The 54426-nt window shown below is 57.1% G+C and carries 62 protein-coding genes (2 of these 62 running past the window's edge); 39 read left to right on the top strand and 23 right to left on the bottom strand.

All coding sequences use genetic code 11. The features are described from left to right. Together ACWPM9_RS20125 and ACWPM9_RS20120 are read right to left on the bottom strand one after the other, a co-directional pair. Window positions 1–697, bottom strand: the 5' portion of a protein-coding gene (locus ACWPM9_RS20125; RefSeq protein ID WP_484756299.1) for a microcin C ABC transporter permease YejB. The gene continues 398 nt to the left of window position 1, outside the view; only the first 697 of its 1095 coding nucleotides appear in the window; it begins with the start codon at window positions 695–697; its stop codon lies off the left edge, out of view. A gap of 159 nt (window positions 698–856) precedes the next feature. Further along, window positions 857–2701 carry an extracellular solute-binding protein gene (locus tag ACWPM9_RS20120; RefSeq protein WP_484756298.1) on the bottom strand — a complete coding sequence of 615 codons (1845 nt, stop codon included), beginning with the start codon at window positions 2699–2701 and terminating at the stop codon, window positions 857–859. 178 nt (window positions 2702–2879) lie between these two features. On the opposite strand from ACWPM9_RS20120, the gene mepA reads away from it, so the two are divergent. The 6 genes from mepA (at window position 2880) to ACWPM9_RS20090 (ending at window position 8842) form a co-directional block, all read left to right on the top strand. After that, window positions 2880–3923, top strand: a complete 1044-nt coding sequence (mepA, locus tag ACWPM9_RS20115) for a penicillin-insensitive murein endopeptidase (protein ID WP_484756297.1) — start codon at window positions 2880–2882, stop codon at window positions 3921–3923. Window positions 3924–3999: 76 nt separating this feature from the next. Further along, window positions 4000–4386, top strand: coding sequence for a methylglyoxal synthase (locus tag ACWPM9_RS20110; RefSeq protein WP_428186387.1), 387 nt, complete (start codon window positions 4000–4002; stop codon window positions 4384–4386). Window positions 4387–4422: 36 nt separating this feature from the next. Next, window positions 4423–5448 (top strand): glucokinase, encoded by a 1026-nt coding sequence (locus ACWPM9_RS20105; RefSeq protein ID WP_484756296.1) that lies wholly within the window; start codon window positions 4423–4425, stop codon window positions 5446–5448. A 124-nt stretch (window positions 5449–5572) separates the two neighbouring features. Continuing rightward, window positions 5573–7369 (top strand): ABC transporter ATP-binding protein, encoded by a 1797-nt coding sequence (locus ACWPM9_RS20100; RefSeq protein WP_428186385.1) that lies wholly within the window; start codon window positions 5573–5575, stop codon window positions 7367–7369. Then, window positions 7366–8181 (top strand): 4-hydroxy-tetrahydrodipicolinate reductase, encoded by an 816-nt coding sequence (gene dapB / locus ACWPM9_RS20095; RefSeq protein ID WP_484756295.1) that lies wholly within the window; start codon window positions 7366–7368, stop codon window positions 8179–8181. The genes ACWPM9_RS20100 and dapB overlap by 4 nt, the downstream gene beginning before the upstream one ends. Window positions 8182–8206: 25 nt before the next feature. Then, window positions 8207–8842, top strand: a complete 636-nt coding sequence (locus tag ACWPM9_RS20090) for a 2,3-bisphosphoglycerate-dependent phosphoglycerate mutase (RefSeq protein ID WP_428186383.1) — start codon at window positions 8207–8209, stop codon at window positions 8840–8842. Window positions 8843–8854: 12 nt separating this feature from the next. Here the strand turns inward: ACWPM9_RS20090 and phnF are convergent, their stop codons facing one another. After that, window positions 8855–9595, bottom strand: coding sequence for a phosphonate metabolism transcriptional regulator PhnF (phnF, locus tag ACWPM9_RS20085; RefSeq protein ID WP_484756294.1), 741 nt, complete (start codon window positions 9593–9595; stop codon window positions 8855–8857). Window positions 9596–9680: 85 nt separating this feature from the next. Between phnF and phnG the strand changes: the two genes are divergently transcribed. The 15 genes from phnG to phnN all read left to right on the top strand — a co-directional run bounded on the left by phnG (window position 9681) and on the right by phnN (window position 22494). After that, a complete protein-coding gene (phnG, locus tag ACWPM9_RS20080) occupies window positions 9681–10154 on the top strand; it encodes a phosphonate C-P lyase system protein PhnG (RefSeq protein ID WP_484756293.1) in 474 nt (157 codons plus the stop codon). Then, a complete protein-coding gene (gene phnH / locus ACWPM9_RS20075; RefSeq protein WP_484756292.1) occupies window positions 10154–10762 on the top strand; it encodes a phosphonate C-P lyase system protein PhnH in 609 nt (202 codons plus the stop codon). Before phnG ends, phnH begins: the two co-directional genes overlap by 1 nt. Window positions 10763–10765: 3 nt before the next feature. Next, window positions 10766–11878 (top strand): carbon-phosphorus lyase complex subunit, encoded by a 1113-nt coding sequence (locus ACWPM9_RS20070; RefSeq protein ID WP_484756291.1) that lies wholly within the window; start codon window positions 10766–10768, stop codon window positions 11876–11878. After that, the gene (fosX, locus tag ACWPM9_RS20065) at window positions 11875–12288 is read left to right on the top strand and encodes a FosX/FosE/FosI family fosfomycin resistance hydrolase (protein WP_484756290.1); all 414 of its coding nucleotides are present in this window, start codon (window positions 11875–11877) and stop codon (window positions 12286–12288) included. The genes ACWPM9_RS20070 and fosX overlap by 4 nt, the downstream gene beginning before the upstream one ends. Window positions 12289–12430: 142 nt before the next feature. Then, complete coding sequence (locus ACWPM9_RS20060; protein WP_428186377.1) at window positions 12431–13345, top strand: alpha-D-ribose 1-methylphosphonate 5-phosphate C-P-lyase PhnJ; 915 nt, start codon at window positions 12431–12433, stop codon at window positions 13343–13345. Continuing rightward, window positions 13342–14118, top strand: coding sequence for a phosphonate C-P lyase system protein PhnK (phnK, locus tag ACWPM9_RS20055; protein WP_484756289.1), 777 nt, complete (start codon window positions 13342–13344; stop codon window positions 14116–14118). The genes ACWPM9_RS20060 and phnK overlap by 4 nt, the downstream gene beginning before the upstream one ends. A 16-nt stretch (window positions 14119–14134) precedes the next feature. Further along, the gene (phnL, locus tag ACWPM9_RS20050) at window positions 14135–14842 is read left to right on the top strand and encodes a phosphonate C-P lyase system protein PhnL (RefSeq protein ID WP_484756288.1); all 708 of its coding nucleotides are present in this window, start codon (window positions 14135–14137) and stop codon (window positions 14840–14842) included. Continuing rightward, window positions 14839–15453, top strand: coding sequence for a DapH/DapD/GlmU-related protein (locus ACWPM9_RS20045; protein WP_484756287.1), 615 nt, complete (start codon window positions 14839–14841; stop codon window positions 15451–15453). Before phnL ends, ACWPM9_RS20045 begins: the two co-directional genes overlap by 4 nt. A gap of 120 nt (window positions 15454–15573) precedes the next feature. After that, window positions 15574–16431 (top strand): phosphonate ABC transporter ATP-binding protein, encoded by an 858-nt coding sequence (gene phnC / locus ACWPM9_RS20040; RefSeq protein WP_484756286.1) that lies wholly within the window; start codon window positions 15574–15576, stop codon window positions 16429–16431. An 82-nt stretch (window positions 16432–16513) separates the two neighbouring features. Continuing rightward, window positions 16514–17419 carry a phosphonate ABC transporter substrate-binding protein gene (gene phnD / locus ACWPM9_RS20035; RefSeq protein WP_484756285.1) on the top strand — a complete coding sequence of 302 codons (906 nt, stop codon included), beginning with the start codon at window positions 16514–16516 and terminating at the stop codon, window positions 17417–17419. A gap of 100 nt (window positions 17420–17519) precedes the next feature. Then, complete coding sequence (phnE, locus tag ACWPM9_RS20030) at window positions 17520–18482, top strand: phosphonate ABC transporter, permease protein PhnE (protein WP_484756284.1); 963 nt, start codon at window positions 17520–17522, stop codon at window positions 18480–18482. A gap of 9 nt (window positions 18483–18491) precedes the next feature. Further along, complete coding sequence (gene phnE / locus ACWPM9_RS20025) at window positions 18492–19991, top strand: phosphonate ABC transporter, permease protein PhnE (RefSeq protein WP_484756283.1); 1500 nt, start codon at window positions 18492–18494, stop codon at window positions 19989–19991. Between the two features lie 66 nt (window positions 19992–20057). Then, the gene (locus ACWPM9_RS20020; protein WP_484756282.1) at window positions 20058–20747 is read left to right on the top strand and encodes a DUF1045 domain-containing protein; all 690 of its coding nucleotides are present in this window, start codon (window positions 20058–20060) and stop codon (window positions 20745–20747) included. Window positions 20748–20767: 20 nt separating this feature from the next. After that, on the top strand, window positions 20768–21907 hold the full coding sequence (locus ACWPM9_RS20015) for an alpha-D-ribose 1-methylphosphonate 5-triphosphate diphosphatase (protein ID WP_484756281.1): 1140 nt from the start codon (window positions 20768–20770) through the stop codon (window positions 21905–21907). Further along, complete coding sequence (gene phnN, locus ACWPM9_RS20010; protein WP_484756280.1) at window positions 21907–22494, top strand: phosphonate metabolism protein/1,5-bisphosphokinase (PRPP-forming) PhnN; 588 nt, start codon at window positions 21907–21909, stop codon at window positions 22492–22494. Before ACWPM9_RS20015 ends, phnN begins: the two co-directional genes overlap by 1 nt. A gap of 4 nt (window positions 22495–22498) precedes the next feature. Here phnN and ACWPM9_RS20005 read toward each other — a convergent pair whose 3' ends face one another. Genes ACWPM9_RS20005 through pcaD form a run of 5 tightly spaced genes read right to left on the bottom strand, consistent with a single transcriptional unit; the run spans window position 22499 to window position 26182 of the window. Next, a complete protein-coding gene (locus ACWPM9_RS20005; protein WP_484756279.1) occupies window positions 22499–23554 on the bottom strand; it encodes a 3-carboxy-cis,cis-muconate cycloisomerase in 1056 nt (351 codons plus the stop codon). A 59-nt stretch (window positions 23555–23613) separates the two neighbouring features. Next, window positions 23614–24231 (bottom strand): protocatechuate 3,4-dioxygenase subunit alpha, encoded by a 618-nt coding sequence (gene pcaG / locus ACWPM9_RS20000; RefSeq protein WP_484756278.1) that lies wholly within the window; start codon window positions 24229–24231, stop codon window positions 23614–23616. Between the two features lies 1 nt (window position 24232). Beyond that, a complete protein-coding gene (gene pcaH, locus ACWPM9_RS19995) occupies window positions 24233–24973 on the bottom strand; it encodes a protocatechuate 3,4-dioxygenase subunit beta (protein WP_428186364.1) in 741 nt (246 codons plus the stop codon). Continuing rightward, window positions 24970–25383, bottom strand: a complete 414-nt coding sequence (gene pcaC / locus ACWPM9_RS19990) for a 4-carboxymuconolactone decarboxylase (RefSeq protein WP_484756277.1) — start codon at window positions 25381–25383, stop codon at window positions 24970–24972. Before pcaC ends, pcaH begins: the two co-directional genes overlap by 4 nt. A 10-nt stretch (window positions 25384–25393) precedes the next feature. Continuing rightward, on the bottom strand, window positions 25394–26182 hold the full coding sequence (gene pcaD, locus ACWPM9_RS19985; RefSeq protein WP_484756276.1) for a 3-oxoadipate enol-lactonase: 789 nt from the start codon (window positions 26180–26182) through the stop codon (window positions 25394–25396). A 93-nt stretch (window positions 26183–26275) separates the two neighbouring features. Between pcaD and pcaQ the strand changes: the two genes are divergently transcribed. The 5 genes from pcaQ (at window position 26276) to ACWPM9_RS19960 (ending at window position 28903) form a co-directional block, all read left to right on the top strand. Next, complete coding sequence (pcaQ, locus tag ACWPM9_RS19980) at window positions 26276–27193, top strand: pca operon transcription factor PcaQ (RefSeq protein ID WP_428186361.1); 918 nt, start codon at window positions 26276–26278, stop codon at window positions 27191–27193. An 80-nt stretch (window positions 27194–27273) separates the two neighbouring features. Then, window positions 27274–27543 (top strand): hypothetical protein, encoded by a 270-nt coding sequence (locus ACWPM9_RS19975; protein ID WP_484756275.1) that lies wholly within the window; start codon window positions 27274–27276, stop codon window positions 27541–27543. Window positions 27544–27680: 137 nt separating this feature from the next. Beyond that, the gene (locus ACWPM9_RS19970; RefSeq protein WP_428186359.1) at window positions 27681–27890 is read left to right on the top strand and encodes a hypothetical protein; all 210 of its coding nucleotides are present in this window, start codon (window positions 27681–27683) and stop codon (window positions 27888–27890) included. Between the two features lie 142 nt (window positions 27891–28032). Next, window positions 28033–28524 carry an acyl-CoA thioesterase gene (locus ACWPM9_RS19965; protein ID WP_428186358.1) on the top strand — a complete coding sequence of 164 codons (492 nt, stop codon included), beginning with the start codon at window positions 28033–28035 and terminating at the stop codon, window positions 28522–28524. An 85-nt stretch (window positions 28525–28609) separates the two neighbouring features. Continuing rightward, a complete protein-coding gene (locus ACWPM9_RS19960) occupies window positions 28610–28903 on the top strand; it encodes a hypothetical protein (protein ID WP_484756274.1) in 294 nt (97 codons plus the stop codon). Window positions 28904–29012: 109 nt separating this feature from the next. On the opposite strand, the gene ACWPM9_RS19955 is transcribed toward ACWPM9_RS19960, so the two are convergent. The 3 genes from ACWPM9_RS19955 to ACWPM9_RS19945 form a co-directional block, all read right to left on the bottom strand. Then, window positions 29013–29378 carry a YegP family protein gene (locus tag ACWPM9_RS19955; RefSeq protein WP_484756273.1) on the bottom strand — a complete coding sequence of 122 codons (366 nt, stop codon included), beginning with the start codon at window positions 29376–29378 and terminating at the stop codon, window positions 29013–29015. 244 nt (window positions 29379–29622) lie between these two features. Beyond that, window positions 29623–31449 carry a translation elongation factor 4 gene (gene lepA / locus ACWPM9_RS19950; protein WP_484756272.1) on the bottom strand — a complete coding sequence of 609 codons (1827 nt, stop codon included), beginning with the start codon at window positions 31447–31449 and terminating at the stop codon, window positions 29623–29625. A gap of 206 nt (window positions 31450–31655) precedes the next feature. After that, on the bottom strand, window positions 31656–32249 hold the full coding sequence (locus tag ACWPM9_RS19945; protein ID WP_484756271.1) for a GNAT family N-acetyltransferase: 594 nt from the start codon (window positions 32247–32249) through the stop codon (window positions 31656–31658). 81 nt (window positions 32250–32330) lie between these two features. Here ACWPM9_RS19945 and ACWPM9_RS19940 point away from each other — a divergent pair, with 81 nt between their 5' ends. Then, window positions 32331–32732 carry a ketosteroid isomerase-related protein gene (locus ACWPM9_RS19940; RefSeq protein ID WP_428186353.1) on the top strand — a complete coding sequence of 134 codons (402 nt, stop codon included), beginning with the start codon at window positions 32331–32333 and terminating at the stop codon, window positions 32730–32732. Between the two features lie 41 nt (window positions 32733–32773). Beyond that, the gene (locus ACWPM9_RS19935; protein ID WP_428186352.1) at window positions 32774–33295 is read left to right on the top strand and encodes a GNAT family N-acetyltransferase; all 522 of its coding nucleotides are present in this window, start codon (window positions 32774–32776) and stop codon (window positions 33293–33295) included. A gap of 25 nt (window positions 33296–33320) precedes the next feature. Here ACWPM9_RS19935 and ACWPM9_RS19930 read toward each other — a convergent pair whose 3' ends face one another. Together ACWPM9_RS19930 and ACWPM9_RS19925 are read right to left on the bottom strand one after the other, a co-directional pair. After that, window positions 33321–34520, bottom strand: coding sequence for an MFS transporter (locus ACWPM9_RS19930; RefSeq protein WP_484757694.1), 1200 nt, complete (start codon window positions 34518–34520; stop codon window positions 33321–33323). Window positions 34521–34556: 36 nt separating this feature from the next. Continuing rightward, window positions 34557–35177: a TetR/AcrR family transcriptional regulator gene (locus tag ACWPM9_RS19925; protein WP_484756270.1), complete on the bottom strand. Its 621-nt coding sequence runs from the start codon at window positions 35175–35177 to the stop codon at window positions 34557–34559. Between the two features lie 184 nt (window positions 35178–35361). Between ACWPM9_RS19925 and ACWPM9_RS19920 the strand changes: the two genes are divergently transcribed. Next, on the top strand, window positions 35362–36387 hold the full coding sequence (locus ACWPM9_RS19920; RefSeq protein WP_484756269.1) for a histone deacetylase family protein: 1026 nt from the start codon (window positions 35362–35364) through the stop codon (window positions 36385–36387). Window positions 36388–36479: 92 nt separating this feature from the next. On the opposite strand, the gene ACWPM9_RS19915 is transcribed toward ACWPM9_RS19920, so the two are convergent. Then, window positions 36480–37586: a TRAP transporter substrate-binding protein gene (locus ACWPM9_RS19915; RefSeq protein ID WP_428186349.1), complete on the bottom strand. Its 1107-nt coding sequence runs from the start codon at window positions 37584–37586 to the stop codon at window positions 36480–36482. A gap of 300 nt (window positions 37587–37886) precedes the next feature. Here ACWPM9_RS19915 and mbfA point away from each other — a divergent pair, with 300 nt between their 5' ends. Further along, entirely contained in the window at window positions 37887–38870 is a 984-nt protein-coding gene (gene mbfA, locus ACWPM9_RS19910) for an iron exporter MbfA (RefSeq protein WP_428186348.1), read from the top strand. A 73-nt stretch (window positions 38871–38943) separates the two neighbouring features. Here the strand turns inward: mbfA and ACWPM9_RS19905 are convergent, their stop codons facing one another. Together ACWPM9_RS19905 and ACWPM9_RS19900 are read right to left on the bottom strand one after the other, a co-directional pair. Continuing rightward, complete coding sequence (locus ACWPM9_RS19905; RefSeq protein WP_484756268.1) at window positions 38944–39558, bottom strand: transglutaminase-like cysteine peptidase; 615 nt, start codon at window positions 39556–39558, stop codon at window positions 38944–38946. Between the two features lie 110 nt (window positions 39559–39668). Then, window positions 39669–40475 carry an alpha/beta hydrolase gene (locus ACWPM9_RS19900; RefSeq protein ID WP_484756267.1) on the bottom strand — a complete coding sequence of 269 codons (807 nt, stop codon included), beginning with the start codon at window positions 40473–40475 and terminating at the stop codon, window positions 39669–39671. 181 nt (window positions 40476–40656) lie between these two features. Here ACWPM9_RS19900 and infC point away from each other — a divergent pair, with 181 nt between their 5' ends. Beyond that, entirely contained in the window at window positions 40657–41193 is a 537-nt protein-coding gene (gene infC, locus ACWPM9_RS19895) for a translation initiation factor IF-3 (protein ID WP_428186512.1), read from the top strand. Here infC and ACWPM9_RS19890 read toward each other — a convergent pair. After that, complete coding sequence (locus ACWPM9_RS19890; protein WP_484756266.1) at window positions 41163–41381, bottom strand: hypothetical protein; 219 nt, start codon at window positions 41379–41381, stop codon at window positions 41163–41165. The two genes, infC and ACWPM9_RS19890, sit on opposite strands and share 31 nt — an antisense overlap. A gap of 280 nt (window positions 41382–41661) precedes the next feature. Here ACWPM9_RS19890 and rpmI point away from each other — a divergent pair, with 280 nt between their 5' ends. The 6 genes from rpmI to ACWPM9_RS19860 all read left to right on the top strand — a co-directional run bounded on the left by rpmI (window position 41662) and on the right by ACWPM9_RS19860 (window position 48015). Continuing rightward, window positions 41662–41865: a 50S ribosomal protein L35 gene (gene rpmI / locus ACWPM9_RS19885; protein WP_029620731.1), complete on the top strand. Its 204-nt coding sequence runs from the start codon at window positions 41662–41664 to the stop codon at window positions 41863–41865. A gap of 39 nt (window positions 41866–41904) precedes the next feature. Continuing rightward, window positions 41905–42309, top strand: a complete 405-nt coding sequence (gene rplT / locus ACWPM9_RS19880) for a 50S ribosomal protein L20 (protein ID WP_428186345.1) — start codon at window positions 41905–41907, stop codon at window positions 42307–42309. Between the two features lie 217 nt (window positions 42310–42526). Continuing rightward, window positions 42527–43612: a phenylalanine--tRNA ligase subunit alpha gene (gene pheS / locus ACWPM9_RS19875; protein ID WP_484756265.1), complete on the top strand. Its 1086-nt coding sequence runs from the start codon at window positions 42527–42529 to the stop codon at window positions 43610–43612. Window positions 43613–43644: 32 nt separating this feature from the next. Further along, the gene (locus ACWPM9_RS19870; protein WP_428186343.1) at window positions 43645–43968 is read left to right on the top strand and encodes a DUF2442 domain-containing protein; all 324 of its coding nucleotides are present in this window, start codon (window positions 43645–43647) and stop codon (window positions 43966–43968) included. Continuing rightward, on the top strand, window positions 43947–46385 hold the full coding sequence (pheT, locus tag ACWPM9_RS19865; RefSeq protein WP_484757693.1) for a phenylalanine--tRNA ligase subunit beta: 2439 nt from the start codon (window positions 43947–43949) through the stop codon (window positions 46383–46385). The genes ACWPM9_RS19870 and pheT overlap by 22 nt, the downstream gene beginning before the upstream one ends. A gap of 181 nt (window positions 46386–46566) precedes the next feature. Continuing rightward, window positions 46567–48015 carry a sensor domain-containing diguanylate cyclase gene (locus ACWPM9_RS19860; protein ID WP_484756264.1) on the top strand — a complete coding sequence of 483 codons (1449 nt, stop codon included), beginning with the start codon at window positions 46567–46569 and terminating at the stop codon, window positions 48013–48015. A 55-nt stretch (window positions 48016–48070) separates the two neighbouring features. On the opposite strand, the gene ACWPM9_RS19855 is transcribed toward ACWPM9_RS19860, so the two are convergent. Continuing rightward, window positions 48071–49069: an aldo/keto reductase gene (locus tag ACWPM9_RS19855; RefSeq protein ID WP_484756263.1), complete on the bottom strand. Its 999-nt coding sequence runs from the start codon at window positions 49067–49069 to the stop codon at window positions 48071–48073. Between the two features lie 118 nt (window positions 49070–49187). Between ACWPM9_RS19855 and ACWPM9_RS19850 the strand changes: the two genes are divergently transcribed. Then, entirely contained in the window at window positions 49188–50078 is an 891-nt protein-coding gene (locus tag ACWPM9_RS19850) for a LysR family transcriptional regulator (RefSeq protein WP_484756262.1), read from the top strand. A 7-nt stretch (window positions 50079–50085) separates the two neighbouring features. Here the strand turns inward: ACWPM9_RS19850 and ACWPM9_RS19845 are convergent, their stop codons facing one another. The 4 genes from ACWPM9_RS19845 to ACWPM9_RS19830 form a co-directional block, all read right to left on the bottom strand. Beyond that, a complete protein-coding gene (locus ACWPM9_RS19845; RefSeq protein WP_484756261.1) occupies window positions 50086–50535 on the bottom strand; it encodes a GNAT family N-acetyltransferase in 450 nt (149 codons plus the stop codon). Between the two features lie 3 nt (window positions 50536–50538). After that, window positions 50539–51489 (bottom strand): aldo/keto reductase, encoded by a 951-nt coding sequence (locus tag ACWPM9_RS19840; RefSeq protein WP_484756260.1) that lies wholly within the window; start codon window positions 51487–51489, stop codon window positions 50539–50541. Window positions 51490–51608: 119 nt separating this feature from the next. After that, on the bottom strand, window positions 51609–52598 hold the full coding sequence (locus tag ACWPM9_RS19835; protein WP_484756259.1) for a GlxA family transcriptional regulator: 990 nt from the start codon (window positions 52596–52598) through the stop codon (window positions 51609–51611). Further along, window positions 52595–53158 (bottom strand): isochorismatase family protein, encoded by a 564-nt coding sequence (locus tag ACWPM9_RS19830; RefSeq protein ID WP_484756258.1) that lies wholly within the window; start codon window positions 53156–53158, stop codon window positions 52595–52597. Before ACWPM9_RS19830 ends, ACWPM9_RS19835 begins: the two co-directional genes overlap by 4 nt. A gap of 205 nt (window positions 53159–53363) precedes the next feature. Here ACWPM9_RS19830 and ACWPM9_RS19825 point away from each other — a divergent pair, with 205 nt between their 5' ends. Further along, window positions 53364–54350 carry a Gfo/Idh/MocA family protein gene (locus ACWPM9_RS19825; protein ID WP_484756257.1) on the top strand — a complete coding sequence of 329 codons (987 nt, stop codon included), beginning with the start codon at window positions 53364–53366 and terminating at the stop codon, window positions 54348–54350. 3 nt (window positions 54351–54353) lie between these two features. On the opposite strand, the gene ACWPM9_RS19820 is transcribed toward ACWPM9_RS19825, so the two are convergent. Continuing rightward, on the bottom strand, window positions 54354–54426 hold the 3' end of the coding sequence (locus tag ACWPM9_RS19820; protein ID WP_484756256.1) for a GtrA family protein. Its footprint extends 302 nt past the window's final position; only the last 73 of its 375 coding nucleotides appear in the window; its start codon lies off the right edge, out of view; the stop codon is at window positions 54354–54356.

The raw sequence follows: 54426 nt of genomic DNA, 5'->3' as shown, positions 1-54426 counted from the left end.
ACGCGATCAGGGGCAGGGTCAGGTGCCAGAAGTAGTCGATGATCTTTTCCCACCACGACAGACTGGCAAAATTGTCCGAGGTCAGGCCGCGCAATGGAAACCAGTCGAAAAATGAGCCGCCAGCAAACAGCACGATCAGCAGGATGCCGAACAGGAAGCTCGGCACCGCGTAGCCGATAACGATGATCGCAGACGTCCACACATCGAAGGTCGATCCGTCCTGCATCGCCTTCTTGATGCCAAGCGGAACCGAGATTGCGTAGGAAATGATCATAATCCAGATCCCGAGCGAAATCGAAACTGGCATCTTGTCCAAAATGAGATCGATGACCGAAGTATTGCGGAAGAAGCTCTCGCCGAAATCGAAGCGGATGTAATTGCCCATCATCTCCAGAAAACGCGTCAGTGGCGGCTTGTCGAACCCGAATTGTTTTTCGAGCTTTGCGATCAAATCGGGATCAAGACCCTGAGCGCCCCGATATCTGGAGTTCAGATCTTCCGCGCCCATCTGGCTGCCCAAAGCATCACCACCGCCAGACAGCCTCTGGTCGGCGCTGTCGCCCTGACCGGTGAGCTGCGCGATGACCTGTTCCACAGGGCCGCCGGGTGCAAACTGGATGACCAGAAAGGAAATGCCCATAATGCCGACCATTGTCGGGATCATCAAAAGCAAACGCCGAAGAATATAGGCGCCCATTAGACGAGGCTCCCCGAGACGTTGCCATCAAGCCCAAGGCTGGTGCGCCGAAAAGCGCTCAATCCGCATTCTCCAGTCATATGATGCCCGCCTCATTCAGGCAGGTCTGATTCGTGTCGCACATTGGTATCTGCTTGAGCTTGTGACGCAAGCCCCCGCCTATTGAGCGTCCGGTTTGACCCACCAGATATCCGGAAACCCAGTCGCATACGTTGGCAGTTCTGCTGGGTGAGCAAGCTTGCTCCAGTAGGCAATCTTGGCCTCACCGGAGTAAAACAGGGGGATCACATAATGATGCGCAAGCAGTACCCGGTCGAGCGCCCTCACGGCTGCGACTTGTTCATCTCTGTTGGGCGCAAATGTGATCATCTTGATCAGCTTGTCGACGGCTGGATCTGAAATCCCGGCATAATTGCGCGAGCCGTGCCGATCCACCGATTCCGATCCCCAGTAATTGCTTTGCTCATTCCCCGGATTCATGGTCTGGCCCCAGACCACCCAGATCATGTCGTAGTCGAAATCGCGGATTCGATTGATATATTGCGATGAGTCGACTGTCCTGACGCGCGCGTCGATGCCGATTTTTCTGAGGCTGTTTGTATAGGGCAAAACCGAACGTTCAAGCGAAGGACTGCTGAGCAGGATCTCGAAACTCATCGGCTTGCCGGTCTTGGTATTGACCATCTGGGTGCCCTTGAGTTCCCAGCCGGCCTCCTTGAAAAGCGCAATCGCCTTCCGAAAATTGTCCCGCACCTTTTGCGGGTCACCGGCGACGGGGTTCTTGTAAGGTGTCGTGAAAACCTCCGGCGGAACCTCATCCTTGAGGTTTTCCAGGATCTCCAGTTCGCGGCCTTCCGGCAGCCCCGACGAGGCAAGCTCGGTGCCCCAGAAGAAACTGTCGACGCGCTTCAAACCGTTATAGGCAAGGTTCTTGTTCAGGTCCTCGAAATCGAATGCATAGTTCAGTGCGTCCCTGACGCGCGCATCCTTGAAGAGATCGCGCCGCATATTCGGCACCATGGCCTGCATGATGCCGGTCGCGCGGAAGGGATTGGGAAGCGCCTCGCGGATGACACGCCCATCCTTCACGGCATCGAATTCGTAGCGGGTTGCCCAACGGCTTGAGCTGTTTTCCTGATAATAGTCGATATTGCCGGCGCGAAACGCTTCGAACTCCACTTCAGGATCTGAAAAATAGGTGTAGGTGATCGCGCCGATATTGTTATGGCCTACATTGACCGCGAGGTCCTTGCCCCAATAGTCGTCACGCTGTTCATATCGCAGGATAGATCCCGGTTTGACTGAGGCGAGCTTGTAAGGGCCGGACCCCATCAGCGGTTCCAGTGTGGTGCGGGAGATGTCCCGTTGTTTGCCATCGGCATCTTTGGCTTCCCACCAGTGCTTGGGAACAATCGGAAAGTCTCCGACGATCAATGGCAGTTCCCGATTGTTCTTCTCGTCGAAGGTGAATTTCACCTCATTCGCACCGCTCTTCTCGGCTGATACGACATGGCGATAATAGTCGGAAAACAGTGCGCTATGTTCTTTCGCGTTATTGAAGCTGAAGACAATATCATCCGGCGTTACCGGCTCACCATCAGCCCATTTCGCTTGCTCGCGCAGCTTGAATGTCACGGACGACACGTCCGCTGGGAAGGAAAAGGACTCGGCAAGCAGGCCGTATGAGACGTTAATCTCATCTTGGGAGGGCACCAGAAGTGTCTCGAACACATTTGATGTCCCGGTTCCGGGCGTACCCCGGTCGATCAGCGGATTGAGGTTGTCGAAAGTGCCTTCCTCTGAAAGCCTGAGTTCGCCGCCCTTCGGCGCCGTTGGATTTACATAGTCGAAATGTGCAAAACCATCAGGATATTTGGGTGCCGCAAGGAGTCCGTAGGAATGGCGAAATGGAGCGTCTGGTTCCTGAGCCGAAACGATGCCTGGCGCAGCACCCAGCGCCATAAGTGGCAAAACCAGAAGCAGTCCCATTCGAGACAGAGCCATATTCAAATCCCTGTGTGTTGTTTTTATTCGTGACACAAGGATAGGCAAAACTTTGACAAAATACAGCCACGCATCGCCTGTATCCGCCTTATCAATTCACGATCCGGTCATTTCGCGGTAATTTGCGTGCAAATCGGTGGGCAAAGACCGAAAGTCCGCAATCAGGAGCATTTCAGGTATGGCAGCGAAGATATCCCGGACTTGGGCAGGCGCATTGGCCGCTATTGTCGCCATGATTGCGATGAACCCTCCGGCTTTCGCGGACGGCAAGCCCGCCAAAGCATTGTTCGGCGCCGAAAAACTGCCAACGCAAGCCTCGCCCTCATCCTTTGGATTCTATTCCAAGGGCTGTGTTGCCGGAGCCGTGGCTATTCCGACCGACGGTCCGACCTGGCAAGCGATGCGGCTGTCGCGCAACCGTCGCTGGGGCCACCCCGAACTGATCGCATTGCTGGAGAGGCTGTCGCAGGATGGCGCCAAATATGACGGATGGCCGGGGCTGTTGCTGGGCGATATTTCGCAACCACGCGGCGGACCCATGGTATCGGGACACGCCTCCCATCAAGTGGGACTCGACGCCGATATCTGGCTGACACCGATGCCGCCACGAACCTTGACTGCGAATGAGCGTGAGACGATTTCGGCAACCTCGATGTTGAAGAAAAATGCGCGACTGACCGTCGATGATCGAATCTGGACGCCGGCCCATGCCCGCATTATCATGCGGGCTGCAAGCTATCCTCAGGTCGAGCGCATTTTCGTCAATCCGTCGATCAAGAAGAAGCTTTGCCAGACATGGACGGGCGACCGCAGCAATCTCGGCAAGGTGCGCCCCTATTACGGCCACGATTACCATTTCCATGTGCGGATCAAATGTCCCGAAGGATCTCCCGGTTGCAAGCCCCAGGCGGCAGTCCCGGCAGGCGATGGTTGCGGTAAGCCGCTTGCCTGGTGGTATAGCGATGAGCCCTGGGCTCCAGCGAAAAAAGATCCAAACGCAAAGCCAGCTCCCAAGCCAAAGCCGATGCAGGTTTCCGATTTGCCAAAGGCCTGCTCGGTCGTGCTTGAGGGTAAGGCAGCCTCCAGCGAGGCTGCCGCAACGTTCGGGGGCGGATCGGGTATGGTTTCCTACTCGGCTTCATCGTCTCCCGCAGATGCACAATACGACGTGACGTTGCCCGCCGTGGTCCCGCTGCCGCTGCCGCGCCCGATGCAGCAATGACGACGCGCCACCGCTTTTCAATCAGGTCTGATCTGATATAGAAGGCACTCAAATCGATTTAAAAGGTATGGGGCCAATGTCATCATCCGCTGCCGAGAAACGCTGTGTCGCGCTGATCGCGCATGATCAGAAAAAGGATGATCTCGCCGATTTTGCGCGCCGTCATGAAGCCAGATTTGCCGGTTGGCGCATCGTTGCGACAGGCACGACAGGTGGTCGCATCAAGGATGCCTGCCCCTCCCTCGATGTGACCCGCATGAAAAGCGGCCCTTTGGGTGGCGACCAGCAGATCGGGGCGTTGATCGCCAACGGCGAAATCGAGTTGTTGATCTTCTTTGTCGATCCGCTGACCCCGATGCCGCATGACGTCGATGTGAAAGCCTTGATGCGCCTGGCGACGGTCTACGACATCCCCATGGCGCTCAATCGTGCCTCCGCAGAATTGATGATGAACGTCGTTTGATCCCAGAAACCGAAATCACCGCCAAGAGTACCGGCCATGCCCATGCAACATGATAACGAACAGCCGACGTTTCCGATCCTGATTGGCGACATCGGTGGAACGAATGCCAGGTTCTCGATCCTGATCGATGCCTATGCCGAGCCGACGCAATTTCCAAATGTGCGCACGGCCGATTTCGCCACGATCGATGAAGCGATTCAGGTGGGTGTGCTGGACAAGACCTCCTTGCAACCCCGCTCGGCCATTCTGGCGGTTGCGGGCCCCATTCGGGGCGATGAGATTCCGCTCACAAATTGCGACTGGATCGTTCGCCCGAAGCAGATGATTTCCGGTCTTGGCTTCGAAAATGTGCTGGTCGTCAACGATTTCGAAGCGCAGGCTCTGGCAATTGCCACGATGCCTGATGAATACCGCGAGCCAATTGGCGAAAACGTCACCGGCAAGCAAGCCTCTCGTGTCGTTCTGGGGCCAGGTACGGGACTTGGAGTCGCCGGTCTTGTTTATGCACAACACCGCTGGTTTCCCGTTCCGGGCGAGGGCGGGCATGTGGATGTGGGGCCGCGAAGCAGACGGGATTTCCAGATCTTTCCCTATCTGATTGCCATCGAGGGTCGCATTGCGGCCGAGCAGTTGTTGTGTGGCCGAGGCCTCGTCAACATTTATCAGGCGGTCTGCAAGGCCAATGGTGAGGAGCCGACATGGACCGATCCAGCGGACGTCACCGGCCATGGTCTGGCAGGAACGGATCGCAACGCGGAAGAGACCCTGTCACTTTTTGTCACCTATCTTGGCCGCCTTGCCGGAGACATGGCGCTGGTCTTCATGGCCCGAGGCGGCGTTTATCTTTCGGGCGGTATTTCACAGAAGATCATACCGGCTTTGAAGAAACCGGAATTTCGAGCCGCTTTTGAAGACAAAGCCCCCCATTCCGCCATGATGCGCACGATTCCGACTTTCGTGGTCACGCATCCGCTGGCCGCATTGTCCGGCTTGGCGGCCTATGCCCGAACGCCATCCGACTTCGGTTTGGCTGTAGACGGGCGTCGATGGACCCGTGCGTGAATATCAGCCTCTGCTGTTTTCTATGGTCAAAGCCCATGTGACGGTTTATAGAGCCGCGTGTTTTGCCCTGGCAGACCGGTCGTGAAATATTGTGAAGGAACAGCTCTTGAAACCCGATAGAAAAATGGGAAAGTCGTTGGACTCCCAGGGTATCAGCGTCGTTCTGAAGCGCGTCATTGCAGAAAATGGCCGCGATCACTGGAAGTCCTATGCGGTGGCGATTGTCTGCCTTGCCACAGTGGCCGGCACAACGGCATTTACCGCATGGATCATGGAAAGCGTGGTCAACGAGGCATTCGCCAACCAACGTGCAGACATTGTCTGGATGATTTGTGCGGGCATCCTCGGGGCATTTATCCTGCGCGGCTTTGCCAGCTACGGCCAGGCCGTAACCTTGGCCAAGATCGGCAACAATATCGTCGCCCGTTATCAGCGTCGGCTCTTCAACCATTTGATGACCTTGTCTGTCGGCTATTTCAGCGAGGCGCGCTCCTCGCATCTTGCGGCGCAGATCAGTCAGAATATCTCCGGCATTCGTGACGTGCTAAATCTGACAGTGACGTCGATGGCGCGCGATTTGCTGACGCTCGTCGCACTTGTTGGCGTCATGGTGGCCAAGGATCCTGTGCTGAGCGTAATCGTCTTCGTGGTTGCGCCGCCGATGCTTCTCGCCCTGCGCTATATCTCCAGGCGCCTTCGTCAGGCCACCCGCGACTCCGTGATGTATAACAGCCGTGTACTTGGCGCGATGCAGGAAACGGTGCAGGGAATAGCCATCGTCAAAGCCTTCACGATGGAAAAGGAGCTGACCCGTAACGTGGATGGGATCATCTCCACGGCCGAACGCCAGTCCAACCGGATCACGCGCCTGTCCGAACGTACCTCGCCGATCACCGAAACATTTGCCGGGTTTGCGATCTCCAGCGTGCTTGCCTACGCAGCCTTCCGCTCGATCTATGGCGGCGTCATGCCGGGAGCGTTCTTTTCCTTTATCGCGGCGTTGCTTATGGCCTATGAGCCAGCAAAGCGTCTGGCAAAGCTGCAGATCTCGATGGAACGTGCGGTCGTGAATGCCCGGATGATCTATGAAATCCTCGACATGGAGCCCCATCAGCGTGACAAGGACGGTGCGGCAGATCTCGTGGTCGACCAGGCGCGCATCGAATTCAAGGGCGTCAGGTTCGCCTATTCCAGCGGCGATGATGTCCTGAAGGGCGTCGACTTTGTCGCTGAGGGTGGCAAGACCACGGCATTGGTTGGGCCATCCGGGGCCGGCAAGTCGACGATCATCACATTGATCCCGCGCTTTTACGATCCGAAGGGTGGCGAGATCCTGATCGATGGTCAGAACATTGCTGATGTCACCAAGTCGTCTTTGCGTCAGCATCTGGCCTACGTCTCCCAGCAGCCTTACTTGTTTGAAGGCACCATTCGCGACAACATCCGCTACGGCCGCCAGGAGGCAACCGACGCTGAGATCGAAGCGGCGGCCAAGCAAGCCTATGCCCATGATTTCATCCTGGCGCAGCCGCAAGGTTACGATACGCCCGTTGGCGAAAATGGCGTGACGTTATCCGGTGGCCAGCGTCAGCGATTGTCCATCGCGCGTGCACTGGTGCGTAATGCTCCGATCCTGCTTCTGGATGAGGCAACCTCTGCACTCGATACAGAATCAGAAGCCGCGGTGCAGAAAGCACTGGACGAGGCCATGGCCGGCAGAACGGTCGTCGTCATCGCCCACCGTCTTTCGACAGTGGTCAAGGCGGATAAGATCGTCGTCATGGAAAACGGCCTGGTGGTGGAGCAGGGTGCCCATGGCGAACTTGCGCAGCGCGAGGGCGGGCTCTACGCTCGACTGAACAATATGCAGGACACGGCAGTCGGCAATAAATTACTATTGGGAGAAGAGGCCAGTTCATGAGTGAAGCGATGAAGCTCGTCGTGGTCGGTGCATCGGGTCGCATGGGTCAGGCGCTGATCCGGATCATTCATGAGACGGATGGCGCGGTCGTTCACGCCGCCATCGAACGTCCCGGTGCAAGCTGCCTCGGCCAGGATGCTGGCGAACTCGCCGGCCTCGGTCCCATTGGCGTGAAAATTACGGATGATCCATTGTCCGCCTTCGTCGCTGCTGATGGCGTGGTCGATTTCACCGTGCCGGCTGCGAGCACGGAGTTTGCCGCCCTTGCCGCCCAGGCCCGCATTGTCCATGTGATCGGCACCACCGGCTGTCATCCTGACGATGATGCCAAGTTTTCGGCCGCTTCGCGCCATGCCCGCATCGTCAAATCCGGCAATATGAGCCTCGGCGTCAATCTACTCTCGGTCCTCGTCAAGCAGGCTGCCAAAGCCCTTGATGCCGCCGGCTGGGACATTGAGGTCGTCGAGATGCACCACAAGCACAAGGTCGATGCACCGTCCGGTACCGCGCTTCTGCTCGGTCAGGCCGCAGCCGAAGGTCGTGCGATCGATCTGTCGGACAATTCGGTCCGCGTTCGCGACGGCCATACCGGCCCGCGCGAAGAAGGATCGATCGGTTTTGCCACCCTGCGCGGCGGCTCCGTCGTCGGTGATCATTCCGTCATTCTGGCCGGCGAAGGAGAAATGGTGACCTTGTCCCATTCCGCCGGCGATCGGACGATCTTTGCCCGCGGTGCCGTGAAGGCGGCTTTGTGGGCGCGCGATAAAAAGCCCGGACTTTATTCCATGCTCGACGTGCTCGGGCTTTCCTAACTCATCCCTGCGGAGGATTATTGATATGAGCGGTACCCTCGTTCTCGTTCGACACGGCCAAAGCGAATGGAATCTCAAGAACCTCTTTACCGGTTGGCGTGATCCGGGCCTCACCGAGCTCGGAGTTCAGGAAGCCAATGCCGGCGGCAAGGCACTTGCAGATTACGGCATCAAGTTTGACGTGGCCTATACGTCTGTACTTTCGCGTGCGCAGAGAACTTGCCAAATCATCCTCGACAATGTCGGTCAGCCTGATCTGGAAACCATCCGCGATGAAGCACTGAACGAGCGCGATTACGGCGATCTGTCCGGTCTCAACAAGGATGATGCCCGCGAAAAATGGGGTGAGGAGCAGGTTCACATCTGGCGCCGGTCCTATGACGTCCCCCCACCCGGTGGCGAAAGCCTGCGTGACACCGGTGCACGTGTCTGGCCCTATTTCATGACCGACATTCTTCCGCGCGTCCTGCGTGGCGAAAAGCTGCTTGTGGCAGCCCATGGGAATTCCCTGCGGGCATTGGTGATGGTGCTGGACCGCATGACCAAGGAAGAGATCCTCAAGCTCAATCTCGCGACCGGCGTGCCCATGGTTTACAAGCTGAACGCTGATTCGACGGTCGCTTCCAAGGAAGTGCTGGGCGACATGTCAGCCGCACACTGAAGTTTTTTGCGATCACCCGCTGCTGACGGTCAATTGCACGCGATCGGCAGGAAAGCGGGTGATCGAATACTGGACTGGTCGGCCTTCGAGGTCGGCATTGCTCGCCTTTGTCACCAATGCGATCGCGCCCGGTGACAGTTTCAACAGGCTGGCGTCCCCGGCATCCGCATGGGTTGCCGAAATTTCCGTATTTTGCCGCACATAGTCCATCAGGCCGCAAATCGCGAAGGCTTCGGTGATCGACCCTGTCTTGCCATAGGCTTCATCGATACCGGCGAAGCGAGGCAGCGGAAACCAGCTTGTCGATACGGATACAGGTCGGCGATCGGCTTTCCTGACCGTCTCAATCCGTAGAACATCGGTCTTGACATTGATTTGTAGTGCTGTCGCGATCTCTGCACGCGCAGGCTCGACACCGGATGCCAGCAGCAGTCCCTCAAGATCGCTGGCCTGAGCGCCAATTCCAGCCGTAAAGCGCGTTCGCCGCGAGATCGGAAAGCTGATGCGCTGACGATCTTCAATCAGCGTTCCACGACCTTGAACGGCGCGGACAATTCCCTCCTGCCCCAGTGCAGCAAGGGCGCTTCTAATGGTGTGCCGATTGACGCCGAAGGTGTCTGCCAGAACCGTTTCGGGCGGCACCATGCCCGTTGTGTCATAGTCGCCTTCTACAATGGATGTGCGGATACGGTCGGCGATCTGTCGCCAAAGGGCCACGCCGCTTTGCCGCTGCACGCGATTTGCATCCGTCATGTCACACTCTTGTCATTCTGAAAAAGTACATCAATAGTATGTTGTACGGTTGTCTATATTAATAGACATTTAGAGGCAAGTGAAAATGAACTCAGCAGTCAAGAGTGACGGCGTTGAAGCGGAACGGGCGCACAAGCGAGCCTGTGATCTTCTCGCCAACGCCACCATGAGTGAACTTCAGCAGGCATGGGCTGCCCATGAGCCCAAGCCCGATGTCACGCCGCTGCGTGGCCCCGAGACCGGTCTGGTCATGGTTCGCGGTCGGATTGGCGGCGGAGGCGATCCCTTCAATCTGGGAGAGATTACCGTCAGTCGTGCGTCGGTGCGGCTGGACTGTGGTTCGGTTGGTCATGGGCAAACGCTTGGGACCAGTCGTGAAAAATCCCGACTGGCCGCCATCTTCGATGCTCTCTGGCAAAGGCCGGACCTGCAAGAAGAGATAGAGCGCAAATTGCTGCTCCCTGTCGCCGAGAGACTGGCCGCGGAAGATCGGAAAAAAGCGGACGAGACAGCGGCAACGCGCGTCGATTTCTTCACCATGGTTCGCGGAGAAGACTGATGGATTTGAAGGCAGATGCCCTGACCGGGGGCTTTTCCGAGCCGGTCTTCCATGCCCAGAGCGTCTTCCGAATGTTGATGGACTGCATGGCTCGCCCTGGCAAGATAGAGACCATCACTCCTGAGATCGCGCCGCCTATGCCGCTGGGCGCGGCGGCTGGTGCTGTGGCTCTGTCACTTTGCGATCACGACACGCCTGTCTGGCTCACATCGGGTTTGTCAAAATCGACCGCAGGGGAATGGATCCGCTTTCACACCGGCGCAGCGCTCACACGTGAAAAATCTGAGGCGCGCTTTGCCTTCATGGAAGCCGGCGCCGCACTCACACCATTTGGTCTTTTTGCAGCAGGCAGTCAGGAATATCCGGATCGCTCCACCACGCTGGTTATCGAGGTGGCCAAGCTCGACGGAGGTCAAAGCCTAATTCTGACCGGTCCGGGTATCAAAGAAACGACCGTGATTGCACCGCGCGGTCTTCCGGACATGTTCCTGCGCCAATGGGGCGAAAACCGCACGCTCTTTCCGCGCGGCATCGATGTTGTGCTGACGTCCGGGCGCAGTTTCCTTTGCTTGCCCCGGACCTGCAAGATGACCGTCAGGGAGAATTGAAGGATGTATGTAGCTGTAAAAGGCGGCGAGGCGGCAATCGAAAATGCCCATCGTCTTCTGGCCGACCGCCGTCGTGGAGACCGCTCGCTCCCGGCCCTCACCATTGATCAGGTCATTGAACAACTGGGTCTGGCCGTGGACCGCGTGATGGCCGAAGCCTCGCTTCACGATCGCCGTCTGGCAGCCCTTGCCGTCCGTCAGGCGAGGGGGGACATGATCGAGGCAATCTTCCTGTTGCGGGCCTACCGCACCACACTGCCGCGTTTCGGTTATTCCAGACCCATCGACACCGGTACGATGTTTGTGGAGCGCCGTGTTTCGGCAACCTACAAGGACCTGCCGGGCGGCCAGCTTCTGGGCCCGACATTCGACTATACCCACCGGCTTCTCGATCCCGCACTTCTGGAAGACGAAGAGGTGCCAGCCGGCGCAATGCGGCCGACAGACGCGGAACCCGTCATGCGGGTTTCCGAGATCCTCGCGCAGGAAGGCTTGATCGAGGCGGATGGAACGATGCCGGAAGAGCATGTGCCGGGTGATATCACCCGCGAACCGCTGGAATTCCCCATGGCGCGGGACATCAGGCTCCAGGCACTCGCGCGCGGCGATGAAGGCTTTCTGCTGTCGCTCGCCTATTCCACCCAGCGGGGTTACGGCCGCTCACACCCCTTCGTGGGTGAAGTTCGCATAGGAGAGGTTGAGGTGGAACTGGACGTTGCAGAGCTCGGCTTTTCCGTGTCGCTTGGTCGTATCCGTGTCACCGAATGCCAGATGGTCAATCAGTTCAAGGGGTCCTCCAAGGCACCGCCTCAGTTTACCCGCGGATATGGTCTGGTCTTTGGCCAGAGCGAGCGCAAGGCCATGGCCATGTCGCTGGTCGATCGCGCCTTGAGAGCAGGGGAGTTTGGCGAAGATATCGTGGCGCCCGCGCAGGACGAGGAATTCGTGATTTCCCACTCCGACAATGTGCAGGCCACAGGCTTCGTCGAGCATCTGAAACTGCCACATTACGTGGATTTCCAGGCTGAACTCGATCTCGTGCGCCGCATGCGCCGCGAACACGATGCGCGCCAAAGACCGGCGGATGACGGGGAACGGGCAGAGGCCGCGGAATGATCGAGGGTCTGTCGCATATTACCCTGATCGTTCGGGATCTCGACAGCATGGGCCAGATCCCGGAACAGGTTCTGGGCGCAAAGGAAGTCTACCGCAGCGGGGAGAAGCAGTTCTCGCTCTCACCGGAGCGTTTCTATCTGGTGGGAGAAATCTGGGTCGCCGTGATGGTCGGCGAGGTTTTGGCGGAGCGCACGTATAATCACATAGCGTCCAAGGTGCCGGATGATGCGCTTGACGGCTATTTGGCCCGCATCGAAGCGCTTGGCCTGGACGTCAAGCCATCGCGTTCACGCGTAGAGGGTGAAGGCCGGTCGATTTATTTCTACGACCACGACAATCACCTGTTCGAACTCCATAGCGGCACGCTCGATGAGCGGCTGGCGCGCTATGCGCGGGAGGTCGCAGCGTGACGGGATTTGTATTTTTACTTCCGGCTGAAGGCATACCAGCCGGCGCTTCCGATCGTGCTGACAATCATGACACCCATGACGAGGGTAAGAATGGTTGCGATATGCATGGCGTAAATCTCCTTTTGCATTGGGATAACGTGCAATGAGCCAAGAAGTTTCCGCCCCCGACCATGCCCATGACGGGCTTGCCGAATATAATTTCGCCTATCTGGACGAACAGACCAAACGAATGATCCGTCGCGCGATCCTCAAAGCGATCGCCATTCCCGGATATCAGGTCCCTTTTGCCAGCCGCGAAATGCCCATGCCATACGGCTGGGGAACTGGCGGTGTCCAGGTAACCGCGTCCATTCTCGGGCCGGATGATCGCCTGAAAGTCATCGATCAGGGCGCCGACGATACCACCAATGCAGTCTCGATCCGTGCGTTCTTTCAGAAGGTTGCCAATGTCGCGGTCACCACCCGCACACGGGAGGCAACGATCATCCAGACGCGTCACCGCATTCCCGAAGAACGGTTAAGCGAAGGCCAGGTGCTGGTCTATCAGGTTCCAATACCCGAGCCACTGCGCTTTCTGGAGCCGCGCGAGACGGAGACACGCAAGATGCACGCGCTTGAGGAATATGGCCTGATGCATGTGAAACTCTATGAGGACATCGCCCGTAACGGTCATATCGCCACGACCTATGCCTATCCGGTCAAGGTCAACGAGCGATATGTCATGGACCCGTCGCCCACACCGAAATTTGATAATCCTAAAATGCACCAGTCCGAGGCACTTCAGCTGTTTGGTGCTGGCCGTGAAAAGCGTATTTATGCGGTGCCGCCCTACACCGAAGTCGTTAGCCTCGACTTTGAGGATCACCCGTTCACGATCCAGAAATTCGATAAACCCTGCGCGCTTTGCGCCGCGGAAAATGTCTATCTCGATGAGGTCATTCTCGACGATAAGGGCGCGCGAATGTTTGTCTGCTCCGACACTGATTACTGCGAGGAACGCCAAGCAGAGGGACATGTCGGCCACATGCTGGCACCGAGCAAGGAGGCTGCGCAATGAGCGATTTGCCGCTTCTCAAGGTGCGCAATGTTTCCAAGTTCTACGGAAGCCGCATCGGCTGCAACAATGTGTCATTCGATCTCTGGCCGGGAGAAGTTCTGGCCGTGGTCGGTGAGTCGGGTTCGGGTAAGACGACGCTGCTGAACAGTCTTTCGACCCGTCTGATGCCGACGACCGGCTCCATCGAATATCATATGCGCGATGGCTCCTACCGTGAACTCTACCACATGAGCGAGGCCGAGCGCCGCTCCCTCATGCGCACCGATTGGGGCTTCGTGCACCAGAATCCGGCGGACGGACTGCGCATGACGGTATCGGCCGGCGCCAATGTCGGCGAAAGGCTGATGGCGGTTGGTCAGCGCCATTACGGCAATATTCGCGAGACGGCCAGCGAGTGGCTCGAGCGTGTCGAGATCAATACCGACCGCATCGACGACCAGCCTCGTTCCTTTTCGGGTGGCATGCGTCAGCGCCTGCAGATCGCCCGCAATCTGGTAACCGGACCGCGGCTGGTCTTCATGGATGAACCGACGGGTGGTCTCGACGTCTCTGTTCAGGCGCGTCTGCTCGATCTGGTTCGCAACCTGGTCAACGATCTCGGTCTGTCCGCCATTGTCGTCACCCACGATCTCGCTGTCGCCAGGCTTCTGTCGCATCGCATGATGGTGATGAAGGACGGCAACGTGATCGAGGAAGGCCTGACCGATCGTGTTCTGGACGACCCTCGCGCGCCTTACACCCAACTGCTCGTCTCCTCCATTTTACAAGTCTGAGAACAGGAAAACTGCCATGGCTACGCCTCTCGTCGTATCGGAAGTGTGCAAAAGCTTCACCATGCATCTGCGCGACGGCATCCGTCTGCCGGTCGTCTCGAATGTGTCTTTCTCTGTTGCTGCTGGCGAATGTGTCGTTCTGGGTGGCCCATCCGGTATCGGCAAGAGCTCGATCCTGAAAATGTTGTTCGGCAATTATGCTGTAGACGGCGGCCAGATCCTCGTCTCGCGCGATGACAGCATCATCGATATAGCCACTGCCGATCCGCGCACGATTCTGGAAGTGCGTCGCCAGTCGATGGGCTATGTCAGTCAGTTCCTGCGCACGGTCCCGCGTGTTTCTGCCGTCGATATCGTCGCCGAACCGCTTTTCGCCCGCTCTGTTCCAATGGACGAAGCGCGTGCGCGTGCCTGCGACCTGCTGTCGGTCCTCAACTTGCCGCAAGCACTGTGGCAACTTCCGCCAGCGACATTCTCCGGTGGCGAGCAGCAGCGCGTCAATATCGCCCGTGGCTTCATCACCGATCACAAGATCCTCCTGCTTGACGAACCAACGGCGTCACTCGACGCGCAAAACCGAGCTGTTGTCGTCGATATGATTCGTCGCAAGAAGCGGGAGGGCGTGGCCATGCTCGGCATCTTCCATGATGAAGAAGTGCGCGAAGCCGTTGCCGATCGCATTATCGACGTCTCCGCTTTCTCGCCGCGAAAGGCCGCCGCATGAGCCGCAAACTTGGGGTCGAGCCGCTCATCCATCCGACCGCTTCCGTCAACAATTCCAAACTTGGCCGTTATACGGAAGTCGCGGATCGTTGCCGGATCGATGAAGTGGTCATCGGGGACTATTCCTATGTCATGCAGGACGGCGGCATCTGGTGCGCCGAGATTGGCAAATTTGCCAATATCGCGGCATCCGTGCGCATTAACGCCACCAATCACCCGACATGGCGTGCCACACTTCATCACTTCACTTATCGCGCCGCCGACTATTTCGAGGGCGCCGATATGGACACGGATTTCTTTGGCTGGCGTCGCGAAAACAGGGTGGCGATCGGTCACGACGTTTGGATCGGCCATGGTGCGACTATTCTCCCTGGCGTCACGGTTGGCAATGGTGCCGTCATCGGGGCAGGTGCTGTCGTCTCCAAGGACGTCGCGCCATACACTATCGTGGGCGGTGTGCCAGCCAAACTCATTCGCGAGCGCTTTTCCCGCAAATTGGGTCAAGCGATGAACGCGCTTTCCTGGTGGGACTGGGAGCATGACCAGTTGCATGCGGCCCTGGACGATTTTCGTCATCTCTCCGCTGAAGAATTCGTCGCCAAATATTCCTGAAGATCGTTTAACCTCAATTGCTTAGCCGTTGTCATGGAACTGTCATCCCTCTGACATTCACGCTTCATCAATCATCGTTAAAGCCTTGGGTGACTTGTGGACGTCATCGAAAGAGCGATTATGCGATTTAAGCTTGATAATCTTACCCGGCAGTTCGGACGCAATACGGCAGTGGAATCCGTTTGTGTGGACATTCCGTCGGGCCAGATGGTCGGGGTTATCGGGCGTTCCGGTGCGGGCAAATCGACGCTTTTGCGGATGATCAATCGATTGATCGATCCAAGCTCAGGTTCGATATATTTCGGTGATACCGAGGTTTCGTCCCTGCGTGGTGCGGCCTTGCGCGACTGGCAGCGCGATTGCGCGATGATCTTCCAGCAGTTCAATCTGGTGCCGCGCCTCGATGTGTTGACCAATGTCCTGCTGGGCCGCCTCAATCATCGCCCGACTGCGCTCAGCATTCTCAACATGTTCAGCCGCGACGAGCGCCTGATGGCAATTGCTGCGCTCGAGCGACTTGGTATCGAGCAGACGGCTTTGCAACAGGCGGGCACACTTTCGGGCGGTCAGCAGCAGCGCGTGGCAATCGCTCGCGCCTTGATGCAGGCACCCAAGATGGTGCTCGCCGACGAGCCGATTGCCTCGCTGGATCCGCTCAATGCGAAGATCGTCATGGACGCACTGCGTGATATCAACCAGCGCGAAGGCATTACCGTCATTACCAACCTGCATACGCTCGATACCGCGCGCAACTACTGTGAGCGCATTATCGGCATGGCCCAGGGCCGCGTTGTCTTCGACGGTACGCCTGATGAGCTGACGATAGAGGCCGTGCGTGAGATCTATGGCTCTGACAGCACCGGTGCCGAAATCGACGAGCGCATGACTTCGACCAGTATCAATGCGCCAGCCGTGCAGATCCCTGCCGGCGATTCCCCATCAGTTGTGCGCAAGCCCCTCGTTGCCGCAGGGGTTTGACGCACGCGCAGATCGTACACCCGCGTCAAGGGTAGCCAAACACGCCAAAATCCGGCGCGACCGGAAAAACAGGAGAGAACCCATGTTGAAGAAGACCCTTCATGCCGCTGTCGCGCTTGTCGCGCTTGCCAGTGGTGCAGCCGCTGAAGACCTCAAGGAATTCCGTATCGGCATCCTTGGTGGCGAAAACGAAGCCGACCGCCTGCGCAACTTCCAGTGCATGGTCGACACACTTCCCGCCGTTCTCGGCGTTGAAAAAGTGTCGCTGTTCCCGGCCGCCGACTATGACGGCGTGATCCAGGGCCTTCTCGGCGGCACACTCGATTACGCCGAACTCGGCGCATCCGGTTACGCCAAGATCTATCTGGCCGATGCCAAGGCTGTTGAGCCTATCCTTACAACCGTCCAGACCGACGGCTCCATGGGCTATCACTCGGTCATGGTCGCTCGCAAGGATTCGGGCATCACCAAGCTGGAAGACATGAAGGGCAAGAAGCTCGGCTTCGCAGATCCCGACTCTACCTCGGGCTACCTCGTTCCGACCGTAACACTTCCGGAAGCCGTGGGCGCTCCTGTCAAGGAATTCTTCGGCGAAACCGGCTTTGGTGGCGGTCACGAGAACCTCGTTCTCGAAGTCCTCAAGGGAACATTTGACGCCGGCACAACCTGGGCCTCGGGTGTTGGCGATTTCAAGGACGGCTACACATCGGGTAACCTTCGCAAGATGGTCGACAAGGGGATCCTCAACATGGACGACCTCGTTCAGCTCTGGGAATCCCCATTGATCCCAAATGGCCCGATCGTCGTTCGCAGCACCATGAATGACGACATGAAGTCCAAGTTCAAGGCATTCATGGTGGATCTGCCGAAGTCTGACCCGGAATGCTTCGCAGCCATCCAGGGTGGCGACTATACCGGTTATGCCGAAGTCAACGTCGATTTCTACAAGCCGATCATCGACGCACGCAAGGCAACCATCGGCGGTTGATAGCCGGCTAATTCAAGGGAACGCCGAATGCGCTCGCGCATTCGGCGGCTCTATTTCTTTAGCCCTGCATTCATTCGCGGCTTAAAGCGGACCACCATAGATGAGCTCAACCACACTAAAGCCTGTTCTCAGTGAACGAGGTGCTGTCGTCGAACGCCACTGGCAAGAACTGGCCCGCGGCCGCCGGCTCTACACCGTGCTGTCTTTGCTGTTTCTGGCCTTTGCGCTGGGTGGCTCGCTTTGGTTTGCCAATGAGACGAATTCGGGCAAATTCCTCGACAGGCTTCCACATTTCTTTGATTTCATTGGCGATCTGTTGCCGCGTGATCCACTGGAAATCTGGCGGGCCTTGTTCGATCTTCCGTCGCCTTACTATGACGGCAGTCTGCAATATAATTATCCTGAGGGCCGGTACTACATCACCCAGAGTCTTTATATCCCTGAATATTTTTACAAGATGACCGAGACGCTGAATATCGCGCTCCTCTCGACCATCATTGGATCTATCTTCGGATTCCTGCTGTCATTCCTGGCCGCCAAGAACCTGACGCCAAATGCCTGGATTCGTGGTCCGGTGCGGCGGTTCATGGAAATCCTGCGCGCCTTTCCGGAAATCGTGCTGGCCGGCTTCTTTCTGGCCATCCTCTCTCTCGGACCCATCCCTGCCATCATCGCTGTCACGATCCACACCATTGGAGCGCTTGGAAAGCTGTTTTTCGAGGTCGTCGAGAACGCGGACATGAAGCCGGATGAGGGGTTGAAGGCTGTTGGTGCCACCTGGGTCGAACGGGTCTGGTTCGGAATGGTGCCGCAGGTCATGCCGAATTTTGTCAGCTATTTCCTGCTGCGGCTCGAGATCAACGTCCGCGCTTCGACGATCATTGGCGCCGTTGGCGGCGGCGGTATCGGCGAACAGCTTCGCCTGTCCATCAGTCGCGGCCACGAAGCAAAGACGCTCGCGATCGTATTGCTGCTGTTTGTCACCATCATTGCCGTGGACAACCTGTCCGCCATGCTCCGCCGAAAGCTTGTCGGCGAGCAGGCGTTCCAGGCCGTGGCCTAGGACGTCGCCATGAACACGCTCAGCGCCTCCGATATGGAAGCCATCGCCTCCCGTCACCCGCATCTGCTCACCACATCGTTGTGGCAACGGTTTCGCTTTGCCATCATTGGCGGCGCAACGGTGCTTTACATCATCTTCTGCTGGTGGTTCTTCTCCATCGGCGCTGTTCTCGGCTCTGCCAACTGGGGCATTGCCGGCACATACCTTGCCGATTGGATCTCCTATGAAGAGCGGCCTGACATCTCCATTCACAAGGATGGTACGATGCAGATCGAGTTCTCACGCTACGATCCAATTGGCCCCAATCCAAATCCCGACTGGATCACCGCCAGACGCGAAACCCTCACGCGCACTATCGAGATCCCGGCAAGTGCCGCTCCTCAGACCAAGTCGACGTCATCCTTCAGCTTCGTTGCTCCCAGCAATGCCGGCGATCAGTCCGCGGAAAGCACCAAGGCGAGTACCGAGACCCGCACGGAAGAAGTCGTAACCCACGCGGTCGTGGATATGAACGCGACCGACAGGATTGAACTTGCCCCGCCGACAATCACTGTGGCTCGGGGAGATGAGCGTCTCGAAGTCTCGATTGGCAGCGACGGCGTCACGGCATTATCGCCCTTGCCCGAATGGGCCACACAGCGCGCACCCGGCGCAAAAGTCATGCTGGCATTCGGCTTTTCGGGCTGGGCCGAGATCCGTGACGACGCTGTTCTGGTTCACAAACGCTATCTCGGTTGGGAAGGCTTCTTCTTCGACATCAGCTCGCCATTTTTTGGCAAATCCTTCGGCGAAGTCTTCACACTGATCAGGTCAGGCGAGCGGATCAATCCGAACCAGAGCAACCTCTCTCTGGCGGTAGACAATTTCCTCTACAATCCATCCTGGCAGCATCTCGATGTCTGGACCAAACTGCTCCAGACCATCGTCATGGCTTTTGTCGGCACACTCTTTGCCATGGTGGTTGCTTTCCCGCTCTCCTTCATTGCCGCGCGAAACATCACCCGCAGCAAGCCGGTCAACCAGTTGGTGAAGCGCTTCTTCGACTTCCAGCGGTCGGTTGACATGTTCATCTGGGCGCTGTTCTTCACCCGCGCCTTTGGTCCGGGACCTCTTGCCGGGATTTCTGCAATCTTCTTCACCGACACCGGCACGCTCGGAAAGCTCTATTCCGAAGCGCTGGAAAACATCGACGACAAGCAGCGCGAAGGTGTGAAGTCGGTCGGAGCCTCGCCCATCGTCGTTCAGCGGTTCGGTGTCCTGCCGCAGGTGCTCCCGGTCTTTGCATCGCAGGCGCTCTATTTCTGGGAATCCAACACCCGCTCGGCCACGATCATCGGTGCAGTCGGCGCTGGTGGTATCGGTCTCAAGCTCTGGGAAGCCATGCGCACCAATGCCGACTGGGAAAATGTTGCCTATATGGTGGTGTTGATCCTCATTGTCGTGTTTGTATTCGACGCGATTTCCAATGCGCTGCGGACCCGGCTGATGGGCAATCGCCGTCGATATTAAGAACCAGACCCTGGAGCTGCTGCTGTGATCGCCGCACAATGAAAATGACCCTCTCGGAGAATACATTTGAGATACGCTATCTATTTCACCCCGCCGGCTGAAGCGCCGTTAACCCGCGCCGCAAGCAACTGGCTGGGGCGCGACGCGTTTACCGACGCGACGATGGCGCAGACGGCCGTCGAGGGAATTTCTCCGCAAAGATTGTTGGAACTGACTGTAGATCCCCGTCGCTATGGATTTCACGCAACCTTGAAGGCGCCATTCGAACTCGCCAACGGCCAGACTGAAGCGGATCTGCTTGCTGCATTTTCTGCCTTTTGTGCCAAGCGGTCTGCTTTTGAGATACCGAACGCAGTGATTGGACAAATCGGAAAATTCTTCGCGCTTGTGCCCGAGGAAACCTATCAACCGTTACAGGATTTCGCCTCGGCTGTTGTGCAGGTTTTCGAGCCGTTCCGGGCACCGCTATCCCCGGAAGACATGGCACGGCGCAAGCCGGAGAAGTTGTCCCAAGCTGAGCGTAACAATCTTGAGCGTTGGGGCTATCCATATGTATTCGATGCGTTTCGCTTCCACATGACGCTGTCGGGCCAGGTGCCCGAGGCCGAGGCTCCGGCCATAGGGGCAGCTTTGGATCGCCACTTCGCGGGCCTTGTGCCAATGCCGCTTGCCGTCAATGGCCTCGGCCTTTTCCGCGAGGAAACCAGAGGCACTGCCTTTACCGTGCAAACCTGGCTGCCGCTTGCTGGCGCCTGACTGACTGAAAGACCCTGACCATGTCCGCCGAAATGCTGCTTACAAATGCCCGCATCGTCCTTGAGGATGATATCCTTCACGGGTCCGTTCTGATCCGAGATGGAAAGATCGCCGATATCTCCGATGGCCCGATGGCGAGCGGCGAAGATCTGAATGGCGACTATCTCATTCCGGGCCTGATCGAACTTCATACCGACCATCTGGAATCGCATTATTCTCCGCGCCCGGGCGTACGCTGGCACAAGACTTCGGCCATTCAGGCCCATGATGCCCAGATCGTCACCTCCGGTATTACCACCGTATTCGACTGCCTGCGTATGGGCTCTGACGAAGATGGCGGTTTCGAAAAGGGCGAGATGCGCGACATGGCCGATGCCATTCAGGCGGCCGAGCGAGACGATCGCTTGCGGGCCCAACATTTTATCCATCTTCGCTGCGAGGTCGCCTCCGACAACGTGCTGGATCATGTGGCGGATTTCGAAGCGGACCCTCATGTCCGGCTCGTGTCGCTGATGGATCACTCCCCAGGCCAACGCCAGTTCCAGACGATGGAGCAGTACACGCTGTACTACAAGACCAAGCGGGGCCTGACCGATGAGGCTTTCGCCCGTTTCGTTGAAAGCCGTCTTGCGCTGTCAGCACGCTATTCCACGGCCCACCGGGATAGTCTCGCCACCATGTGCGCGCAACGAGGTGTGACTGTCGCAAGTCATGACGACGCGACGCTTGCGCATGTGGAAGAAGCCAAGGGACATGGGGTGAAGCTCGCTGAATTTCCGACCAGCCTTGAGGCAGCCGAAGCCTCGCATAAGGCAGGCATGAGTGTGCTGATGGGTGCGCCCAATGTCGTTCGCGGCAAGTCCCATTCCGGTAATATTGCTGCCCGCGATCTGGCAAAACTCGGTGTCCTCGACGTTTTGTCGTCTGACTATGTGCCACTCAGCCTCATGCACGCGGCCTTCGTCCTTGCCGATGAAATCGACGGCATATCGCTGCCAAAAGCGCTTGCCATGGTAACAAGCACGCCGGCCAAGACAGTGGGCCTCAACGATCGTGGCCGCATCGCAAACGACCTTCGGGCGGACCTCGTGCGCGTGCGCCATGATGAGGGTGTGCCTGTTGTTCGCTCTGTGTGGCGCGAAGGCTGGCGGGTCGCCTGATGGACCGTCAAAGTGGGCATAAGACGCAACAGGCATTGGGCACACTGGTTGCAGTGGTCGGTCCGAGCGGGGCGGGTAAAGACACGCTGATGAACCTGTCAGCGCAGCATTTCGCCGACCGGCAGGACGTCCATTTCGTTCAGCGCGTCATCACTCGCCCTCATGATTCCGGCGGTGAAGATCACAGATGCGTCACCTGTGAAGAGTTTGACGAGATGCGGCAAGCCGGGGCCTTTGCCATCGACTGGAATGCCCATGGCCTCAGTTACGGCATTCCGGCATCTGTGCGCGAAAAGCTGGCACTGGGTCATCTCGTTGTCGCCAACGGTTCCAGATCCGTGCTGGACCGCTTTGCAGGGACCTTCTCGCCATTCGTCGCCGTTAACGTCGTTGCAAGCCCCGACATACTGGCAAGCAGGCTTGAGGCGCGTGGACGTGAAAGCCGGGAAGATATCCTGCGGCGTCTTGCGCGCGGTTCGCTGGAGATAACGGGTGCGTTTGATGTTGTCACAATAGACAATAGCGGTTCGCTTGATGACGCAGCCGCGTGCATGAACCAGACCTTGAGCCGCTTCCTCAACGACTAACAGGTCAAACGGGTTTTCCAATCCGCTCAACGTTCGAGAGCATGCCTTGCGCGTGAAGAAGTGCAGTGCCAGCCGCCTCAATCATTTGCGGCAGCACCATCCATTCCAGTGTCCAGGCAGCCCCCGAGCGCTCCTGCTCGTGTATGAGTGCCTGATGGACCGCAGACACTTGCACTGCATTGAAGCGCGCGAGCGCGACCAGCACCTCGGCACGAACAGGGTTCTGCTTGTGTGGCATGGCCGATGATCCACCGCCGCCGGAGATTGCGATCTCCTGTCTGTCGCTCTGTGCCATCAAGGCAACGTCCTGTCCCAACTTTCCAAGCGCGCCGGTCAATCGCGCAAGCCAGTTTGCCAGATCGGCAAAGCGACCCCGGTCAGCATGCGGAACGTAGTTTGGCACCGAGAGCCCGAGGATGATTGCAAGGCTCTGACGCACCTCCGCAATCTTGTCCCCGAATTTTTCCGACGTGCCGGCGGCCCCTGCCAGAGAGACTATAAGAGCTTCTCTCTGGATCGTATGGAGTTCGGCGGCAACACGAATGATCGATTTGCGCCAGACTCGAAGGCGGTCGCCAGCGGCAATCTCTATGGCTGCCTGCATTCGGGTTTGAGCCATGACCGGCTTATGCTCGAACCGACGCAGAAGGTCATCGAATGTCGCATCGAGTTCGAGCAGTCGTCCTTCGAACACGGTAAGAACGGCCTTCAGCTTAAGTGCCAGCGCCGTATCGATCACGTCTTGGCTGGTGGCTCCGAAATGAACGGACGATCCATGGGAACCGGCTGCCGCACGCAACTGCTTGACCAGTTCCGGCACCACGACCCCGTCCTTGAGGGTGGCTTCGCAGAGTTTGGCCACATCTGGCTGAAAGCTCTGGAGGCTGCTGTCAATTCCGGCCGCGGCCGCGGGCTCGATCAGTCCGTGCTCGGCCTCCGCCTTTGCCAACCCCCGTTCGAAGGCAATCATCGCATTGATGTCAGCTTCGGTTCCCATGAGGCTGACAACGTTGGCATCGCCGAGCAACTGGTCGAGATAGGCAAGCGACGAAAGCGCCATGAGCAATTCATCTCCATTGGCATTGAAGACAGCGCGTCGAAAAGCGCGCTGTCTTGATATCAGATATCGAAGAAGATCGTTTCTTTGTCACCCTGAAGATGAATGTCGAACGTGTAGGTGCTGCCGTCCTGACTGGCCATCAGTGTCGCCACTCGCACCTTGAGCTCGATACGGCTGAGCACAGGATCGACGGCATTCGCGTCTTGCTCGTCGGGGAAATACATCCGCGTCTGAAGTCCCAGATTGATACCGCGGGCCACCACCCAGAAGGTGATATGCGGCGCCATGAGACGGCCATCCTTGAACGGAACCGGGCCAGGTTTGATCGTCTTGAACACGAATTCCCCGGTTGCCATGTCGCCGGGGCAGCGCGCCCACCCGAGAAACTCCGGATCCGCCAAGCCACGAGTTTCCGAAGGGCTCTGGTAGAGGCCTTGGGCATCGGCCTGCCAGATTTCGATCAGGGCATCCCGAAGGGGTGTGCCAGACCCATCATAGACGAAGCCGCGTACGGTGATGCGCTCGCCCTTGGTCTTGTCATTGTAGAGCGGTCCGGATCCGAGATCGGTATCGAAGACGCCCTCAATTCCGGAAAAGTTGGGTGTGCAGCCAATATGCACATAGGGGCCGGCGGTCTGGGAGGCGGATTCCTTCAGATATCCAAGCGATTGAACCATCTCAATTACCCTCCTTCCGGTTTTCAAACAGTGTGGAGCGACGTCCGCGCAGAACGATATCGAATTTATAGGCACGCAGATCGTGTGGGATCGTGGATGCCATGTCGAGAGGTGCGATCAGCTGCTTGATTGCTTCCTCATCAGGGATCGTCTTAACGATAGGACACCGCCAGATCAGCGGATCACCTTCGAAATACATCTGCGTGATCAGGCGCTGGGCAAAGCCATGCCCGAAGACGGAGAAATGGATATGCGCCGGTCGCCAATCATTGACGCCATTTGGCCACGGATAGGGTCCGGGCATAATCGTCTTTAGCCAGTAAGAGCCGTCTTCATCCGTGATGGTGCGGCCGACGCCACCGAAATTGGGGTCTAGCGGCGCGAGATATGTCTCTTTCTTGTGGCGATAGCGTCCACCGGCATTGGCCTGCCAGAACTCCACAAGTGCGCCAGAAACGCCTCTGCCACGCTCGTCAAGCACGCGACCATGGACCATGATGCGCGGGCCGATCGGCATTTCGCCTGGCTTGGCATAGTTCATGATCAGATCGTTATCGAGCTCGTTGAGGATGTTGTGGCCGAAGACAGGGCCGGTGATTTCGCTCTTGGTGCCTTCGAGAGAAATAAGCGCCCGCTGCGGCGAGCGCAAAACAGTGGTCTTGTACCACGGCGTATAGGCCGGCGGATGCATCTCCAGGTCACGGGCAAAAAATGGCCCCGTTTCCGGTTTAGAGTTTCTCATGTCTCCTCCTCCAAGGTCTGTGCATCGTCCATCTGCTGCAAAGTCGCCTTCACGATCTTGATCGCATGATTGGCGGCAGGCACGCCGGCATAGATTGCCACATGCATCATCGCCTCCATCAGGTCCTCTTTCGTGGCACCTGTGTTGGCAGTTGCACGCACATGCATGGCCACTTCGTCGTGATGGCCTAGAGCCGCCAGAAGGGCGATGGTCACCATGGAACGTTCACGCTTGCTCCAGTGGGGACGAGACCAAACATGGCCCCAGGCGGCCTCTGTAATCAGATCCTGAAACGGTTCGTCGAAACCTGTTTTGGCCTTGGTCGCCTGATCGACATAACGGTCACCCAATACACTGCGACGTGTCGCCATGCCTTGCTGGAACCGTTCGGATTTCTGCTGTTTTGCCATCTACACCCTTTCAGGTCTTGCGAAGGAAAGCCTCTATGAGCTCACCGAGAATTTCCGGTTGTTCGACGCAGGGAATATGGCCGCAACCGGGGATCTCTTCGAATGTTGCACCTGGAATACGCTCTGCCATTGCGCGCACCAGTTCTGGCGGCGTCGAACCGTCCTGATCACCAGCAATGCATAGTGTCGGCACGGTGATTGCTGAGGAAATATCGGTGACATCGGCATCGCGGATCGATGCACAGGTCTGCACATATCCGTCGGCGGGCTGACGTTCCATCATCAATTTGTAGCCGGCGAGATCGTCGCCACGCTCCTGATGGAAGTCTGGCGTGAACCAGCGCTCCATGACGTTGTCAGAGATACTGGAGAGGCCAGATTTTTCAATGGCCTCGATGCGCGCATTCCACATCTCATCATTGCCGATCTTCGACGCGGTGTCGCACAGGATCATCTTGTCGAACAGTTCTGGCCGCTTGGCAAAGAGACCTTGAACAATCAAGCCGCCGACTGAAAGACCGCAGAAAATTGCCTTCCGGATACCGACATGATCGACAAGCGCGCCAAGGTCATCGACAAGATCGTCCATGGTGAATGGCCCGTCGCCCATGCCCGAAAGGCCATGTCCGCGCGAATCGTAGAGCAGTACGGAAACATCTTCGGGGAGTTCATCGAACAAGGGCAGCCAGATGCGGAAATCTGTGCCGAGCGAGTTGGAAAATACGATCAGCTTCTTGGCGCGTGCCTCGCCGATCAGTTCATGGTGAACGGTAATTCCATTGATGGTGGCAAATGCCATGTCGTCACTCCCTAGGATCTCTGTGATAGGCGATGTTTTTTGTAAGTTAAAATGATATTATAGCCGAAACGCATAACGAAAATGGTATAAGTTATGGATGCGCGCATCAAGTTCCGGCATCTTCAGACATTCCTTGAAGTCGCACGCCAGCGCAGCGTCGGCAAGGCAGCAGATGCCTTGTCGATCACACAGCCAGCTGTTTCACGGACCCTAAGTGAACTGGAGGCTATTCTCGACGTCGAGTTGACGGAGAAAGATGGTCGCGGCATCAGGCTTTCGCATTTCGGCGAACTGTTTTTGAAACACGCTGCCGAAAGTGTTGCGGCTGTCCAGCGTGGTATTGATTCCATCGGGCTGGCGCAGAGATCCGAAGGACCACCCATTCGCATCGGCACTTTGCCGACGGCGTCAGCCACCTTCATGCCGGAGGCGATTGCCGAGTTCCTGCAACGGGACACCGGCAGCAAGGTGACCATCATATCCGGCGAAAATCGTGTACTGCTTGATGCCTTGCGGCTTGGGGAACTCGATCTTGTCGTTGGGAGGCTGGCTGCGCACGAACTGATGACATCGCTTGTTTTCGAACCGCTATATAGCGAAGAAGTGATGATCGTGGTGGGCGCTGACCATCCGCTGTTGGAGCGGCGTAACTTCACTCTCAGTGCATTATCTAGCTACACGGTTTTAATGCCACCGAAGGGCTCCGTCATTCGCCCCTTTGTGGACCGCCTGTTTCTGATGAACGGCATTCCGGAACTGTCTAATACGATTGAGACCGTGTCCTATTCATTCGGCCGCGCTTTCATATCTCGCCATCCCGCAGTCTGGATCATATCCCGCGGGGTTGTGGTCGAAGAAATCCGATCCGGGCGTTTCGTGGCTCTCCCTTTGGATATGAGCGAAACGCGCGGCGGTGTAGGATTAACCACCCATTCTGCAGTTGAATCGACTGCCGCACTCGACCTCATGAAGCAGGTCATTCGGGAGCATGTTCGCCGGCAGTTGCTGTGACACCGCCGCCTTGGAGCGTCTCTGTCTGGAACGAAAAGGAGCGAGAGGCATTTTCCTCTTCATAAAGAGAAGGAGAGAAAATGGCATACGATCCGGATAGAATGGAAACGCCCACCAGCGGCAGTGACATCCCAACAGCGCCAATTGGCATGACCTGGCTGCCTTGGGCCATTGGTTTTGCAGTCGTCATTCTCGGTATTGCCGTCTGGTCGATAACCGGTGGCGCGGTGACAGATCCGATCACAACCTCGTCGACCAAGCCGACCTATACCGATCCGGCGACGCCGGAGAACTCGCCCGGCAGCGTTAACGTGCCTGCAATCGAAACGCCTGCAGCGCCCCGGCCATAACATCCAGGATCGTCAATCTGTAGAATATTCGCGGTCTCAACCGTCGGTGGGGCCATGTCAGCTGCCTGTCTGGCCATCAATTTGGGAACCGACAGCCGAAAGCGGCATTGTTACCTTAAAGAAAGGAAGGTCCCACCATGGTTCTTGATCCCGATCCATCTGACAAACGCGAAGCGCTCGAGCGACCGCCCATGCCACCGGGCAAACCGGCGCGCGCGCCGTGGCTTGCCCTCTTGGCCGTCCTCGTTCTCGGCCTAATCGGCTGGTGGATGATGGGAGGCAACACGGTTGATCCGGAGACGACGTCGTCAACGGCTCCGGTGGTGGACACGTCCCAAGGACAGTAAACAAGACTTCTAAACCGCTCGCCCGATGGAGGGCGGACGGTTTTGTAGATCTTTGTTGGATTTTTTCTGCGCCACGATTTTCCCGCTTCTGTCGATGATCGATGGCGGCTAGTGTCTCTCCTGATACTTTAGAGGAGAGATGATGGACCGCGCTCACGACCCAAGCGAGCTAGAAATGGTGGTGCTAATGACGCCGGATATGGCAAATTTCTCCGGCAAGGTTCACGGTGGCGCTTTGCTCAACCTGCTCGATCGCGTTGCCTATTCCTGCGCGTCCCGGTTTTCTCAGCAATATGCAGTCACCCTGTCGGTCGATCAGGTGGTGTTTCGACAGCCCATCCAGGTGGGTGAACTTGTGACGTTTCGCGCCGCCATCAATTATGCCGGCAAAACATCCATGGAAATCGGCATTCGGGTCGAGGCGGAGAATATCCGCACAGGCGAACGGCGGCATACCAATAGCTGCTACTTCACCATGGTGGCCGTCAATGCAGACGGCAAGCCAACCGCAGTTCCCAAGCTATTGCTTGATACAGAGGCCAAACGCCGACGCTCCCGCCAATCGGAAGCTCGCAGATCATTGCGCCAGGAATTTGAGGCCAGACACAGCCAGTTGAAGGACGAAACGGACTGAAAGGGATCATTGTCACAAGCAGGCGACGGAACAAAATAGAGCCGTTTTGCATTTTCCGCTCAGACAACCTAAGGAGGAGATGTAAATGACTTATGATCCCAATATGAATTCCGGACGTCCCGATCTTCAGTCGCCGCGCCCGCCAAATCGCGGAAACTGGGTATGGGCAGCACTTGGCGCTGTCGTCGTCCTCGGTGTCGTTCTCTGGGTCAGCATGGGTGGACCGGCAACAGATCCGACGACGACCTCGTCGACCACGCAGCCAGCGGCCACTGAGACAGCGCCGGCGATAGAACCGATGGATCCTGCTGCTCCGGCGACCCCGCCGGCTGGTGATGTGGCTCCAGCAACACCAGATGCTGGCACTGCGCAGCCTTGATCCGGTCTTAAAATTGATCGTTCAAGCCGTCCGCCTTGAAAGCGGGCGGCTTTTTTATTCTTGCACCATCACGGCTGCCAGATACCACGCATATGGCGGGCAGATTCGATCAGCTCTCGTCTTCCACCGGAGCATCTGGCGAATTTTTCTGGATGGACGTGGCGCAGTTGGTCGCACTGGATTTGCTCTTGTAGGTCTCTGAGCGAAACATGATTTCACCGTTCGACGCACGAAAGCGCACGAAAGTTTCACCGTTCTTGGCCTCATCGATTTCGAAACGATAGCCGGTGCCGGTTTCGCCCTTGGTGAGGTCAACGATAGCGGCACCCGGCGTGTTTTTCTTCATCGAGTCGATGCAGTTCTGCGCGCTCGACTTGGCAGAATAATTCTCCGACCAGACCATGACTTCCGCATTATAGACGAACTGGACGCGATACTGGCCCTTGTCATTCTTCAGGATTTTGAACTTGTGCATGCTCTCGAAGTCCCCCTCGCTAACCGATGCTGCAGCATCACTTCATTATGACATGCGAATAAATAGCGCGTGACGCATCAGCCCGCAACTGTGTCCGGTGATGGAACAGATGGATAAAGTCGCGTTTACAATTCCTGCGGCATAAGGGGCAAATACGGACTCGATAACCGCCGAGCCAAAGTGCAGCCAAAGGAAGACGAACTCGTTGAGGTCGCCGCCTTCCTATCAGAACAGTGCAAAATCTCTATTCGTCGCTCATCTTCAGCGCCGCAATAAACGCTTCCTGCGGGATCTCGACCTTGCCGAACTGGCGCATGCGCTTCTTGCCGGCCTTCTGCTTGTCGAGCAGCTTGCGTTTGCGGGTTGCGTCGCCACCGTAGCACTTGGCGGTCACGTCCTTGCGGAGCGCGGAGATGGTCTCGCGGGCAATCACATTGCCGCCGATGGCGGCCTGGATCGGGATCTTGAACATGTGCTTCGGGATCAGGTCCTTGAGCTTCTCGCACATGTCGCGGCCGCGCTTTTCGGCGGCCATGCGGTGCACCATCATGGAAAGCGCATCGACGGGTTCGCCATTGACGAGGATCGACATCTTCACGAGGTTGCCTTCCTTGTAGCCGTCGAGATGGTAGTCGAAGGAGGCATAGCCCTTCGAGATCGACTTCAGCCGATCGTAAAAATCGAACACCACTTCATTGAGCGGCAGCTCATAGGTGAGCATTGCGCGCTTGCCGACATAGGTAAGGTCGGTCTGGACGCCACGACGATCCTGGCAGAGCTTGAGAATTCCGCCCAGATAATCGTCCGGTGTGAGGATCGTGGCCTTGATCCAGGGCTCATGGATCTCGGAAATCTTCACGACATCCGGCATGTCGGCGGGATTGTGCAACTCGCGCTCGGAACCGTCCGTCATTGTCATTTTGTAGACAACCGAAGGGGCAGTCGCGATCAGGTCGAGATCGAATTCGCGCTCCAGTCGTTCCTGGATGATTTCCAGATGGAGCAGTCCAAGGAAGCCGCAACGGAAACCGAAGCCGAGCGCCGCCGAGCTTTCCATTTCAAACGAGAAGGACGCATCGTTCAGGCGAAGCTTGCCCATGGCGGAGCGCAGATCTTCAAAGTCATCGGCATCGACAGGGAAGAGACCGCAGAACACCACCGGCTGCGCCGGCTTGAAGCCCGGCAGCATTTTTTCTGTCGGCCGCTTGTCCTCTGTAATCGTGTCGCCCACACGCGTATCGGCCACTTCCTTGATCGAGCCGGTGAAGAAACCGATCTCGCCCGGACCGAGACTGTCGACAGCGAGCATTTTTGGCGTCAGCACGCCGACGCGCTCGACATGATACTTGGCATCGGTGCCCATCATACGGATCACCTGACCCTTGGTCAGAACGCCGTCGAGCACGCGCACCAGAACCATGACGCCAAGATATGTGTCGTACCAGCTGTCGACCAGAAGTGCCTTCAATGGTCCTTTTTCGCCGGCGTCGCTCTTTGGCGCTGGCAGCTTGTGCACGATTGCTTCCAGAACGTCCGGAATGCCAAGACCTGTCTTGGCCGAAATCAGAACGGCCTCGGACGCGTCGATCCCGATCACTTCCTCAATCTGTTCCTTGATTCGGTCGGGTTCCGCTGCCGGCAGGTCGATCTTGTTGAGAACGGTGACGATCTCGTGGTCGTTATCGATGGCCTGATAGACGTTGGCGAGCGTCTGCGCTTCGACGCCCTGGGAAGCGTCAACGACAAGCAGCGAACCCTCGCAGGCAGACAGCGAGCGCGATACTTCATAGGCGAAGTCGACATGGCCGGGGGTATCGATCAGGTTCAGCACATAGGTTTCACCATTATTTGCCTTGTAGTGCAGACGCACTGTCTGGGCCTTGATGGTGATGCCGCGTTCGCGTTCGATATCCATGCTGTCGAGCACCTGCTCGGACATGTCTCTCTCGGCAAGGCCACCGGTCGACTGGATCAATCGGTCGGCGAGCGTCGACTTACCGTGGTCAATATGGGCCACGATCGAGAAGTTGCGGATATGGTCAAGCGGGATACGGTTCGGATTTGTGCTCATGGTTCGCGCATATAGCAGTGCTCGCAGTGTCCGACTAGCGGGAACTTCGCGTAAAAGTCGACAAAATCAGCCTTTCAGATTGCAAATCGTCGCTTGCGGTCGTCTTTCACAAGTCGCTGTGGCGAGCTTCATCGTTAGCCGGGGCCTGGTCGATCGGTTTGCGTGATCGAGATTGGCCCTTTGTGCCGTGCGACCTCCCTTATCGTTCAAGCTTGGATATCCCTGATCCAGAAGGAAAGGGGTTTGGGGCTCTCAGCGGTTTCGTCGAGGTCTTGCCAGGTAAATGTCGTGCGCAATTCCGGATGATGGCGATAGCCACGCTTGTTCCAGAACCCGTTGAGCGGCAGATAGTCGGCGGGGCGCCGTGGGTGATCGTCAGGGCGCTGGACGGCGCAAAATGTGCAGTATCGAAGGCTGAGCCGGCGCGCCTGCGTCTCGCGCTCCATAAAGAAGGCAACGCCGATACCGCGCCCGCGATACTCAGGCAAAAGCACGCTTTCACCGAAATAGAAATATTCGGCCGGATCGCGACCTGCCGCCACAAATGGCGTTTTGACCTCCTCCGTCTCGGCGCCCATGGGCATTCCGGTTGATGCACCAATGACCTTGCCGTCATCGATGGCGAGCACGAATATGGAGCCTTCTGATCTGGCATAGGTCGCCAGATATTTTCGCTCGTATTCCGGATCGCCCTCATAGAGATAGGGGAACGCACGAAAGACCGTGATTCTCAGCCGTGCGAGGTCGTCAAAATACTTGGCCGCGTCGCTTCCCGAAAAGGATTTGATTTCAAGAGACATAGATTGTTTTCAGTCCATTTTCGTTCGGTTATACCGTCTCGACCCAGTCGATAAAAGCCTGCTGATGCCAAGGAGTATCCCATGACCGCCACCGATACCATTCGCGCCTACTACGCCGCCTTCAATGCTCAGGACATGGATGCGTTTCTGGCTCTTCTGACAGACGATGTCGCCCATGACATCAATCAGGGCGAACGTCAGACCGGCAAGGCAGCCTTCGCCAAGTTCATGGAACACATGAACCGCTGCTATAAGGAAACGCTGACCGACATGGTCATCATGGGCAGCGAGGACGGCAGCCGCGGAGCCGCCGAATTCACCGTGAATGGCGAATATCTGGCGACAGACGAGGGCCTGCCGGAGGCAAACGGCCAGAAATATGTGTTGCCGGCTGGCGCATTCTTCGACCTGAAGGACGGCAAGGTTGCCCGCATTTCGAACTACTACAATCTCCCCGACTGGATCGCTCAGGTCCAGGGCTGAATACGGCATGTCTGCGGTTCCAATGTCCGCTGGAGATTGTCATGAGTGAAATTCGAAGACTGAACGAAGAAGAGGCCCTGTCGGCCATTCCGGCCTTATCGGCAGTCCTCGCCGATTGCGTGGAAGACGGCGCCTCGGTCGGTTTCATGTATCCGCTGGCGGAGGGGGAGGCAGAGGCCTTTTGGCGCGGCGTTGCGACCAATGTCGCACGCGGTGAAGTCGCTTTGCTGGTGGCGGAACACGACGGTGAAATCGTCGGAACGGTGCAAATGGGATTGACGGCAAAGCCTAACCAGCCGCATCGCGGCGATGTGATGAAACTGCTCGTTCACCGCAAGGCACGGGGTCTTGGTCTGTCCAAAAAGTTGATGGCTGCTGCGGAAGTAGAAGCAAAGGCCCATGGTCGCTGGCTTCTGGTTCTCGATACCGCCACCGGAGAATTGGCCGAAGGCATCTATGAGCGCCTGGGCTGGACGCAGTCTGGTATCATCCCCAATTATGCGCTTTATCCGGATGGCCGCTATTGCGCGACCACCCTGTTCTTCAAGGACTTGCGCGAATGAGTTGGCAAGTCTGTCGGTGATAAAGCTAGCGGCGACGATCTTCCGTCAGGAAGTAGAACAGGGCGCTGATGGGCAGCGCAATGCCGATCATCGAGGCTTCGAACCAGCCGCTATTTGCGAAAGCCCAGGCCCCGATGGCGGAGCCGAGCGCCCCGCCCGTAAAAAATGTCGCCATATAAAGTCCGTTGAGACGGCTGCGCAAATGTGCGCCGAGGCCGAAGATGGCGCGCTGGCCGGTCACGAGCGTCGTCGTTACGCCGAAGTCCAGCAGGATTGCAGCAAAGGTCAATAGGCCAAGGCCGAGAGTGGAGCCGTCTTCGGCAATGTGCGTGATCGCGAAGCTGGCCAATACACACAGCATCCCGAACACAGTGGCCGGGCGACTGAGGCTCCGGTCTGCCAGATGTCCCGCAATCGGAGAGGCAATGGCGCCTGCAACACCGGCAAGTGCAAACAGCGCAATGCCAGCCTGGGTGAGATTATAAGCCGGGCCGGCGAGATAGAGTGGTGTTACTGTCCAGAACAGGCTGAAGGCCGCAAATTGAAAGGCCTGGTAAAGCGCCCGGCGCCGCAACACCGGTTGCGTGGCCACAAGGTGGCGCATGGATCCCAGTAGTTTGCCATAGCTAAGCTTGGTCTCCGGCTCACGCCTTGGCAATTTCACGGCGAGCAGGGCTGCGAGCGCGATCATGATCCCAGCCGAGATGAAGAAAACCATATGCCAGGACGAGAAGCGTGCAACGAAGCTTGCAAAGGGTCGCGCCAGCATGATGCCAAGCATAAGCCCGCTCATGACATTGCCGACAACGCGTCCCCGCGCATGGTCTGGTGCCATATGTGCAGCCAATGGCACGATCATTTGAACCGCAACTGAGCCGAGACCGATGGCCAGAGAGGCCACGAGGAAGGGGATGGCGGTATGCGAGATCGCGGCTGCGAGCAGTGATACGGTCACGAGACCGATCATTCCGAGGATGAGTTTGCGGTTCTCGACCAGATCGCCGAGCGGCACCAGTAACAGCAGGCCGAGCCCATAGCCGATCTGGGTCAGCGTGACGATCAAGCCTGTTGCCTGCGCAGGCAGCCCCACCGACGCCGCGATCGGGCCGGCAAGTGGCTGCGCGTAATAGAGGTTGGCCGCAATCAGTCCACAGGCCGCGGCCATGAGAAAGGACATGCCTGCTGGCATGGAAGGGGTTTGCGCCGAAACACCGGCTGTAGGCACGTTGGTCACGGGAGTTCTCCTTGGGAGAAGAGAGGTTTAGTCCAGAATTTTCATGGCAGCGTCGGCAGCAGCCATCACGGCGTCGCGGTCCTGTCCCGTCTTACCGGCAATGCGTAACCCCTGCATGAAGCAGAACATGGCGCGTGCCGACTGGTCAGGATCGATATGTTGGCCGATTGAGCCATCGGCACGGCCCTCGCGGATGGAGGTCTCAATCAACTGGAACGTATGCTGCTGATGAGCGGACACTTTGCTGGCAGCGTCTTCATCGAACAGAGCCAGTTCGACCGCAGCGCCGATGATCAGGCAGCCTCGTATGCCGCTCTCACCGTGGGAATTTTCCGCGTAGTAATCGAGCAGCGCGCGAACGCGGCCTCGCCCTGTTGCAGCCTTTGCAATTCCGGCGTCGCGCCTGACATTGCCAAGCAGTTTGTAACGAGCCATCGCGGCAAGGAACATGCCGCGCTTATCGCCGAACGCCTTGTAAATGCTGCCGGCCGTCAGGCCGGTCGCTGCAGCGAGTTCTGAAATGGAGGCTGCCTGATAGCCTCGCTCGGTAAAAACTGAGATAGCCTTGTCCAGAACCTCATTCACATCGAAGCTTCGCGGTCGCCCCGCACTTCTCTGCGGCTCCGGCAATCGGCCAGTGTTCGGCATGGTGCACCTATTTGGAAACGTTTGTATCCAAATAGGTCGGACACTCATTTTCGTCAATAGCCTTGGGGTTGTGCTGTCTCCACTATTTTGGTCGGACGACTAAAAACTGATCATTCGCGCTTGCAGGTCTTGGCCGTAAAGCGGTAGCTTTTCGACGAACGTAAATGCGGGAGCAGCCTTTAAAATGCGCGTATTCTATTCCGAGAAACATAAACTTCGCGACGCCAAGACAGAGCTTCACGGGGGCATTCTGGTGAAGCCATTCGAAGGTCCGTTCCGCGCCGAATGGATACTGGAGGCGGTCCAGCAGGCAGGCTTTACCGATGTCGTGGCGCCGACAGAACACGGTCTTGAAACCGCGCTGAAGGTACATGATGCCGGCTATCTGGAATTCCTGCGGACTTGCTGGGAGCGCTGGTCAGCTGAGGATTTTCCGGGCGAAGCCATTCCCACCGCATTTCCCTATCGCCGCGGGCAGCAGCGGGTGCCAAACAATATCGACGGGGCCATCGGCTATTATGCCAATTCCGTCGAAACGTCGATTTCCAACGGCACCTATGAGGCGGCGATTTCATCGATGGATGTCGCGCTGTCGGGTGCCGATTGGTTGAAGGCGGGAAATCGCTTTGCCTTCTCGCTCTGCCGTCCACCGGGCCATCACGCGGGGATCGATCTGTTCGGCGGCTATTGCTTCATTAACAACGCGGCCGTCGCCGCACAGCACTTGCTCGACAATGGCGCAAAGAAGGTCGCAATCCTCGACGTTGATTTCCACCACGGCAATGGCACCCAGGACATCACCTACAATCGTGGCGATATCTTCTTCGCCTCCTTGCACGGTGATCCCGTGGACGCATTTCCTTATTTTCTCGGTTACGCAGATGAAACGGGTGAGGGTGACGGCGTGGGGCTCAACGCCAACTACCCGATGCCACCCGGCACACCATGGGACGTATGGTCGGCAGCACTTTCAGACGCGCTGAAGCGCATTCAAGACTACGGCGCCGAGGCCATTGTGCTCTCCCTTGGCGTCGACACCTTCGAGAAAGACCCGATCAGCTTCTTCAAGCTCACATCCGATAACTACGTGACGATGGGCAGCATGATCGCAGCAACCGGGCTTCCCGTCCTCACGCTGATGGAAGGCGGCTATGGCGTGCCAGAGATCGGTTTGAACGTGACCAATGTCCTGAAAGGACTGGAAGCCTGAACAACTGACTGCTCCGGAAAACAGTCCCAAAACGAAATCGGGCCGCCTGCGCACAAAGCGGAGGCGGCCCGTAATCGCAGTGCCCGGAGATCTTACAGCGTGCCCTGACGCTGCTGGATCATCTGATAGGTGTCGAAGGTGTAGTCAGCGATCTGTGCCCAGAGATAAGCGTCCTTCTTGAACGCCTGCTGGCTGTCGTAGAGCTTCTTGAAGTTCTCGTTCGACGCGCTGAGTTCGGCATAGGTCTCCTGTGCCGCCTTGTGGCAAACGTCGAGGATCTCGGTGCTGAACGCACGCAGTTGTGCGCCTTCGGCCACCAGTTCCCTGAGGGCTTTGGCGTTGGATGCGTCGTATTTTGCCAGCATTCGCGCGTTGGCAGAGGCGCATGCATCGGTCAGCATGCGCTTGTAGTTCTCTGGCAAGCCTTCGAACTTTTCCTTGTTGAAGAAGGCGTGAACACAAGGGCCGCCTTCCCACCATGCAGGATAGTAGTAGTACTTCGCCACTTTGTAGAAGCCGAGCTTCTGGTCATCGTAGGGGCCGACGAATTCGGTCGCGTCGATCGTGCCTTTTTCAAGCGCTGCGTAAACGTCAGAGCCGGCAATCTGCTGCGGGGTCACGCCAACTTTGCTCATAACCTGACCGGCGAGGCCGGCAATGCGCATCTTCAGACCCTTGAGGTCGTCGATGGTATTGATTTCCTTGCGATACCAACCGCCCATCTGCGCGCCGGTATTGCCGGCAGGAAGCGCGTAAAGGCCGTAACCAGCCAGGAATTCGTTGATAAGGTCGGTTCCGCCGCCGGCGGAGAACCAGGAATTGGTCATACGGGCGTTGAGGCCGAAGGGGATGGCCGTGCCGAGCGCAAAGGCAGGGTCCTTGCCGATATAGTAGTAGCTGCAGGTATGCGCCATTTCGACAGTGCCGGACGCAACCGCGTCAGCAACTTGCAGTGGCGGCACGATTTCGCCGGCGGCATAAGTCTGAATGGTAAAGTTTCCATCCGATGCCTCGGCCACGCTCTGGGCGATCTCGTCACATGCTCCGAAAAGAATATCGAGGCTTTTCGGGAAAGACGAGGCCAGTCGCCAGTTCAGTTTTGGATTTTCCTGCGCAATCGCTGGAGCGGCGAGAACTGTGGAAGCGGCGGCGCCAACGCCGACGACACCTGCCTGCTTGAAGAATTTACGACGGTTCATTTTAGCTGCCTTGGGTAGTTTTGTTATTGAATGCGGATTTCTTATGGGGCGGGTCTAATCATGTCGTGCCCTACGTTTCAAGACCAAAGAGCAATCATTGCGTTCGCGCGCATTTGGGAGACAGGAAATTTCGCTAATGACCAGTCATCCGTTTCTATCCGAATACCCCCGATGGATTGGCGCATCGGAATGGCGGAAGGTGTCAGGAAAACCGGTCAATCCCCGCCCTCTGGGGCGACGACCACCTTGACGATACAATGAATGGCGCTTAGATTAGAATTATTCTAAAAAGAGGCTGTCATGATTGATCGATTTTTCCAAGGGACTCGTCGCCCGTTCTCCAGTCTCAACGAGCAGGAAGTCCTGGCGCTTGCGATCTCCTCTGAAGAAGACGATGCGCGAATTTATCTGGCCTATGCGGATCAGCTTCGAGACCAGTATCCGCAATCTGCCAAGGTGTTCGAAGACATGGCGGAGGTTGAGCACACCCATCGCAACATGCTGATCGATATGCACCGCCGCCGTTTTGGCGAGCGTATTCCTTTGATCCGGCGGGAGCATGTGCGGGGATTTTACGCCAGAAAAGCCGATTGGTTGCGCAAGAATCAGTCCCTGGATCAAATCCGGGCTGAAGCGGAACTCATGGAACAGCAGGCCTTCCGTTTTTACACTGAAGCGCAAAAGGGGACAGCCGACGCTGAAACGCGCAAACTCTTGGGCGATCTGGCGCTTGCCGAACAAGGACATGAGGATATCGCGCGTGCGCTGACCGGAACCCATACCCCGGAAGACGTGCGCGAAGAAGAGGATGCCACAGAGCGCCGGCAGTTCGTTCTGACCTATGTTCAGCCGGGCCTTGCAGGCCTCATGGACGGTTCTGTCTCCACGCTCGCGCCGATATTTGCGGCAGCTTTTGCCACCGGCGATACGTGGCAGACCTTCTTGGTCGGCATGTCCGCCTCTGTTGGCGCCGGCATTTCCATGGGATTTACGGAAGCTGCCCACGATGACGGAAAGCTGTCGGGGCGCGGTTCGCCCCTAAAGCGCGGCCTTGCCTCCGGTATCATGACAGCCCTGGGCGGACTGGGGCACGCCTTGCCTTACCTCATCCCCCATTTCTGGACAGCCACACTGACGGCGGCAGTGGTCGTCTTCTTCGAACTGTGGGCAATCGCCTTCATCCAGAACAGATATATGGACACGCCCTTCTGGCGCGCAGCCATGCAGGTCGTTCTGGGTGGGTCCCTGGTCTTGGCCGCCGGTATTCTGATTGGCAACGGCTGATCGACGCGGATCGTTGGCTGTCTAACAAAAAAAGCGACCTCCAAGGGCCGCTTTTTCAATGGATTTTGATGCCTTACCGGAGTGCGCCGACGAGAACGTCGCGACCGTCATCGATGGTCACCCAGCGACCGGTGTCAAACGTCGCCTGACGCTTCAGAAAGCTGTAGGGCGTGCGAAACCACGGCTTCACGTCGTCAGATAGATTGTCGAGCACGAAATCGCCGTCTGAACTGCGCAGAGTAAGGACAGCATGTCCCTCGCCATCCGGCTTTCTGACGACGGTGATCAAAAGGGCGGATACGGGAAAGCCAGCCTCGATCAGCTTCTTGCGCTTCAGCAAAACGAAGTCTTCGCAGTCGCCGGCATCAACGGGATAGGCCCAGACTTCTTCTCGACCATAAATTTCCATATCCGTCATCGGAGTGATCGTTGAGTTGACCGACGCATTCACGTTGCGAACGATATCCCAGCCGTGATCTGTAATGGTTGGCGGCGCAGACGGTTGGCTGCGGATAGAGCACTCATCGCGATGCGCACGGCAAAAATCGTAATGGCCGATCGGCTGAGATGTCACGCTACCGGTCGGCATTGCGTAAGGCGTGTTCGGCGCAGGCGTTGCCACAGTCGCTGACGCGGCAATGGCCATGCCCGCCAGAACCAGGGCAATTGCCCTCGATCGATTTACCATCTGGTCGTCCCCTTGATGCTTAACAAAAAGTTAATGAACAAAGGGGTGGTTAGTCAATCAAACGAACGGGGGAAGCACAGGCAATCCGTTGGTATGGTTAAAATGACACATTAGCAGTGCTGCACAATCTCCTCGATCGCGGCTGCCATGCGCTCCAGATCCTGCGGACGGGAAAGGCGATGATCGCCGTCCCGTATCAACGTCAAGACGACATCGTCCGATGGCAGGTGCTCGAGAAGTTTAAGTGCGTGTGTATAAGGAACATCAGGATCGTTCATTCCCTGCAGGATATGGACGGGGCATCCCGTATCCACGATACCCTTCAGCACGCGATTTTTCTCTCCGTCTTCGAACAGCTTGCGCGTGAAGATATTCGGATCCGGGCTATATTCCGATATCTCTTCGAAATAGCCCTTCTCTGCAAGGTCATGGCGTTCGGTGTCGGTCAACTGAGGCTCTATCAACTCGATGGTGAAGTCTGGCGCTGGAGCGATCAGTACGAGGCCTTCGATCTCGGGTCCATTGCCACGGCGCCGGATCTCTTCGATCAGCCGAAGCGCGATCCAGCCACCCATGGAGGAGCCGATCAGGATGACGCTTTCCGGGGCTTCGTGATCGAGGACGCTGAGTGCCTCTTCAGTCCAGCGGGATATGGTGCCGTCCTTGAAATCGCCTCCGGACTCACCATGTCCAGAGTAATCGAAGCGGATAGCAGCCAGTCCATGCGTGTCGGCCAGCCGGTCCATCTCGATTGCCTTGGTCCCGGCCATATCCGACCTGTAGCCGCCGAGCCACATCAAGGCTGGTCCACTGGCTTCTGTTTTGGATCGACGGGACTGTGTGGCGATCTGGCGTGCCTGATCGCCGGAACCAACCGTGATCGTGACCGTTTCAATACTGCTTGCAGCCGTGCTCATTCATTCGTCCTCGTTTGTTTGCGGCCTATAAAGCAGATTCGACAGATATCGGACAGCAGGTGATTTCTTGACGGAACCATGCTATTGACTTGCTCACCGTAATCGTCACATTGCCGGAAAATTGCGCGTACAAGGCCGTTGACCCTTGTAATTTCACGCATCATCAAAGGAGAATACGACCATTCGCAGACCTTTTAAAGCCGACGCCCCCGTCAAGGAGGGGCCGCGCTCGAACCGAGAAATCCGGGTTCCCAAAGTCCAGCTTATTAACGACGAAGGCCAGAACCTCGGCGCAGTCCCGACGGAAGAGGCGCTTAGGATGGCAGAAGAAGCGGGACTCGATCTCGTGGAAATTTCGCCCAATGCCGAGCCGCCCGTTTGCAAAATTCTGGATCTGGGTAAGCTGAAATACGCAAACCAGAAAAAGGCCGCTGAGGCCCGCAAGAAGCAGAAGATCGTCGAAATCAAAGAGATCAAGATGCGTCCCAATATCGACACCCATGATTATCAGGTGAAGATGAAGGCGATGAACAGGTTCTTTGACGAAGGTGATAAGGTTCGTGTCACACTGCGTTTCCGCGGTCGTGAAATGGCCCACCAGGAACTCGGCATGAAATTGCTGACGCAGGTCAAGGAAGACACCGCGGAGATCGCGAAGGTCGAGGCCGAGCCGAAGCTCGAAGGCCGTCAGATGATGATGGTATTGGCGCCGAGGTAATCGGCGTCCATTCGGACCGATGAAGCCGCCGTGGGCGGCTTTTGTCGTCTCCGATTGCTGGCAAGCACGATTGTCGCGCGCGCGGCATCTTGCTGATAGCAGTGCAAGGCGAAAGCAGCCATAGCCGCGCTGGAGTCTTTTGAATGGCTGTCTCCCAACAAAAAGCAGGTCTGTTGATCAGTAAACACGCTGGTCAGTGACTTTCGATCTGAGAATAATGTCGAGGAACAGCACCCATTTGCGTCTCACCAAGATTTGCTAGGGAGCACGTCAGGTGATGCGACGTTTGCCTCGACGTCGAAACAGGTGGCCTCGGAAAAGATTCCGTGTGCAGTCGTGTTGCACTTTTATATCTCTACGGTTATAAGCGCGCGTCCGAACGGTCCGGCAGGGCATGCCGTGGCCGTTCTTAATGCTTGAGGTTGGTTTCGTCTCCGGCCTCAAAAAAGAACCTTATGGAGTAGCAAAATGCCCAAGATGAAGACGAAGTCGTCCGCCAAGAAGCGGTTCAAGATTACAGCAACCGGCAAGGTTGTTGCAGCTGCTGCTGGCAAGCGCCACGGCATGATCAAACGGTCCAACAAGTTCATCCGCGATGCACGCGGTACGATGGTCCTGGCTGAGCCTGACGGCAAGAAGGTCATCAAGAACTACCTGCCGAACGGTCTCTGAGACCCTCTGCGTTTTTTTGGATATTAAGGAGATCATGACATGGCACGCGTAAAACGTGGCGTAACTTCCCGCGCCAAGCACAAAAAAGTTTATAAGGCAGCCAAGGGCTTCTACGGCCGCCGCAAGAATACGATCCGCGCAGCAAAAGCTGCTGTAGACCGTTCCAAGCAGTACGCCTATCGCGACCGCAAGGTTAACAAGCGCAACTTCCGCGCTCTGTGGATTCAGCGTATCAACGCTGCTGTCCGCGAATTCGGCCTCACATACGGCCGCTTCATCGATGGCCTGAACAAGGCTGGCATCGAAGTTGACCGTAAGGTTCTCTCCGACATGGCCATCCATGAGCCCGAAGCATTCGGTGCACTCGTTGCGGCCTCCAAGAAGTCGCTTGAGTACCTCAAGGAAGCCGGCACCACCAACGAGTTTGAAAGCGCGGTTCGTTGAGCCGAGCGCGCCGAAGGCGCGCAAAGCTGGCTCAACCAACCGAGGCGGCGCATGTGCCTTGCACGCGGGCTGCGCCCGCATGGGACATGCGCTAACCAGCGCTTCCCAACTTTACAATTGAATTGGGAAACCCGCGCTGGCAGGGCTGGCGCGGGTTTTTTCATGATAGCGTCATGTACCGGGCGTAGTGCCCGGAAAAGAGGCAGGAAAGACGAAAATGTCCGATCTCGATAGTATGAAGACGGCGCTTTTGGCAGATGTCGCCGCAGCGGGAGACGAGGCAGCGATTGAAGCGGTTCGCTTGTCGGCGCTGGGCAAAAAAGGCTCGGTGTCGGAATTGCTGAAGACCCTGGGTTCCATGACCCCGGAAGAGCGCCAGACACGCGGTGCAGCGATCAATGCTTTGAAGAACGAGATTGCTGAGGCAATCAACGAGCGCAAGACCGCGCTGAGAGATGCCGCCATCGACGCTCGCCTGAAGGCAGAGACGGTCGATGTCAGCCTGCCGGTCCGCAGTTCCCCTGCAGAGCGCGGTCGTATTCATCCGATCACTCAGATCGTCGATGAAATTACCGCGATTTTTGCTGACATGGGTTTCTCCATTGCCGAAGGTCCGGATATCGAGACCGATTACTACAATTTCACGGCCCTGAATTTCCCCGAGGGTCACCCGGCCCGCGAGATGCACGATACCTTCTTCCTCGCACCTGATGAGAATGGCGAGCGCAAGGTTCTGCGCACCCATACGTCGCCCGTGCAGGTCCGCACCATGGAGGCCCAGAAGCCACCGATTCGTATCGTCATCCCCGGCAAGACCTATCGGCAGGACAGTGACGCAACCCATTCGCCCATGTTCCACCAGGTGGAAGGCCTTGTCATCGACAAGACCGCCAATGTCGGGCATCTGCGCTGGGTTCTTGAAGAGTTCTGCAAGACCTTCTTCGAGGTCGATAACGTCGTGATGCGCTTCCGCCCGTCATTCTTCCCGTTCACCGAGCCGAGCTTCGAGGTGGACATACAGTGTGACCGTTCGTCCGGACCGATCGTCAAATTCGGCGAAGGTACCGACTGGATGGAAATTCTCGGCTGTGGAATGGTTCATCCCAACGTTCTGCGCGCCGGCGGGCTTGATCCCGACGAATATCAGGGCTTTGCCTGGGGCATGGGGCTCGATCGTATTGCCATGCTGAAATACGGAATGCCGGACCTGCGCGACTTCTTCAATGCCGATGTTCGATGGACGAGCCACTACGGTTTTAGACCCCTCGATGTGCCGACATTGTTCGGCGGCCTGAGTGCGTAAGTCATGCGTGCCGTCATATCGAGAGGCTATGCATGCTGAACTCTGAAATGCCGAAGAAGGGCACGCAGCCGGTAGATGCGCTTTGCGATGAAAGCTATCTGCATGTCGAACTGGTCGATGGCCGGGTCATCAGCGTACCAACGGCCTGGATCCCCGCTCTCGAAGGCGCAAGCGCGACGGAGCGGAATTCCATGGAGTTCCTCGCGGCAAGCCTGCTCTGGCCGGACCTTGGCGCTGAAATACAGGTGTCGACTCTGCTGTGCGGACGCGATGCCATTCGCAAAGCAACGTCGTCACAGATCGAAATCAACGCAGACGCCTTGTTGCGATCCGTATCCGAAAGATTGGACCAATGAAATTCACTCTCTCCTGGCTGAAAGATCATCTCGAAACCGATGCAACGCTGGATCAGATCTGCGAGCGGCTGACGGCGATCGGCCTCGAGGTCGAAGATGTTGACGACAAGGCTGCCTACAAGCCGTTCGTCATCGCCAAGGTTCTGTCTGCCGAAAAGCATCCGGAAGCCGACCGCCTGCAGGTCCTGTCCGTCGATGCCGGCGATGGCAAACCAGTGCAGATCGTCTGCGGCGCACCGAATGCGCGCGCAGGACTGGTTGGTGCGTTGGCACGACCCGGCACCTATGTGCCGGGCATCGACGTGACCTTGTCTGTCGGCAAGATCCGTGGCGTCGAAAGCCACGGCATGATGTGTTCTGAAAAAGAGCTCGACATGTCGGATGACCATAACGGCATCATTGATCTACCGGAAGACGCGCCGGTTGGCACCTCCTTCGCTTCCTATGCTGGCCTCGACGACCCGGTCATCGAAATCAATCTCACCCCAAACCGTCCTGACTGCACGTCGATCTACGGCATTGCCCGCGACCTGGCGGCTTCCGGTCTTGGAACGTTGAAGAGACCGACGCCACCGTCGTTCAAGGTCGAGGGTAATACGCCGCAAGAGGTCAGGATCGAACTTGAAAGCGAGCTTTGCCCAGGTTTCGCCTGGCGTCTCGTACGCGGCGTGAAAAACGGCCCAAGCCCGAAATGGATGCAGCAACGGCTGCTTGCTATCGGCCTTCGCCCGATTTCTGCTCTGGTCGATGTCACCAACTACATGACCTTCGATCAGGGTCGCCCGATGCACGTATTCGACGCCGACAAGGTTAAGGGTGCCCTGGTGGTACGTCGTGCAAAGGATGGCGAAGAAATCCTGGCGCTCGACACGCGCACCTACAAGCTGAACCCCACCAACGTCATCATTGCCGATGACAATGGTCCGGAATCCATCGGCGGCATTATGGGCGGAGAACATTCCGGCTGTGACGAGAATACCACCAATGTGCTGATCGAATCTGCGCTTTGGGATCCGATCAATATCGCCAAGACAGGCCGTTCGCAGGGCATCATCACCGATGCACGCTACCGCTTCGAGCGTGGTGTGGATCCCGAATATATGGTTCCGGGTCTCGAGCGCACCACCGAACTGGTGCTGGACATGTGCGGCGGCACTGCGAGTGAAGCAAAGGTCACTGGCTACAAGGGCTATGAACCGAAGCGCGTTGACTTTCCTTACGCGGAAGTGAAGCGTCTGACTGGACTGACAGTTTCGAATTCGGAAGCGAAAGACATTCTGACTGGTCTCGGCTTCGAGGTTTCCGGCGATGGCGATACGGTCAAGGTTGCCGTTCCATCATGGCGACCGGACGTCGATGGCAAGGCTGACTTGGTTGAAGAAGTCATGCGCATCCACGGGGTTGACGAGATCAAGCCTGAGCCGCTGCCGGCGGCTGGCGCAGTCAACGCAAAGATCCTCACCACGCTGCAGATCCGCACCCGCACAGCCAAGCGTGCGCTTGCGTCGCGCGGCATGCTTGAGGCCGTGACGTGGTCCTTCATTTCGCACGACCACGCCAGGCTCTTCGGCGGAGGTAGCGCTTCGTTGAAGCTTGCCAACCCGATCGCCTCTGACATGTCGGATATGCGTCCATCACTATTGCCGGGTCTTTTGACTGCGGCCCAGCGTAACGCAGATCGTGGCTTCGGCGATGTGGCACTCTTTGAAGTGTCGGGAACTTATGAAGGCGATACGCCGGAAGGGCAGCGTCGCGTGGCTGGTGGCATCCGTCGTGGCACGGCATCATTAGCGGGTGCTGGACGCATGTGGTCGAACACCGCCAACGGTGGCGGAAAGCCGGTTGGCGTTTTTGACGCCAAGGCCGATGCACTTGCCGTCATCGAGGCTTGTGGCCTGCCGATGAGCAATGTCCAGATCGAGGCTGGCGCACCTGACTGGTATCATCCGGGGCGTTCCGGCACCATCAAGATGGGACCGAAGATTATCCTTGGCTACTTCGGCGAATTCCATCCGAAGACGCTGTCGGGCCTTGATGTCTCTGGCGCACTTTGCGGCTTTGAGGTCTTCGTGGATGCTATGCCTGAGCCGAAGAAAAAAGCCACCCGTACAAAGCCGGCTCTGGATCTGTCATCTTTGCAACTCGTCAAGCGTGATTTCGCCTTTGTGGTCGATCGCGCAGTCGAAGCCGGGGCGATCATGCGCGCGGCGGCAGGGTCCGACCGAAAGCTCATCACGGGTGTAAACGTCTTTGACGTCTTTGAAGGCGCAGCCCTCGGCGACGGCAAGAAGTCGGTCGCGATCGAGGTCTTGATCCAGCCGATCGAGAAGACGCTGACAGATGAAGACTTCGAAGCGTTGACAAAGAAGATTGTCGCGAATGTCGAAAAGACGACGGGCGGCACGCTGCGAGCCTGATTGCAACTGCACAGAAAACGGACGAAGCGGCATGGTGTCATGTCGCTTCTTTTTTGTCTGCAGTGCGTTGTCGAGACGTCCGCGGACGTCAATATGCGGTTTACTAATTAAATGTACGCTATCGAGTACTAAACCTGCAGAGGTTGTTTTTCAGATTTCATATTAAAATAGGCGATTTCAAATGACGGGCTCAATCGATAGCAATATTTTTGACCTCGCACTTATCGCCATGTGGATCGAAGATTTCAGCGAGGTTAAGGCTCAGTTCGACGCATGGCGCAAAGGCGGCGTCTCCGATATTCGCGCCTTTTTGAAGAGTGACCTTTCAAGGGTCGGAGAATGCTCATCCAAAATACGCATAATGCGTGTGAACCGTAAAACCCTTGAGCTGTTCGAGGCGTCCGATATCGATCACCTCACAAGCAATCTCGACAAGGTATTCCGAGACGATATGTGGGAGACACATATCAACGAACTGGCCGAACTTTGGGACGGCAAAACCGAATTCACCGGCAACGCCGTCAACTACTCGCTATCCGGACAACGGCTGGATATTCAGTTACGCGGGTCCGTGATGCCGGGATATGAAGACACGCTCGGCCAGCTTCTCATTACAACCGAAAATGTGACCGAGCGGGAAGCGGCAAGGCGCGCCGAGGAGGAACATCGACGCTATGCCGAGGGCGTGTTCGAACATTCTCCGGTTTCTCTCTGGATTGAGGATTTCAGTGGTATACACGCGCTGATCGAAGGCGTTCGAGAGCGTGGCATTGAAGACTTCCGCGTCTTCACCGATGTTCACCCCGAATTCGTCCGCCAGTGCCTGGCTGAAATCAGGGTCATTGACGTGAACCAGGCCACTTTGGACCTGTTCTGCGCACCAGATCGGCAAACATTATTGGTGCGGCAATCCGAGATCTTTCGGGGCGAGACGGAAAAGCCGTTCCGGGAGCAATTGGTCGATCTCTGGGAGGGGCGTCTCTATCACAGCCGCGAAGTGGTCAATTATGCGCTCGATGGTTCCGAGCGTCACATCCTGCTCAATTTTTCCGTGTTTCCGGGCCATGAGGCCGATTGGTCTCGTGTGCAGGTCGCATTGACCGACATCACCGCTCGCAAGAAGGCTGAAGCCTATCTGGAATATCTCGGAAAACACGACATTCTCACCAAGCTTCATAACCGTGCCTTCTATACTGACGAGCTCAACAGATTGGAGAGAAAGTCTCTCCGTCCGGTGTCAGCCATCGTAATTGATCTCAATGGACTGAAAGAAGCCAATGATCAGCTTGGTCATGATGCTGGCGATGCGCTTTTGCGGCGCTTCGGCGAGGTGCTCAATGGCGTCGCAAAGGCACCAAATCATGCAGCCCGCATTGGGGGCGATGAATTTGCTATCCTGATGCCGGGCGCGGATCAACACGCGGCGCACGCTTTGGTCGAGACGGTCTACGAGATCTTGAAGATCAACAACCAGTTCTATTCGGACGCGCCGCTCAGCATTTCACTCGGTATGGCAACCAGCGAGCCTGGCGAGAGCATGGAATCGCTGATGAAACGGGCCGACATCCTGATGTACGATAACAAGCGTGCCTATTACGCGACGAAGGCATCCAAACTAGCAAAAGCTTGACCCTGCTTTCGCGATAATCGTAATTGCGCACAGGGACGGCAACAGCGACGAGGGATCAGCGCCCCGCCATCTTGGCTAGGCGCTCCGGATATCTACCACCAGCCACCTTCGCAGGCGAAAGCAGTTCACCCAGTGTGTCGGCTTCCGTCTTGCTCAGAATAACATCTGCTGCGGCTACATTCTTTTCCAGGTTTGCGATCTTCGTCGTGCCGGGAATGGGAACGATAAAATCGCCCTGTGCCAGCACCCATGCGAGGGCCAATTGTGCGGCCGTAACGCCCTTTTCGGCAGCCATGTCTTCGAGCAATTGAACGAGTGCCAGATTGGCGTCGAAGTTCTCCGCCTGGAAGCGGGGCAGGGTGCGGCGAAAATCGTCGGCAGCCAGCCCGTCCAGTTTCTTCAATCCACCTGTGAGCGTTCCGCGACCGAGAGGGGAAAACGGTACGAAGCCGATACCAAGCTCGCGGCAGGTATCCAGAACGCCATTCTGCTCGACGTCGCGCGACCACAGGGAATATTCGCTCTGGATGGCTGCGATCGGGTGCGTTGCGTGAGCACGGCGAAGCGTGTCTGCGCTTGCTTCAGAAAGCCCGATGGCCTTCACCTTGCCCTGTGAAACCAGATCGGCCATGGCCCCGACGGTGTCTTCGATTGGAACCGCAGGGTCAACGCGATGCTGGTAGAACAGGTCGATAACGTCGGTATCCAGACGCTTCAATGAGGCCTCAGCAACTGCGCGCACATTCTCCGGTGTGCCATCTGTGCCGACCATCATTTCGCCGGCGGGCTTGGAGGCATCGATCCTGAAACCGAATTTGGTGGCGATCTTGACCTTGTCGCGCATCGGTTTCAACGCCTTGCCGACAAGGCTCTCGTTGATATAGGGGCCGTAGACTTCGGCTGTGTCGAACAACGTGACGCCAAGATCAACAGCGCGGTGGATGGTGTCAATCGACGCGCTGTCGTCCTGTGAGGGGCTATAGCCATGGCTCATGCCCATGCAGCCAAGTCCGAGCGCGGAGACGGAAAGGGAACCCAGGTTTCTGTTCTTCATGGCGAGAAACTTTCTTTGAAATCCATATCTCTCTGTTCTGAGATATTTCACCGTAGACCGCTGAATTATCATTTGGAATAGCTGTAATTTTGATCGGCTTGTTCTATTAAATAGAACAATGAACAGAGCGCAACTTTCCCAACTAGCCGTTCTCGCCATCGTGGCCGAAACATCCAGCTTCAGGAAGGCAGCCGCAGAGCTGGGCATAGCCCCGTCTGCCGTCAGCCACGCCGTATCAGCGCTGGAAGAGAGCCTTGGCATCCGTCTGCTGGCGCGCACCACCCGCAGCGTGTCACCCACCCAGGAAGGCAGGCAATTGCTTGCCACTTTGACTCCTGCCCTGGCAGAAATTAGAGCGGCACTCGACACTTTGTCAGAGACCAGATCCAGGCCGGCCGGGACCTTGCGCATCACTTTACCACGCCTGGCGGCAGAGCACCTTATCGCACCTCGATTGGGAGAGTTTAGCATTCTCTACCCCGACATCGCGTTGGAACTGGTCGCGAACGACAGTTTTGAAGACATCGTTGAACAGGGATTCGATGCCGGCCTCCGTCTCGGTGAGCATCTGGAAGCTGATATGGTGGCAGTCAAAGCCAGCGGCATGTGGCGTGGCGCCATCGTCGCAGCACCTCGCTACTTTGAGCGCTATCCTGTCCCGACGCAGCCGAGTGATCTCATGGCCCACCGCTGCATACGGCGGCGATTCGCCAGTGGCCGAATTTACCGCTGGGAGCTTGAAAAAGACGGCAAGGCCGTGATCGTCGATGTCGCCGGCACGCTCACTCTTCCCGATGATCGGGCAATCCTTGCTGCCTGCCTGGATGGGGCAGGACTGGCCTTCGTATTCGAAACCCGCATTCAGGACGAATTGGCCGACCGTCGGTTGATCCGGGTCATGGAAGACTGGTGCGAACCCTTCGACGGCTTCTATATCTACTATCCAACCCGTCGCCAGATGCGTCCGGCTTTGAGGGCATTTGTCGATTTTTTCCGCCACAAGGGCTGAAGCAAAATCAGGTTTCGAGCTCGATCTGGTAGCACACGAACCCATTTGCGTCGCAGTAACTGTCGTACAGTTTGCGCGCTTGTGCGTTGTCGTTTGCCGTATGCCAATAAAGCCGGCACCAGCCATTGGTGTGGCATATGGTCAACAGATCATCGATCAGCGCCCGCCCGATACCTTTGCCGCGGATTGTCTCGTCGACAAACAGGTCTTCGAGGTAACACGTCGGTGTCATTTCCCATGTGGTCTCATGGATAAGATGGATGGCGAACCCGGCCACCTGTCCATCAACAATGGCAAGGCGCGCATTGATCGGCGAGTTCGGATCGAGGATACGCGCCCAGGTATGGGCCGTCACCTCCTCTGAAACATCGGCTTTGTAGAATGTGAGATAGGCCGCCCAGTATCGTCGCCATGCAGCTTCGTCGGCTTCAGTGGGATTGCGGATTTCGACGCTCATCGATCACGCCCCTGCGGCGTTAAGCTGCGCCATCTGGTCGGCGCTAAGGCTCAGTTTGCCGGCAGCGATAATTGCGTCCAGTTGTTTCAGGCTCGTGGCGGATGCGATGGGCGCAGTAATACCGGGGCGCGCGGCGACCCAGGCTATCGCAACAGCTGCTGGTGTCGTTCCCGTCTCCTTCGCAATGCTGTCGAGCGCGCCAAGGATCGCAAATCCTCTGTCATTCATGTATTTGGACATATTGCCTCCGCGCGCTTTGCCTTCCGCATCTTCGGCCTTGCGATATTTTCCGCTGAGAAAGCCCGAGGCCAAGGCAAAATAGCTGATGACGCCGATATCATTTTCCTGGCAGAGCTCCGAAAGCGGACCGTCGAAAGTGTCCCTTGTATAGAGATTATATTCGGGCTGGATCACATCGTAGCGCGGCAGACCGGATTTCTCGCTCGCTTCAAACGACGACTTCAACTGTTCAGCGTTGAAGTTCGAGCAGCCGATCGCCCGGATCTTTCCCTGTTCCTTGAGCTTGGCGAATGCTCCAAGCGTCTCCTCGTGTGAACGTCCCTCTTCCGGAAAGTGCGAGAGATAGAGATCGATATAGTCCGTCTGCAGACGCCTCAGCGAGTTTTCGACGGCCTTAAGTATCCACGTTGCCTGGAGGCGTTTTTCATCGCCCCACATCGGATGCCCGACTTTGGTGACGATAATCGCCTTGTCGCGTATGACACTCCCGCGCTTCAGCCACTCGCCGATCACTCTTTCGCTTTCGCCACCTTCATGGCCGTCGACCCAGGTGGAATAAACATCGGCTGAATCGATGGCATTGAAGCCTGCATCGAAGAATTTGTCGAGCAGATTGAAGGACGTCTCCTTGTCCGCTGTCCAGCCAAACACGTTGCCGCCGAAAACGACGGGGGCGATGGAAAGGCCGGTACGACCGAGTGCGCGCATTTGCATGGGAGACTCCGAGTAAATTAAATTCCAGTCTCCCAAGTAGTGCATTCGATGTCTGCCGGAAAGGCCACATCCCAAACTCAGTCACTGGCGGGAAAATGTGATTGTCCCTGTCGCATGTATCAAGTGGACTGGCGGTAGTGGCTAGGTGGCCGGTCATAGTGTCTGGACCAGGCACGGCGCAGGTGGCGGCTCGAGGCAAATCCTGCACGCTCTGCGATCCCTTCGATGTCGATCCGCGACTGGCTCAAAAGATCGTGCACCAGCGTGACCCGCATCAGATTGACGTAGTCGATCACAGTCATTCCGGTTTGCTCGCGAAACAGTCGCGAAAGGTGTCTTTCGCTCAGATGCGCGACATCTGCCAGCCGTCCGAGCGACCAGTCTGCCGACGGTTCCCCCATGATGGCATCCTGTGCCCGGTGTATGGACGGATGAATGTGATTGCGCCCAGAGAGCCAGGGGGAGAGCTGCGGATCTGAGCCGCTGCGCCGCATATAGATCACCATGGTGCGCGCGACCTTTAGCGCGACAGCGGGAGATGTCAGGCGAGACACCAGCTGCAGCATCAGATCTGAACCTGTCGAAATGCCAGCGCTCGACATGCGAACTCCGTCTTCTACATACAGTCGGTTTTCAAGCACCCGTGCCGCCGGCGCAATGCGTTGCAATTGCTCAATGCAGTCCGCATGCGTAGTGCACTCGTAGCCGTCCAGCAGGCCTGCAGCGCCGGCAAGCAATGCACCGGAGCATATGGTGACAAGATTGACACCGGGATGCACGGTCTCAGCCAGCCATTTCGAGATTACTTGTCTTTCAGCTTTCTCGGACGGCTCGTCGTTCCAGCGCGTCATCGCGCCAGAAATAACCACATAGGCACCCTCAGGCAGCGCGCCTGGCAAGGGTTCCAGATTGGCGAGTGTCAATCCGATCGACGTGGTCTGCTCCCGGCTGACGGCAAGGAAGTGCAATTCGAAAGATAGCTCGCTTTGTGCCGCATTGGCATAACGCAAGACCTCAAGCGGCCCGGCCACGTCCACCAGCAGACAATGCGGCGGCAATACCGTGTAGACAGGAATAACCCGAGCGGTTGAGATCTCGCAGTCCATCATGCAGCGGCGCTCAACATATCGAGGGCTTCGCCGACGGTCGCGATCCGCGCGAAGCGACCGGCCAGAACGAGTTCCGTTCTCGCCTTTATCTCGGCCGCGCTATAAGTCGTGCCGGACGCATGCGTCATCGCAAATGTGAGCGTGGCGTCCGAGACGAAATCAACGATATAGCCAAGATCGGAAGCATGGCGCGTTGTCGTTTCGCAGCACTGCTCCGTGCGGATGCCGGACACGATCAGGCGGGTGATGCCGTGTTGCCTGAGCCAGATATCAAGTTCCGTTCCGACCAGCGCTGAATGGCGGCTCTTGTAAAAGACGACGTCTGGCGCGATGGACAGGCCTTCGAGAGTGCGAACATGTCCACTATCGCGATGAAAGGGGCCGTCGCCGTCGCTGTGAAAAATCTGGATCACCGGCAGACCTTTGGCGCGCGCGCCATCGATGAGTGCCTGCTGGTTGGTCAAGAACTCCGGCACATTGTCCTCGCTCCACGAAGGGCGATGCCGAAAGGACTCCTGAACGTCGATGACAAGCAATGCGGTTTTGGGACTTGCAGACATTTTGTTTATCTCCAGATGCAGGCTACATCCGAATAATATCCCTGATGTTCAAGCGGAAAAGCACTTTTGGAGACGAAGATAGGACATATTGAGCCATTGCATAGCATGATGGCCGATCATTTTATGTCCTCTCTGTGCCATCCAGCGTTGCAGCGTCGGGGCAATGCCGTTAGCTTTCGCCCAACAAATTCGTGGAGGAAAAATCATGTTGCGTTTCGGTATAATGTCGACAGCCAAGATCGGTCAGGAGCTCGTTGTTCCAGCCATTCAGGATGCTGAAAATTGTGTGGTCACGGCCATCTCCAGTCGTGATCCAGCGCGGGCACGCAGCATGGCAGATCGCTTTTCGGTCCCGCACGCCTTCGGATCTTACGAAGAAATGCTGGCATCCGACACAATTGATGCCGTCTATATTCCTCTGCCGACATCCCAGCATGTGGAATGGGCGATCAAGGCTGCCGATGCCGGCAAACACGTTCTGTGCGAAAAGCCGATAGCGCTGAAAGCCAGTGACATCGACGCAGTGATCGAGGCGCGTGACCGCAATGGTGTAGTGGTCAGTGAGGCCTATATGGTCACCTATTCGCCGGTCTGGAAGAAAGTCCGCTCGCTTCTAGCCGAAAAGGCCATTGGTCAATTGCGCCATGTGCAGGGCGCTTTCACCTACTTCAACCGCGACCCGCACAATATGCGAAACATCCCATCCCTGGGCGGTGGCGGACTTCCCGATATCGGCGTCTACCCGGCGATCACGACACGGTTCTCCACCGGCAAGGAGCCCGTGCGTGTGCAGGCGACGACGGATCGTGATCCAGTATTCGGCACAGACATCTATTCCAGCGTGAAGGCCGACTTCGGCGACTTTGAGCTGAGCTTTTATATCTCCACCCAGCTCGCCAACCGACAGATCATGGTGTTCCACGGCACGGAAGGATTCATAGAGGTAAAATCCCCGTTCAATGCCGACCGCTGGGGGGCCGAGGAAGTAGAGCTTTCAAACCAGTCTCATGCCAGATCGGAAATTTTCCGCTTCCCCGATAGCCGTCAGTACAAATTGGAAGCAGAGGCCTTCGCTTCCGCAGCGAAAGGGGGCCAGAATGAACTGGTGTCCTTGGAAAATTCAAAGGCCAATCAGAAGTTTATCGACGCCATCTATCGTGCAAGCGAAAGGGACGGCTGGGAAAACATCTGACGTTTAGCGCCGGAAGACGAAGCGCGAATAGCCAAAAAAGCTGAAACCCATAGCGGCAATGGATGAGAAGACCAGT

Source organism: Agrobacterium sp. H141 (genome assembly GCF_057158725.1).
Note: the sequence above shows the minus strand (reverse complement) of the source record. Positions and strands in the feature narration are given on the sequence as shown.

Excerpts from the sequence above, each read along its gene's own strand:
- ACWPM9_RS20120 (WP_484756298.1), bottom strand. The coding sequence starts at position 2,701 with ATGGCTCTGTCTCGAATGGGACTGCTTCTGGTTTTGCCACTTATGGCG.
- mepA (WP_484756297.1), top strand. The coding sequence starts at position 2,880 with ATGGCAGCGAAGATATCCCGGACTTGGGCAGGCGCATTGGCCGCTATT.
- ACWPM9_RS20110 (WP_428186387.1), top strand. The coding sequence starts at position 4,000 with ATGTCATCATCCGCTGCCGAGAAACGCTGTGTCGCGCTGATCGCGCAT.
- ACWPM9_RS20105 (WP_484756296.1), top strand. The coding sequence starts at position 4,423 with ATGCCCATGCAACATGATAACGAACAGCCGACGTTTCCGATCCTGATT.
- ACWPM9_RS20100 (WP_428186385.1), top strand. The coding sequence starts at position 5,573 with ATGGGAAAGTCGTTGGACTCCCAGGGTATCAGCGTCGTTCTGAAGCGC.
- dapB (WP_484756295.1), top strand. The coding sequence starts at position 7,366 with ATGAGTGAAGCGATGAAGCTCGTCGTGGTCGGTGCATCGGGTCGCATG.
- ACWPM9_RS20090 (WP_428186383.1), top strand. The coding sequence starts at position 8,207 with ATGAGCGGTACCCTCGTTCTCGTTCGACACGGCCAAAGCGAATGGAAT.
- phnF (WP_484756294.1), bottom strand. The coding sequence starts at position 9,595 with ATGACGGATGCAAATCGCGTGCAGCGGCAAAGCGGCGTGGCCCTTTGG.
- phnG (WP_484756293.1), top strand. The coding sequence starts at position 9,681 with ATGAACTCAGCAGTCAAGAGTGACGGCGTTGAAGCGGAACGGGCGCAC.
- phnH (WP_484756292.1), top strand. The coding sequence starts at position 10,154 with ATGGATTTGAAGGCAGATGCCCTGACCGGGGGCTTTTCCGAGCCGGTC.
- ACWPM9_RS20070 (WP_484756291.1), top strand. The coding sequence starts at position 10,766 with ATGTATGTAGCTGTAAAAGGCGGCGAGGCGGCAATCGAAAATGCCCAT.
- fosX (WP_484756290.1), top strand. The coding sequence starts at position 11,875 with ATGATCGAGGGTCTGTCGCATATTACCCTGATCGTTCGGGATCTCGAC.
- ACWPM9_RS20060 (WP_428186377.1), top strand. The coding sequence starts at position 12,431 with ATGAGCCAAGAAGTTTCCGCCCCCGACCATGCCCATGACGGGCTTGCC.
- phnK (WP_484756289.1), top strand. The coding sequence starts at position 13,342 with ATGAGCGATTTGCCGCTTCTCAAGGTGCGCAATGTTTCCAAGTTCTAC.
- phnL (WP_484756288.1), top strand. The coding sequence starts at position 14,135 with ATGGCTACGCCTCTCGTCGTATCGGAAGTGTGCAAAAGCTTCACCATG.
- ACWPM9_RS20045 (WP_484756287.1), top strand. The coding sequence starts at position 14,839 with ATGAGCCGCAAACTTGGGGTCGAGCCGCTCATCCATCCGACCGCTTCC.
- phnC (WP_484756286.1), top strand. The coding sequence starts at position 15,574 with ATGCGATTTAAGCTTGATAATCTTACCCGGCAGTTCGGACGCAATACG.
- phnD (WP_484756285.1), top strand. The coding sequence starts at position 16,514 with ATGTTGAAGAAGACCCTTCATGCCGCTGTCGCGCTTGTCGCGCTTGCC.
- phnE (WP_484756284.1), top strand. The coding sequence starts at position 17,520 with ATGAGCTCAACCACACTAAAGCCTGTTCTCAGTGAACGAGGTGCTGTC.
- phnE (WP_484756283.1), top strand. The coding sequence starts at position 18,492 with ATGAACACGCTCAGCGCCTCCGATATGGAAGCCATCGCCTCCCGTCAC.
- ACWPM9_RS20015 (WP_484756281.1), top strand. The coding sequence starts at position 20,768 with ATGTCCGCCGAAATGCTGCTTACAAATGCCCGCATCGTCCTTGAGGAT.
- phnN (WP_484756280.1), top strand. The coding sequence starts at position 21,907 with ATGGACCGTCAAAGTGGGCATAAGACGCAACAGGCATTGGGCACACTG.
- ACWPM9_RS20005 (WP_484756279.1), bottom strand. The coding sequence starts at position 23,554 with ATGGCGCTTTCGTCGCTTGCCTATCTCGACCAGTTGCTCGGCGATGCC.
- pcaG (WP_484756278.1), bottom strand. The coding sequence starts at position 24,231 with ATGGTTCAATCGCTTGGATATCTGAAGGAATCCGCCTCCCAGACCGCC.
- pcaH (WP_428186364.1), bottom strand. The coding sequence starts at position 24,973 with ATGAGAAACTCTAAACCGGAAACGGGGCCATTTTTTGCCCGTGACCTG.
- pcaC (WP_484756277.1), bottom strand. The coding sequence starts at position 25,383 with ATGGCAAAACAGCAGAAATCCGAACGGTTCCAGCAAGGCATGGCGACA.
- pcaD (WP_484756276.1), bottom strand. The coding sequence starts at position 26,182 with ATGGCATTTGCCACCATCAATGGAATTACCGTTCACCATGAACTGATC.
- pcaQ (WP_428186361.1), top strand. The coding sequence starts at position 26,276 with ATGGATGCGCGCATCAAGTTCCGGCATCTTCAGACATTCCTTGAAGTC.
- ACWPM9_RS19975 (WP_484756275.1), top strand. The coding sequence starts at position 27,274 with ATGGCATACGATCCGGATAGAATGGAAACGCCCACCAGCGGCAGTGAC.
- ACWPM9_RS19970 (WP_428186359.1), top strand. The coding sequence starts at position 27,681 with ATGGTTCTTGATCCCGATCCATCTGACAAACGCGAAGCGCTCGAGCGA.
- ACWPM9_RS19965 (WP_428186358.1), top strand. The coding sequence starts at position 28,033 with ATGGACCGCGCTCACGACCCAAGCGAGCTAGAAATGGTGGTGCTAATG.
- ACWPM9_RS19960 (WP_484756274.1), top strand. The coding sequence starts at position 28,610 with ATGACTTATGATCCCAATATGAATTCCGGACGTCCCGATCTTCAGTCG.
- ACWPM9_RS19955 (WP_484756273.1), bottom strand. The coding sequence starts at position 29,378 with ATGCACAAGTTCAAAATCCTGAAGAATGACAAGGGCCAGTATCGCGTC.
- lepA (WP_484756272.1), bottom strand. The coding sequence starts at position 31,449 with ATGAGCACAAATCCGAACCGTATCCCGCTTGACCATATCCGCAACTTC.
- ACWPM9_RS19945 (WP_484756271.1), bottom strand. The coding sequence starts at position 32,249 with ATGTCTCTTGAAATCAAATCCTTTTCGGGAAGCGACGCGGCCAAGTAT.
- ACWPM9_RS19940 (WP_428186353.1), top strand. The coding sequence starts at position 32,331 with ATGACCGCCACCGATACCATTCGCGCCTACTACGCCGCCTTCAATGCT.
- ACWPM9_RS19935 (WP_428186352.1), top strand. The coding sequence starts at position 32,774 with ATGAGTGAAATTCGAAGACTGAACGAAGAAGAGGCCCTGTCGGCCATT.
- ACWPM9_RS19925 (WP_484756270.1), bottom strand. The coding sequence starts at position 35,177 with ATGCCGAACACTGGCCGATTGCCGGAGCCGCAGAGAAGTGCGGGGCGA.
- ACWPM9_RS19920 (WP_484756269.1), top strand. The coding sequence starts at position 35,362 with ATGCGCGTATTCTATTCCGAGAAACATAAACTTCGCGACGCCAAGACA.
- ACWPM9_RS19915 (WP_428186349.1), bottom strand. The coding sequence starts at position 37,586 with ATGAACCGTCGTAAATTCTTCAAGCAGGCAGGTGTCGTCGGCGTTGGC.
- mbfA (WP_428186348.1), top strand. The coding sequence starts at position 37,887 with ATGATTGATCGATTTTTCCAAGGGACTCGTCGCCCGTTCTCCAGTCTC.
- ACWPM9_RS19905 (WP_484756268.1), bottom strand. The coding sequence starts at position 39,558 with ATGGTAAATCGATCGAGGGCAATTGCCCTGGTTCTGGCGGGCATGGCC.
- ACWPM9_RS19900 (WP_484756267.1), bottom strand. The coding sequence starts at position 40,475 with ATGAGCACGGCTGCAAGCAGTATTGAAACGGTCACGATCACGGTTGGT.
- rpmI (WP_029620731.1), top strand. The coding sequence starts at position 41,662 with ATGCCCAAGATGAAGACGAAGTCGTCCGCCAAGAAGCGGTTCAAGATT.
- rplT (WP_428186345.1), top strand. The coding sequence starts at position 41,905 with ATGGCACGCGTAAAACGTGGCGTAACTTCCCGCGCCAAGCACAAAAAA.
- pheS (WP_484756265.1), top strand. The coding sequence starts at position 42,527 with ATGTCCGATCTCGATAGTATGAAGACGGCGCTTTTGGCAGATGTCGCC.
- ACWPM9_RS19870 (WP_428186343.1), top strand. The coding sequence starts at position 43,645 with ATGCTGAACTCTGAAATGCCGAAGAAGGGCACGCAGCCGGTAGATGCG.
- ACWPM9_RS19860 (WP_484756264.1), top strand. The coding sequence starts at position 46,567 with ATGACGGGCTCAATCGATAGCAATATTTTTGACCTCGCACTTATCGCC.
- ACWPM9_RS19855 (WP_484756263.1), bottom strand. The coding sequence starts at position 49,069 with ATGAAGAACAGAAACCTGGGTTCCCTTTCCGTCTCCGCGCTCGGACTT.
- ACWPM9_RS19850 (WP_484756262.1), top strand. The coding sequence starts at position 49,188 with ATGAACAGAGCGCAACTTTCCCAACTAGCCGTTCTCGCCATCGTGGCC.
- ACWPM9_RS19845 (WP_484756261.1), bottom strand. The coding sequence starts at position 50,535 with ATGAGCGTCGAAATCCGCAATCCCACTGAAGCCGACGAAGCTGCATGG.
- ACWPM9_RS19840 (WP_484756260.1), bottom strand. The coding sequence starts at position 51,489 with ATGCAAATGCGCGCACTCGGTCGTACCGGCCTTTCCATCGCCCCCGTC.
- ACWPM9_RS19835 (WP_484756259.1), bottom strand. The coding sequence starts at position 52,598 with ATGATGGACTGCGAGATCTCAACCGCTCGGGTTATTCCTGTCTACACG.
- ACWPM9_RS19830 (WP_484756258.1), bottom strand. The coding sequence starts at position 53,158 with ATGTCTGCAAGTCCCAAAACCGCATTGCTTGTCATCGACGTTCAGGAG.
- ACWPM9_RS19825 (WP_484756257.1), top strand. The coding sequence starts at position 53,364 with ATGTTGCGTTTCGGTATAATGTCGACAGCCAAGATCGGTCAGGAGCTC.